The organism is Paracoccus shandongensis, from assembly GCF_017315735.1.
GTDB classification, from domain to species: domain Bacteria; phylum Pseudomonadota; class Alphaproteobacteria; order Rhodobacterales; family Rhodobacteraceae; genus Paracoccus; species Paracoccus shandongensis.
The window spans coordinates 1-56,879 of record NZ_JAFLRK010000022.1 but is presented as its reverse complement, the minus strand read 5'-3'; the positions used below and the strand labels follow the sequence as shown (position 1 = coordinate 56,879).

Here is a 56,879-nt window from a genome sequence, read left to right as displayed (position 1 = left end):
GTTGATGACCCAGTTCGCGGCCTGCTTGCCGTCGCGGCCCTTGGCGACGGCCTCGAAGTAATCGGCGTTCTCGACCTCGGCGGTCAGCACGCCCGCGTCGTATTCCGAAAGCCCCATGTCTCGCACGAAGCGGGCCTTCTTCTCGTCCGGCAGTTCCGGCATGGCGCGGGCGATGTCGTCCACCCAGGCCTGTTCGATGTCCAGGGGCAGCAGGTCCGGGTCGGGGAAATAGCGGTAGTCATGCGCTTCCTCCTTGGACCGCATGGACCGGGTTTCGCCCTTGTCGGGGTCATAGAGGCGGGTTTCCTGCACCACCGTGCCGCCGTCCTCGATAATGGCGATCTGGCGGCGGGCCTCGTATTCGATGGCGGCTTGGATGAAGCGCAGCGAGTTCATGTTCTTGATCTCGCAGCGGGTGCCCAGGTGGCTGAAATCCTGCGTTTCCTGGTAGCGTTCATAGGCGCCCGGCGCGCAGACCGAGACGTTCACGTCGGCGCGCAGGTTGCCGTTCTGCATGTTGCCGTCGCAGGTGCCCAGATAGCGCATGATCTGGCGCAGCTTGGCGACATAGGCCGCCGCTTCCTCCGGCCCCCGGATGTCGGGGCGGCTGACGATCTCCATCAGGGCCACGCCCGTGCGGTTCAGGTCCACGAAGGACATGGTCGGGTCCATGTCGTGGATGGATTTCCCCGCGTCCTGTTCCAGGTGGATGCGTTCGATGCGCACGCGGCGGGCGACGCCCGGGGCCATGTCCACGATCACCTCGCCCTCGCCCACGATGGGGTGGTAAAGCTGGCTGATCTGGTAGCCCTGCGGCAGGTCGGGGTAGAAATAGTTCTTGCGGTCAAAGGCCGAACGCAGGTTGATCGCGGCCTTCAGGCCAAGGCCGGTGCGCACGGCCTGGGCCACGCAGAATTCGTTGATGACCGGCAGCATCCCCGGCATCGCCGCATCCACAAAGGCCACATGGCTGTTGGGTTCGGCCCCGAAGGCGGTCGAGGCGCCGGAAAACAGCTTGGCGTTCGATGCGACCTGGGCATGGACCTCTAGCCCGATGACCAGTTCCCAGTCTCCCTTCGCCCCGGCGATGGTCTTGGGCTGCGGGGCTGTGAAGGAAAGGTGGTCAAGCATCGGGAACCTCGGATGGGTCGAACGAGTATAAGGGGTGCAGGTCTTTTAGGTCAGCGCGCGGGCGATGTCACGGGGGCGGCGGGTGCAAATCGCCCTTGAGCTCCGCGACCGCGAATCAGGCGTCTGGCAGAAAAGGGCGTGCAAAGCGTTAACGAGGGGGTTTTCTAGGGCCCTTTCGGCGGATTTCCGACCATCGGAATTCCGGCGCTTGGCGTGATGCCGCCGATGGGTTGGCCTGCGTCTTGCCAGATTTTCCAACGGGGCTATGGGTTTGTTCGACGAAACAACCCTACGAGGATCGGATGCGATCTGCGCTTGTGCCCCTTGCCGCCCTGGCCTTTCTTGCTGCTTGCCAGTCCACCATGACCCCGCAATCCGAAAGCAAGGCCGCGACCGAGGCACAGCAGATGCAACTGGCAAGCCAGCCGCCGATGCGGTGGGGCCAGGCCGCCGGATCGGACCAGTGGACCCGTGCCACGCTGTCGGCGCTGGACCGGGAAGGGGTCACGATCCTGTCCCGCGTGCCCGGTGACATCGACACCTTCTGCCCGAACTATGCGCAGTTGAACCCGACCGGGCGCAAGGCTTTCTGGGCGGGGCTTCTGTCGGCGGTCGCCAAGCACGAAAGCACCTACAACCCGCAGGCCAGCGGCGGCGGCGGGAAATGGCTGGGCCTGATGCAGATCGCGCCCGCGACATGGCGCAACTATGGCTGCGACGGCAACATCAAGAACGGCGGCGACAACATGTCCTGCGCGGTCAAGATCATGTCGCGGCAGGTCGCGCGCGACAACGCGGTCGCCCATGACGGCAACGGCTGGCGCGGCATCGCGCGGGATTGGGCGCCCCTGCGCAATGCGTCCAAGCGCGCGGACATCGCCGCCTGGACCAGCAGCCAGAGCTATTGCAAGCCCAAGGCGTAAGGGGCTTTGCCCCTCGGTCCTTCGGACCTCACCCCGGGTATTTAGGCAACGAAGAAGGGCGGGTTTTCCCGCCCTTTCGTGTTTTCAGCGCAGCGCGGCGAGGATGCGCGCCCAGGACCGCGCGCCCTTGGCGAAGCTTTGCACGTCGTATTTCTCGTTCGGGGAATGGATGCGGTCGTCGTCGCGGGCGAAGCCGACCAGCATCGAGTCCATGCCCAGGATCGTCTTGAAGTCGCCCGCGATCGGGATCGAGCCGCCGCTGCCGATGAACGCCGCATCCTGCCCCCATTCCTCGCCCAGGGCGGCGCGGGCGGCCGCAAAGGCCGGATCGCGGGTGTCCATGACGCTGGCCGGGCTGCCGCCGTGTTCGTGGAACTCCACCCTGCAATCGGGCGGCAGGTAGCGGCGGACATGGTCGCGGAAGGCCGCGCGGATGCGGGCGGGATCCTGGGTGCCGGTCAGGCGGAAGCTGACCTTGGCCCGCGCCTCGGCGGGAAGCACGGTCTTGAAGCCGTCGCCGGTATAGCCGCCGGTGATGCCGTTGATTTCCGCCGTGGGGCGGTTCCAGGCCATCTCGACCGGCATCCGGTCCCGCTCGCCGATGGGGTGGGACAGGCCCACGCGGCCCAGCATCGCGGCCGCATCAAACCCCAGCGATTCCCAATCGCGGCGCAGGTCGGGCGACAGATCCTGCACGCCGTCGTAGAAGCCGGGCAGCGTGACGCGGCCGTCGGCGTCCTTCAGCGCGGCCAGCGCCTGCGCCAGAACCATGATCGGATTGGCCGCCAGCCCGCCGAACAGGCCGGAATGCAGGTCGCGGTCGGCGCCCCGGATCACCACCTCCTCGCCCACCAGCCCGCGCAGTTGCGTGACGATGGCGGGGCGGGTGCCGCCGAACAGTTCGGTGTCGCAGATCATCGCCAGGGATGCGCGGAGTTCAGTCGCATTGTCGCGCAGGAAGGGGCGCAGGGAAGGGGAACCCGACTCCTCCTCGCCCTCGAACAGCAGGATCAGGTCGCTTGGCAATGCGCCATGGACATCGCGCCAGGCGCGGAAGGCCTCGACGAAGGTCATCAGCTGGCCCTTGTCGTCAGAGGCGCCGCGCGCGCGGATGACGGGGCCGGCGGGCGTGTCCTCGATCCGGGGGTCGAAGGGTGGGCGGTCCCAGAGCGACAGGGGATCGACCGGCTGCACGTCGTAATGGCCATAGAACAGCAGGGGCCGCGCGCCGCCGGGCTGCGACCGCGCGACCACCATCGGGTGCCCCGGCGTGTCGCGGATGGCCGCGTCGAACCCGATCCCCGCCAGTTCGTCCCGCAGCCATTCCGCCGCCTGCCGCACATCGCCCGCATGGGCCGGATCGGTCGAGATCGAGGGAATGCGTAAAAACGCCGCAAGCCGCTTCAGGGCCGCGTCCAGCCCTTGATCCAGCCGGGCCAAAACCTCATCTAGTCTGCTGTCTTCCGCCATCGTCATCCTGCTTTCCCGAGTCGTTTTCTAGGCTTCGCGAATGGTCCTTTGGTCGATCTGCGACAATTTCGACCTGTCATTTGCGGCATTTGACATGTATCAACGCAGGACCGCGCGCGATCTGACAATGATTGCCCCCAGCCAGCTATGCAAGGGAACGCCCGCAATGAACTATGATGCCGCCTTGGACCAGGCTATCGGTCGGCTGCATGAGGAAGGCCGCTATCGGACCTTCATCGACATCGAGCGGGTGAAGGGCCAGTTCCCCCAGGCCGTCTGGACGCGCCCCGATGGCGAAACGCAGGACATCACCGTCTGGTGCGGCAACGACTACCTGGGCATGGGCCAGCATCCCGTGGTGCTGGCGGCGATGCACGAGGCGCTGGACGCCGTGGGCGCGGGGTCCGGCGGGACGCGCAACATTTCAGGCACGACGGTTTACCACAAGCGGCTGGAAGCGGAGCTGGCCGACCTGCACGGCAAGGAAGCGGCGCTTGTGTTTTCCAGCGCCTACACCGCGAACGACGCGACGCTGTCCACGCTGCGCAAGCTGTTCCCGGGCCTGATCATCTATTCGGACGAGCTGAACCACGCCTCCATGATCGAGGGGATCAAGCGGTTCGACGGCGCCAAGCGCATCTTCCGCCACAACGACGTGTCCCATCTGCGGCAGTTGCTGGCCGCCGACGATCCCAGCCTGCCCAAGCTGATCGCGTTCGAGTCGATCTATTCGATGGACGGCGATTTCGGCCCGATCAAGGCGATCTGCGACCTGGCGGACGAATTCAACGCCCTGACCTACCTGGACGAGGTTCACGCGGTCGGCATGTATGGTCCCCGCGGTGGCGGCGTGGCCGAACGCGACGGGCTGATGGACCGCATCGACATCTTCAACGGCACGCTGGGCAAGGCATTCGGCGTCTTCGGCGGCTATATCGCGGGCACGGCCAAAATGATGGACGCGATCCGGTCCTATGCGCCGGGCTTCATCTTCACCACCTCGCTGCCGCCTGCGGTGGCGGCGGGCGCTGCGGCCTCGATCCGCTTCCTGAAGACCCAGGAAGGCCAGCACCTGCGCGATGCCCAGCAGTTGCACGCGCGGATCCTGAAGATGCGGCTGAAATCGCTGGGGATGCCGATCATCGACCACGGCAGCCATATCGTGCCCGTCCATGTGGGCCATCCGGTCCATTGCAAGATGCTGTCGGACATGCTGCTGCGCGACTATGGCATCTATGTCCAGCCGATCAACTTCCCGACCGTGCCGCGCGGCACGGAACGGCTGCGCTTCACCCCCTCGCCCGTCCATGCGCCGCGCCAGATCGACCACCTGGTCAAGGCGATGGACAAGCTGTGGTCACATTGTGCGCTCAACCGCCAGGAAATGAGCGCGTAATCAAATCGCTTGGTGAACTGCTCTCGCCTGCGTGATAAGCTCGCGGTAATGAAAAGCAAGGAACCGTTCGATTCGGGCGGTGTTCCGGCATCGGGCTATGAGGCAGACCAGAAAATGAGCAGGCTGCGGGCTGAGAACCCGGCAGAAGAGGATTCGCGGGTGGAGGGAATGGACCATTTCCTCGGTGACGACACGCGCCTTGGCGACATCATGCGGGGCGAAAGGGCAACCCTGGGCAAGTCGCTGCTGGACGTGCAGCGAGAGCTTCGCATCCGCGCATCCTATGTCGCCGCAATCGAGAATTGCGATATCACGGCATTCGACACGCCCAGCTTCGTGTCGGGCTATGTGCGGTCCTATGCGCGCTATCTGGGCATGGATGCCGACTGGACCTTCCGCCGGTTCTGCCTGGAATCCGGTTTCCAGCCGACCCATGGCATGGCGCCAGCCGCGGCCGGTCCCAAGCCCGCCCGGCGTCCGTCCGACCCGGTCGAGGCGCTGGCCAATCCCAAGGCGCTGTTCATCCCGCAGCCCGAAAGCTTCTGGTCCGATATCGAGCCGCGCGCCATCGGCGCGGTGCTGGTGCTGATCGCGCTGGTCTGCGGCCTGGCCTATGGCGGCTGGTCCGTCCTGCAAGAGGTGCAGCGCGTCACCCTGACGCCGGGCGAGAATGCGCCGGGCGTGGTGGCGGCGCTGGACCCCGTCGAAGGCGCCGACATGGCCGAGCCGCCGCTGGATCTGTCGGACACGACCGAACTGGCCGAGAACCTGCCGCAGCCCGAGGGGCTGGACCGCCTGTACCGCCCGCAGATCCTGGAAGCGCCGGTCCTGACCGCGCGCGACGGGCCGATCGCCGCCATCGACCCGGGCCTGACCCAGGTTCCCGCCGTGGGCGAGGCGGCCGTGGCCCAGGCGGCGCCCGGCGCGGCGACCGCCATCCAGCAGGCCCTGGCCGAGGCCGCGCAGGCCCCCTTCGGCCCGCCGATGCCCGAACAGACCACCGCCGCGATCACGGTCGCGCCCGATGCGCCCGCGCTGGAGCTTCTGGCGGCGCGCCCGGCCTGGGTGCGCGTCACTTCGGCCGACGGAACGGTGCTGCTGGAAAAGATCATGGACGCGGGCGAACGCTTCACGCTGCCCAGCCTGGAAGAACCGCCGGTGCTGCGCACGGGCAATTCCGGCGCGGTCTATTTCGCGGTGAACGGCCAGACCTATGGGCCCGCAGCGCCCGGACCGCAGGTGGTCAAGAACATCAAGCTGTCGCCCGAGGACGTGACGGGCAAGTATGCCCTGGCGGATCTGAACGCGGATCCCGAACTGGCGCAGATGATCGCGGTAGCCCAGGCCACGCCTGCGCCGGACGCGCAGGCCACGGCGACTGAATAGCGGGTCTTGCGTCCCGCGAAGGCCGGGGGCCAGCCCCCGGACCCCCGGGATATTTGAGCCAAGATGAAAGGGCTATTCGCCCCAGGTGCGTTCCAGCAGGGTGATCCAGTTTTCGCTCGCGATCTTGCGGATCAGGGGCTCGCCATAGCCGTGATCCTGCATGGCGCCGATCAGCGCAGGCAGGGCGGCGGCGTCGGGCAGGTCGCGCGGCATCAGCGCGCCGTCGAAATCCGAGCCGAGCGCCACGCCGTCCTCTCCCATGATCGCCAGCAGGTGGTCCAGGTGGCGCAGCATGGTGTCGAAGCCCTCCAGCGGCAGGCGGCGGCCATCCGGGCGCAGGAAGCTGGAGGCGAAGTTCAGGCCCACGAGGCCGCCGCTGTCGGCGATCACCTGCAATTGCCGGTCGGTCAGGTTGCGGCTGCTTTCGCTGATGGCATGGACGCAGCTGTGGCTGGCGACCAGCGGCGCATCCGACAGGGCGGCCACGTCGTTAAAGCCCGCCTCGTTCAGGTGCGACAGATCCAGCATGATCCGCAGGCTATTGCATTCGCGGACCAGGGTCTTGCCTGCATCCGTCAGGCCCGCGCCCGTGTCGGGGGTCGAGGGGAAGGCAAAGGGAACCCCTTCGGCATAGGCGGTGGGCCGGGACCAGACCGGCCCCAGCGACCGCAGCCCCGCCGCGTGCCACAGGTGCAGCGCGTCCATGTCGGGGATCGCCTCGGCCCCTTCCATGTGCATGATCGCGGCGATGCGGCCTGCGGCCACTGTTTCGCGGAGGCCCCGGGCCGAGGTCACGATGTCCAGCGTGCCCGTCCGCTCCAGCGCCTTCAGGGCCGTGGCCTGGGCGAAGGCATGGGGCAGGGCGGCGTGGAAGGGGATCTCCTCGGGCAGGGGCATGGCATAGGGCGGGTTTTCCATCAGCGCTACGGCGGCGGCGTCGTTGGGGTTCATCGGCGCCGGGATCCAGATCGCGAAAAAGCCGCCGACCAGCCCGCCCGCCCGGGCACGCGGCAGGTCCAGGTGGCCCGTGCCGTCGCCGTTCAGCCAGACGGCGGGGCCGGACGCCACGGCGCGTTGCAGGAAATCGTTGTGGCCGTCGAATACCGGGATCATCGGTCGCTCCTTGGTTTCCTGCCGACCATGCACATCCGGGCGCGGGCGGCAATGGGCGCGCTTGGCGCAAGCTGCGATTCGGCGCTAGGCTGGCCCCGGCAAGCTACAGGAGACGCCAGCCATGCCCGACATCCGCCCCGACTTCGACGGCCAGACCGTCATCACCACCTTCGAGGTGACGCCCGGCAGCGCCCATGACGTGCTGGATCTGCTGACCGATGCCTGGGACCAGGTGATCCGCCGCCAGCCGGGCTTCGTCGCGGGCGCGATCCACCTGAACGACGCCCAGACCCGGATCGCCACCTATTCGCAATGGCGCGACCGCAAGGATTACCAGGCCATGCTGCGCGAGCCCGAAATGCGCCGCCGCAACCGCGACATCAACGGCATGTGCAAAAGCTTCGAGCCGGTGATGTACGAGGTGCAGGCCGTCTTCGACCGCTGATGCTGCAGGTGCAGAAAACCCGTGCAATCGCAGCGCCCGCCCGCTAACCTTTCGTCAACCAAGGGGCAGGAGGCACGATGGCAGGCAGGATCATCACGGTCGCCCAGCAGAAGGGCGGTTCCGGCAAGACCACGCTGGCCGTCAACCTGGCCGTCAGCCTGCACGAACGCGGCCATTCCGTAGCCCTGGTCGATACCGACCCGCAGGGCAGCATGGGGCGCTGGTTCATCGAACGGATGCAGGCCCGGGGCGAGGACGAGGCCATGGATTTTTCCACCTCGTCGGCCTGGGGGGCCAGCTACGAGTCCGAAAAGCTGAAGAAGCGGTTCGATTTCGTGATCATCGACACGCCGCCCAAGATCGACAGCGACCTGCGCCCGGCGCTGCGGGTGGCAGACCTGGTGCTGGTGCCGGTGGCGACCAGCCATGTGGACCTGTGGGCGACCGAGGGCGTGCTGGATCTGGCGCGCCGCGAAAAGGCCCGGGTGCTGGTGGTGATGAACCGCGTGCGTCCGAACACGCGCCTGTCGGCCGAGGTCGCGCAGAAGGCGGCCGATCTGGGCGCCGAGGTAGCAGGCACGCAGCTGGCGAACCGGGTGCTTTACGCGGAAACGCTGGGGCAGGGCGTGGGCGCGCTGGAACGCGCCCGCAATGGCCCCGCGCGGGACGAGATCGTCAAGCTGACGGACGAGGTTCTGGCGGCGATCGCCTAGAGGGGCAGGATCGCCGGGCCGTCCGGCGTCTCGACCCGGCGGACGGTGATGCCGAAGGCGCGGCGCAGCAGGTCGTCCCGCAGGACTGCGTCAACGGGGCCGTCGGCCAGCACATGCCCGCCCGCCAGCAGCACCAGCCGCGTGCAGAACCGCGCCGCCAGCCCCAGGTCGTGGATCGAGGCCAGCACCGTCCTGCCTTCGGATGCCAGTTCCCGGAACAGCCGCAGGCAGGCCAGTTGCTGCGCCGGATCCAGCCCGGCGATGGGTTCGTCCGCGATCAGCAGGGGCGTGTCCTGCGCCAGCGCGCGGGCGATCAGGGCGCGGTTCTGTTCGCCCCCGGACAGGCGCAGGGCGGTGCGCTTGCGAAAGGGTTCCAGCCCCATGCGGGCGATGGCGGCGTCGGTGGCGATGCGGTCCAGGCCGCTGCGGCCGCCGCCCGGCCAGGGGATGCGGCCCAGGGCCACCAGATCGGCGACGCTGACAGGCCAGGCAATCTCGCGCGCCTGCGGCAGATAGGCGGCGTGACGCGCGCGGTCGGTTGCGGGCATCTGCGCCAGCGAGGACTGGCCCGTGAAGGGGATCAGGCCAAGCGCGGCCTCCATCAGGGACGACTTGCCCGCACCGTTGGGGCCGATCAGGCCCACGAACTCGCCCGGGAACAGGGTCAGGCTGACGCCGTGCAGCACCGGGCGGCGGCGGCGGGTGACGGAAAGGTCGGACAGGCGCAGGACCATCAGACGCGTCCTCCGCTGCGAGTTTTCCAGATCAGGTGCAGGAACAGGGGGGCGCCGACGATGGCGGTCAGCACGCCCAGCTTCAGGTCGCGGTCGGGCACGATCAGCCGCACCGCAATGTCGGATGCCAGCAGAAGCGCCGCCCCGCCAAGCGCCGAGGCGGGCAGCAGGGCCGAGGGCCGCGCGCCGACCCAGGGCCGCAGCACATGCGGGACGACCAGGCCCACGAAGCCGATGGCGCCTGCCACGGCGGTCGCAGGACCGACGATCAGCGCCGTGCCCGCGACCAGACGCCAGCGCAGCGACGGCCCGCTGATGCCAAGCGCCTGCGCCGCGGCCTCGCCCAGGGTCAGGGCGTCCAGCGCGCGGCGGGTGGACAGGACCAGCGCCGCGCCAAGCGCCATGGGCGGCACGGCCAGCCCGACATGCAGCATGGACCTGTCGGCCAGCGATCCCATCAGCCAGAAGACGATCTCGCTGGCGGCATAAGGGTTGGGCGACAGGTTCAGCACCAGCGCGGTGCCCGCGCCCGCCAGCGCCGAAATCGCCACCCCCGCCAGGATCAGCGTGACCGAACCCCCGCGCGGCCCGGCCAGCGCCACCAGCAGCGCCACCCCCGCCGCCGCGCCCACAAGGGCGGCCAGCGGCAGGGCCAGCGCGGCCACCATCGACAGCCCGGTCTGGATCGCGATGACCGCGCCCAGGGCGGCCATGCCGGAAATCCCGATCAGCCCCGGTTCGGCCAGCGGATTGCGCAGGTATCCCTGCAGCGCCGCGCCGGTCAGGCCAAGGCCCGCGCCCACCGCCAGCCCCAGGATCGCGCGGGGCAGGCGGATTTCGCGCATCACGATGGGCAGGGGCCCGTCCCCGCCCAGGGCCAGCGCGCGCAGCGAATCGGTCGCGGGCAGCCCCGCCGGGCCGGTCAGCAGCGAGACGACGAACAGCGCCGCCACCAGGGCCGCGAGGGCGAGGAACAGCCCCCTCATTCCAGCGACCGGATGGCGCGGGTGACAAAGGGCGTGCCGCAGATCCAGTCGCGGCCGGTCACCTGCGGTTCGGGCTGGACGGCGGCCAGGGCGGGGTGGTCCAGGATCGCCTCTCCGTTCGACTGGCCGGGCCACCGGGCGCCGGTGATCAGGCGGTCGGGGTCGGCCATGACCAGCAGTTCCATCGGCAGGGCCGTCGTGGCGGTGATGCCGTAATCGGCGGCGATATTGGCGTAACCCGCCGCCCCGAGGATGGACCCGGCCAGCGTGTCCGGCCCCGAGGTGAAGCCGTTCGCTTCATAGATCGCCGCGCGGCCCTGGTCCGTCCTGCGGCGCGCGGCGGCCAGATCGGCGTCGAAGCGGGCCTGCAGGTCGCGCGCGGCCTCTGGTTGGCCCAGCAACGCGCCCATGCGGGTGATCTCGGTTCGGATGGCGTCGAAATCCTCGGCCGGGGGCAGCACCTCGACCCGGACGCCCAGGCGGCGCAGCATCTCCACCGTCGCGGGCGGGGTATAGGTGCCCGCGATCACCAGGTCGGGGCGCATCAGGTAGATCTCCTCGGCCCGGCCGGTGTTGGGTTTGTAGGCTGCGGCCCGGTCCGCCATCGGCGACAGGCGCGGATCCCGGGCAAGGCTGCTGACCGAGACCAGCTGCCCCGGAGCGGCCAGCATCATCGCAAGCTGGTCGCTGCACAGGTTCATCGACACCACGCGCTGCGGCGCCGCCCCCCTTGTTCCAGAGGCGGCGGGACAGGCGGCGGCGATCAGGGCCGCCGCCAGGATCGCCCTAGAACGACGCACGCAGCCCCGCATAGACCGCGCGCCCCGAGGTGCCATAGCCGCTGACCCACTGGTAATCCTCGTCGAACACGTTCTCCAGGCGCAGATAGGCGGTGGCATTGTCGCGGACGGGATGGCTGACCAGCAGATCGACGGTGGTGAAGTCGTCCAGGCCGTCCGCCCGCCCGGCGACGTGCTGCAGGTCGATCCCCGCCGTGGTGCCGGTGGCGAAGGTCGTCTCAGCCCCCAGGTTCAGGACGCGTTCGGGGACGCGGGCCCAACCCTCGACATCGGTCTGGTTGTCGATGAAGGTATAGCTGGCGGTCAGCGCATGGCCCGCGCCGAAGGCAAAGCGGCCGTCGATTTCCACGCCCCGGCGGCGGGCGGTGCCGTCGATCTGGTTATAGCCGTCGTCCATCCAGTCCGCCGTGCCGCGATCATCCCAGCCGATCAGGTTGTCCACCTTCAGCCAGAATGCCGTCGCGCGCAGGTGACTGTCGCCCCATTGCTTTTCGACGCCCAGTTCGTAGGTGCGGCTTTCCTCGCGTTCCAGCGTCGGGTCGCCGTAGATGCTGAACAGCTGATACAACGACGGCGCGCGGAAGCCGTTGCCAAGCGCCGCACGCAACAGCAGGTCGCCATCGGCGCGATAAACGGCGGCCACCCGCCCCGAGGTGAAGCCGCCAAAGCGCGAATGGTCGTCGCGGCGCAGCGAGGTGGTGATGTCCATCCGGTCGCCCAGGGCGGCGGTCGTTTCCACGAAGACGCCGGTAAGGCGGGCGTCGCCGTTGCCCTCGGCTTCCTCCTTCTCGGTATCGGCGCCGAAGACGGCGCGGACGCCCTGGCCGATATCGGTCGCGCCCTGCCAGGACAGCCTGGTGCGGGTGCCCTCAAACGATGTGGGGATGGCATCGTAATAGCTGTCGCGCGCGATGCGATAGCGGGTCAGGGCGATGTCGTGATCCACCGCGCCGGTCGTGAACTGCGCAAAGCCGCGCAGGCCATAGGATTCGGTTTCCGAATAATCGTCGCCCGGCGTGCCCGCCACGTCGCTGAAATCGTCGAAATCGCCGGTGCTGTCTTCCCAGAAGCCGTTGAAGCCGATGGTCGCGCCGTTTTCCAGCCGGTGCGCGCTGTAGAAGGACAGGCGCGTCGCCTCGTATCCGTCTTCCTCGAAGTTGCCGTCATCCTCGTCCAGGGCGGAAAAGCCGTCCGTGCGGACATGGCTGACCTGGAAGGCCAGATCGGTGTCGGCCCGGCGCAGCGTCGCGCCATAGCTGGCGGTCAGGGTGTCGAAGCTGCCGGCCTCGATCCCGAAATGGTGGTGCAGGCCGTCCTCGGTCGGGCGCAGGGATTCCAGCGTCAGGACGCCCGCAATGGCGCGTGACCCGTAAAGCGCGGACTGGGCGCCGCGCAGCAATTCGACACGACTGACGCCCGCCGTGATCTGGCCGCCGATATCATAGGAAGGGGTCGGGGCGGTCGAATCGGAAACCTCGATCCCGTCGATCACCACCGGAACGTAACGGGCGGGCGCGCCACGGACTTCCACCGATCCCGTGGTCCCCAAAGGCCCGCGCTGGATCAGCGTCACGCCCGGCAGGCGGGTCAGGCTGCGCGACAGGGGCTGGCTGGCGCGGTCTTCCAGATCCTCGCCCGCCAGCACGGACACGGAACTGCCCGAGCGGCTGAGTTCCACAGGCTCGCGGTTGGCGGTCAGGGTGATGTCGTCCAGGATGATGGGCTGCTGCACGGCATCCTGCGCGGCGGCGGGCAGGGCGGTGGTCAGGGCCAGGGCGGCGGTCAATGTCAGGAAAACTGGTCTTGCGGTCACGAATGACATCCTTCCAGGAACCCGGGCAGGGCCCGGGCGCGATGCGGTTCGTCCGAAAGGGTTTGCACCCGCCGGACAGCGACACCACCACGACGGAAGTTTCCGCATCCGGCGCGCCCCACGCGCGCCGTCAGGGTGATCGCGTTCGGCAGGTCTCCTGACTTGCGGGTCATCGCTTGGCCGGGCCTTCCCATCCCGCACGCGGGACAGTGGCGTTGATCCGGCCTCGCTCTCCGCTGACAGTTGCGGGGGCAGTCGCGGATTTTCACCGCGTTCCCTTTTAACCGGGTGTGAACCCGGAACCGAGGCCCGGCCGCCTTAACCGATGCCGCCGCGTCAAGGCAAGAACAATCAGCCCAGCGAGGCCACCCATTCCGGCACGGTGCGGCTGGCGGGGCCGGTGATGCGGCGGTGGAAGTCGCGGGCATTGGCGCTGGCATCGAGGTTCAGCTCCACGCAGTCCACGCCACGCCGCCGGGCATGTTGGGCGAATCCCGCCGCCGGATAGACATTGCCCGAGGTGCCGATGGCCGCGAACAGGTCGGCGTTCTCCAGCGCGTCCCAGATCCGCTCCATGTGATAGGGCATTTCCCCGAACCAGACGATGTCGGGGCGGGTCGCGGGGCGGGCGCAGGCGGGGCAGGGATCGCCGGGGGCCATGACGGCGGGCGCGGGCCAGCGGTGCCCGCAGGCGGCGCAGAGCGCGGTGTTCAGCGCGCCGTGCATGTGGATCACATCCGGGCTGCCCGCGCGTTCGTGCAGGTCATCGACATTCTGCGTGACCAGCGTCAGGTCGTGCCGCCGCGCCAGATCGGCCAATGCCAGATGGGCGGCATTGGGCTGCGCCGCCGAGGCGTTCGCGCGGCGCATGTTGTAGAAATGGTGGACCAGCGCCGGGTCGGCGGCGAAGCCTTCGGGCGTCGCCACGTCCTCGATCCGGTGGCTTTCCCACAACCCATCGACGGCGCGAAAGGTGGCAAGGCCGCTTTCGGCGGAAATGCCCGCGCCGGTCAGGACGGTGATGCGCAAGGGGCCCTACCGGCAATAGGCCTCGGCCTGAGAGGCGAACCGCTTGTAGCGCGCCCAGAAGGCATTGTCGGCGTTGCTTTTGGACATGCGGACCTCTTGCGCCTCGTGCGGGTCGCGGAAGAAGGCGGCGGCGCGGCGCTGGTCGGACCGCGACAGGGTCTGGTTCGCGACCTGCTGGATGCAGCCGCACAAGGGCGCATTGCCGCGCGCGCGTTCGGACCGGACGCAGGCGTTGTCGATGGGGCCCGCCACGGCCAGGGGTGCGGTCATCATGATGGCGGCCGCCGCAATGACGAAACGGTTGAGCATGGGCTGTCTCCTCGGTTGCCTTGTCGGATGGCGGGGGCCGGTTGAACCCGGTCTGCGATGCCCGTCCAGCCGCGATCCTAGCAGGAACGGCCCGCCCGCTCAATCATGCGGTGTGGTCCCGGGCGTCGGCTGGGGGCCGGGGCGTTGCGGCGCTTACGCCGCGCCGACCTCGTAGCCCGCGTCGCGAATCGCCTGGACGGCGCGGTCACGGTCCAGCCCGTCGACCGTGACGCTTTTCTGCGACAGATCGACGGTGGCGTTGCCGCCCGCCTGGGCGATGGCGGCCTCGATGGCGGCCTTGCAATGGCCGCAGGTTATGTCGGGAACGGTGAAGGTCATGGCTGGCCCCTGGGGTTTGACAAGTCGGGCGCAGCATGATCCTGCAAGACGGCAAGGGCAAGACGGGGGATGCAATGATCGAGGCCATCGGGCTGGATGCCGACGACACCCTGTGGGAAAACGAGACCTTCTTCCGCGTGACCGAGGCCGAGTTCGTGGCCCTGCTGGGCGACCATGCCGAGGGCGCCGACATCGCCAGCCGCCTTCTGGACGTGGAACGCGCGAACCTGGCCCGATACGGCTTCGGCATCAAGGGCTTCATGCTGTCGATGGTCCAGACCGCGATCGAGCTGACCGACGGGCGCATCGACGGCCGCGCCATCGGCCGCATCCTGGAACTGGGCCAGGACATGCTGGCCCATCCGGTCGATCTGCTGCCCGGCGTCCCGCAGGCGCTGGACGCGCTGGAAGGGCGGCGGCTGATCCTGATCACCAAGGGCGACCTGATAGACCAGGAACGCAAGATCGCCGCATCCGGCCTGGCAGACCGCTTCGAGGCCATCGAGATCCTGGCCGACAAGTCGCCCGAATCCTATGCCCGCGTGCTGTTTCGTGCAGGCGTCGCGGCGGACCGCTTCGTGATGGTGGGCAATTCCATGAAAAGCGACGTGCTGCCCGTGGTGGACCTGGGCGGCCACGGCGTCTTCATCCCCCACGCCCTGACCTGGGCCATCGAACATGCCGAGGCGCCCGACCATCCCCGCGCGCACCGGCTACAGACCATCGCCGGCCTGCCCGCCCTGGTCGCGCGGCTGGAGGCGGGCGATGCATAACCTGCGCGCCGCCCTGCTGATGGTGCTGGCCATGGCTGCCTTCGCCGCCGAGGATGCGCTGCTGAAGGGCCTGTCGGGCAGCATTCCCACCGGGCAGTTGCTGGCCGTGATCGGCTTTGCCGGGATGGTGGTCTTCGGCCTGTGGATCGCCCTGGGGCGCGAGGGCCTGAACCTGCGTGCCCTGCTGCGGCCCCAAGTGGCGTTGCGCAACCTGTGCGAGGGCATCTGCGCCATCACCTTTGTCACCGCGCTGGCGACCGGCGACCTGTCCATCGCATCCGCCATCCTTCAGGCGCAGCCCCTGCTGATGACCCTGGGCGCGGCGCTGTTTTTGGGCGAACAGGTCGGCTGGCGCCGCTGGCTGTCCATCGCCGTGGGCTTTGCGGGCGTGCTGCTGATCGTCAAGCCCGGCACCGCGGCGTTCGAGGTCAGCTCGATCTTCGCCGTCATCGCCGTGCTGGCGCTGGCCGTGCGCGACCTGATCACCCGCCGCCTGCCGCCCGTCGTGGGGTCGGGCCTGCTGTCCGCCGGGGCCTTTGGGTCCATGGGCCTTGCCGGGCTGCTGCTGATGGCGGTGGGCGGGCAGGGGGCGGTCACCCCCACGCCGGGTCAGGGGGCGCTAATGGCCGCGACGCTGTGCTTTGGCCTTCTGGGCTATATCACCATGGTCATCGCCACCCGCATCGCGGAAATCGCGGTGATCGCGCCGTTCCGCTATTCCCGGCTGCTGTTTGCGATGCTGCTGGCGGTGACGATCTTCCGCGAACGGCCCGACGCCCTGACCCTGGCCGGGGCCGCGTTGATCGCAGGCGCCGGCATCTATTCCATGTGGCGCGAGGCGCGTCTGCGGCGCGCGCGCCTGGCCGCCGCCTGACCCCTGCAAAATCCCCTTCCCGCAAGGCCAAAGCCCTTGTATAGCCCGGCCATGACCGAGCTTTCCCTGATCCGCAATTTCTCCATCGTGGCCCATATCGACCACGGCAAATCCACCCTGGCCGACCGGCTGATCCAGTCCACGGGCACTGTCGCCGACCGCGACATGAAGGCCCAGATGCTGGACAGCATGGATATCGAGCGGGAACGCGGCATCACCATCAAGGCCAACACCGTCCGCATCGTCTATCCGGCGCGCGACGGCCAGACCTATGTGCTGAACCTGATCGACACGCCGGGCCATGTGGACTTCGCCTACGAGGTCAGCCGGTCCATGCGCGCGGTCGAAGGCTCGCTTCTGGTCGTGGACGCCTCCCAGGGGGTCGAGGCGCAGACGCTGGCCAATGTCTATCAGGCTATCGACGCAGGGCACGAGATCGTGCCGGTCCTGAACAAGATCGACCTGCCCGCCGCCGAACCCGAGCGCGTGAAAGAAAACATCGAGGAGGTGATCGGCATCGACGCCTCGGACGCGATCCCGATTTCCGCCAAGACCGGCTTGGGCATCCCCGACGTGCTGGAAGCCATCGTCACGCGCCTGCCCGCCCCCAAGGGCGACCGCGACGCGCCGCTGAAAGCCATGCTGGTGGATTCGTGGTATGACGCCTACCTGGGCGTCGTCGTGATGATCCGCGTGATGGACGGCGTGATCCGCAAGGGCGACCGCGTGAAGATGATGCAGACCGGCGCGGTCTACGGCATCGACAAGCTGGCTGTCCTGACCCCGCAGATGGTGGACATCGCGGAACTGGGACCGGGCGAGATCGGCGTCTTCACCGCATCCATCAAGCAGGTCCGCGACACCCGCGTGGGCGACACCATCACCCACGAAAAGAAGGGCGCGACCGAGGCGCTGCCGGGCTTCAAGCCCGCCCAGCCGGTGGTCTTCTGCGGGCTGTTCCCCGTGGACGCCAACGATTTCGAGGCCCTGCGCGACGCCATTGAGAAGCTGGCGCTGAACGACGCCTCTTTCAGCTACGAGATGGAAACCTCGGCCGCGTTGGGCTTCGGCTTCCGCTGCGGCTTCCTGGGCCTGCTGCACCTGGAGGTGATCCGCGACCGGCTGGAACGCGAATATGACCTGGACCTGATCACCACCGCGCCCAGCGTGGTCTTCAAGCTGCACATGCGGGATGGAGAGGTGCGCGACCTGCACAACCCCGCCGACATGCCCGACCTGACCCATGTGGACCATATCGAGGAGCCGCGCATCAAGGCCACGATCATGGTCCCCGACGAATACCTGGGCGACGTGCTGAAGCTGTGCCAGGACCGCCGCGGCATCCAGCTGGACCTGACCTATGCGGGCAGCCGCGCGATGGTCGTCTATGACCTGCCCCTGGCCGAGGTCGTCTTCGACTTCTACGACCGGCTGAAGTCGGTGACCAAGGGCTATGCCAGCTTCGATTACCAGATCAGCGAATACCGCGAGGATTTCCTGGTCAAGATGTCGATCCTGGTCAACGACGAACCCGTGGACGCCCTGTCCATCATGGTCCACCGCGACCGCGCCGAGGCGCGGGGCCGGGTGATGGTGGAAAAGCTGAAGGAACTGATCCCCCGGCACATGTTCAAGATCCCGATCCAGGCCGCCATCGGCGCGCGGGTGATTGCCCGAGAAACGCTGTCGGCCATGCGCAAGGACGTGACGGCCAAGTGCTATGGCGGCGACGCCACGCGCAAGAAGAAGCTGCTGGAGAAGCAGAAGGCCGGGAAGAAGAAGATGCGCCAGTTCGGGAAGGTGGAGATTCCGCAGACGGCGTTTATTCAGGCGTTGAAGATGGAGTGAGGGGCTTATGTGCTGCCTCTTAATTTAACTAAAAATGCGTTTTGAGGAGGTGAATTTTGTCTGGTGTTGTTTCTCACAGTGATTTGCCAGACGGATCCGTTGTTCTAACTTTAATTATTGATAATTCTGAGCCAGTTGAGGTTGGGGCTTTTGTCCGGGCGTTCACTTCTCTTGCGAAGGAATATCAGGAAACTTTTGAGAAGAAGGGATTGGACGGTCGTGCCGAGATATTTATCACTCAAGTAAGAAGCGGATCAATTGTTGCTGACTTGGTCCCACTCGTTGCAACTGCTTTTCCTGTGGTAGTGTCACATGCAGCGCAGGTAGATCAAGCAATTGACTTTGTTGCCAAGTGGGGGAGTCGCATAACAACATTGGCGAGCGGCCTAGTTCCTGAAGGGATGTCTAAGTCTGATCTTAGAACTTTTGCAGGAGCAGTTGAAGCTATCGCTCGCGATCCAAATGCCTCATCTATAATTGAAGTGGCAACTTTTGAAGATGGAAAGCGAGAGATCAAAGCAGCTTTCAGGTTCTCAACTGCTCAAGCTCGTGTTGTTGAGAAGACAATCGAAGGCGAATTTAAAAGACTTGAGCAGGACAGTGATAAGACACATCACAGGAAGCTCATGTATTTCACAAGATCAGATATTACTAATGCGCCGATTGATAGAAGAAGCGGTGAGAAGGCGGTGATTCCGGAAATATCTCAAAACAGTCTTCCCATCATATATGCTTCCGATCTTGCGGAAGAGCGTATTAAGTATGAAATACGAGAGTCGCAAGAAAATATTTTTAAGAAGGGCTTTAGCGTCGATGTTTCGGTGCAATATAGAGGAGATCGACCATTAGCGTATAGAATTATAGAAGTGCACCAAATATTTGACTTGCCAGATGACGATGATGAACCATAAGCAAGCGTAGGGTGCGTGCTTGCACGCACCACTTCGGCCTCACCCCTTGAGCAACGGTGCGTGTAAACACGCACCCTAGGCCAGCTTTCCGGCGGCCTTGTCGCGGTGGAATGGCGAATACGGCCCATCTTCGGGGTGTTCCACCCATCCATGCTTTACCGGATTGAACCCGCAAGCGTAGGGTGCGTGCTTGCACGCACCACTCCGGCCTCACCGCTTGCGCAAAGGTGCGTGTAAACACGCACCCTACGCCACCTTCCCGGCGGCTTTATCCCGGTGGAATGACGAATACGGCCAATCCTCGGGCTGATCCACAAACCCATGCTTCACCGGGTTCCACCAACAATACCGCATATGCGCCGCGTAATCATCGTCATTGCGGATGTGGTGCTCGTAAAACCGCCGCTGCCAGATGCCGCGCTCGGACCGCGCCACATGACTGTCGCGCAACTGCCCCACCGGCAAACCTTGGGAGAACCGCGCCTTGATCAACCGCCACCTTGTTGAATAATCGCAATCCCCATCCGGCAAGCGCCAGATGCAATGCAGGTGATCCGGCAAGACTACCCACGCGTCTATCGCAAAAGGCCGTTCCGCCCGTGTTACCTTCACCGCATGGCGCAAGCCATCGACGTGGCTCACCAGCAGCCGGCTGCCCCGCTGCGCCAGGGCGACGGTGAAGAAGACCGGAACGCCGGGCAGGCGAGGGCGGAGATAGCGCGACATGCCCCATCATCGCGCGGTCCGGTTGCAGAACCGTTAATCGAAATACGGCACGATCACCCGGCAAAAGCTGCCCACCGCCATGCTGACCGGGATCGAGCCGTCCCGCGGGCCGCTGCCGAATTGCGACAGGCCCGCACCGGGGGCCGCCTTTGCCTCGTCCAGCGTGAAGACGATCCCGTCCCCCGCCCCTCGTGGCTTGGGCGAGGCGCGCCAAAGGCGCGTGTTCCCCGGCACCCCCATCTCTCGCTGCGCGAAATCGCCCGCGGCGCACCAGTAATCGGTGTCGCCGCGCCGGACCTCGTGGATGACGGTGATCTCGGACGGGCCGGACCGCACCGCCGTCATGCCGTTCTGCGCGGTCCACGCCGCCGCAGGCAGGGGCAGCAGCAGGGCCGCAAGAAACGTCAGTCGCATCGCATCCTCCTGAACTGGAACCGCCCTTGCCGCCCGTTCGTTTCACTGGACCCTTTCATCGGAGCATGATCATGCATCTTCGACTGTTCCTGATCCATATCTGGGTCGCCTCGATCGGCGGGGCGGTGGTGATCGCGGGGCTGGCCATGGGCTATGTCACGGCCGCCACCTTCATCTGGGGCGCGGTCATCGGCCTGGCCCTAGGCGTGCCCGCCGCGCTGCTGAACTGGGTTTACCTGCGGCCCAACCGTTCGCGGCAGATCGGCTGGACCTGGCCCATCGCCAACCGGATCCGGGCTGCGGCGAAACAGCATCCGTCGGCCCGGTAAGCATCAAAGGCGGCCCCCGGGGGCCGCCTTTGTCATCACATCGCCTGCGCGCTTTCCTGCTGGATCACCTGACCCGCGGTCGAGACGTCGCGGCCAAGGCCCTGGGCGGTCTGGCAGCCAGCCAGCGTCATCATCGCAAGAATGGCGCCAAGGCCGATAAGGGTCTTCTGCATCCGTCACACTCCTTTGCCATGATCTGCCAGCGGAACGCGGTCCCCTGCCGCAGGTTCCAAGGGCTCAGAACGCCACGCCGGACCACAGCGCGACATTGGCATAGGGGGTGAATTCTCCGGTGCGCACGACCGCGCGCGCGTCGCGGGTCAGCGCCTTGAAGGCGTCATGGGGCAGGGTGCGGCCCTGGCCCAGGTCGCGCCCCTGCAAGGCCTGGTGCAGATCCGCGCCCGCCTCGCTGGCCCAGGCAGAGCGTTCCACCACCAGCTCGGTCAGCACCGCATCCAGCACATCCAGGAACCGGGGCACGCCACGCATGACCGCCAGGTCGATGCAGCGCACGCCGGGCGGGACCGGCAGGCCCGCGTCGCCGATCACCAGCAGGTCGCCATGGCCCATCGCGGCGATCAGGCCGGACAGTTCGGAATGGATCAGGGTGGCGCGCTTCATGGCCTATCCTTCGGGCAGGGTTTCGGACAGATGGCGGATCATGTTGCCGCCCATGACCTTGGCGATCTGGCCCTCGGTCAGGCCCTCGTCCAGCAGCGCCTGCGTCAGCGCCGCCAGGTGCGCCGCGTCGAAGGGCACACCGACCGAGCCGTCATAATCCGACCCCAGCGAGACGTGATCCTCGCCCACCAGACGAATGGCGGCGAGGATGCCTTCCGCGATATGGGCGGGCGTGCCGCCGCAGACCACGTCGGACCAGAAGCCGATGCCGATCACGCCGCCCCTGGCCGCGATCCGGCGGACCAGGTCGTCGTCCAGGTTCCGCGCGCTGCCGCAATGGCCGTGGATGCCGGTATGGGACAGGATCGGCCGCGCATCCGGGATCGCCAGCACGTCCTGCACCATCAGGGGCGAGGCATGGGCCAGGTCGATCACCATGCCGCGCTGGATCATGCCGTCCACCACCTGCCGCCCGAAATCGGTCAGGCCCGCGCCGGTGCCGCCCTCGCCATGCAGGCTGCCGCCTAGTTCGTTGTCGAAGAAATGCGTCAGGCCCAGCAGCCGGAAGCCCGCGTCGTAAAGCACGTCCAGGTTGGCGATGTCGCCTTCCAGCGGATGCGCGCCCTCGGACCCCAGGATCGCGCCCAGCACGCGCTGCCCGCCCGCCCGCGCGTCCAGAACCGCTTGCAGGTCGGCGCGCGTGCGGATCAGGCGCAGCCGGTCGGGGGCATCCGTGGCGGCGCGGTTCAGGGCCTCGGCCTGCACCAGGGCCCGTTCGCGCAAGGAAAACCACGACCGCACCGGGCGCAACTGGCCCATGAACAGCGGCGTGATGTTGTCGGGCGCCCCTGCGCTGTTCTGGTCATAGTTCTGGCCGCGCGGGCTTTTCGTCACCGTGGTGAAGACCTGCACCGCCACGTTGCCTTCCAGCAGACGCGGCACGTCGGTATGGCCCCGGTCCGCCCGGTCCAGAATGTCGCGGTCCCACAACAGCGCATCGGAATGCCAGTCGCCGATCACCAGCCGGTCATGCAGGGCCTGCGCCTGAGGCGACACCGGCCAGCCTTCAGGCGGCATCCGCAGCGGGTTCAGCGCGCGTTCGACATAGCCCGGCGCGAAGATGAAGAACAGGGCCGCCGCGATCACCAGCAGCACGGCAACACCCGCAAGGATCCTTTTCAGCATCGGCGCGCCTGTCCTTCTTCTTCACGAAAATATCCGCGGGGGAATCCGCGCAGCGGATGGGGGCGGCAGCCCCCTATGCCTCCAGGGCCTCAAGCTCGTCGATGAAGCCTTCGATCATCGACAGGCCCTTGTCCCAGAACCTGGGGTCGGACGCGTCCAGGCCGAAGGGGGCCAGCAACTCCTTGTGATGCTTCGATCCGCCCGCCGCCAGCAGGTCGAAATACTTGTCCTGGAAGCCCGGCAGCCCGCCTTCATAGGCGGCATAAAGCGCGTTCACCAGCCCGTCGCCAAAGGCATAGGCATAGACGTAGAAGGGCGAATGCACGAAATGGGGCACATAGGTCCAGAAGGTCTCGTATCCCGGCATGAACTCGAAGACCGGGCCCAGGCTTTCGTGCTGGACCGACATCCACAAGGCGTTGATGTCGTCGGGGGTCAGTTCCCCTTCCGCCCGCGCCGCGTGCAGCTTGCATTCAAAGTCGTAGAAGGCGATCTGGCGGACGACCGTGTTGATCATGTCCTCGACCTTGCCGGCCAGCAGGGCCTTCTTCTCGGTCTGGTCAGTGGTTTTCGCCAGAAGCGCGCGGAAGGTCAGCATCTCGCCGAAGACCGAGGCCGTTTCGGCCAGCGTCAGCGGGGTCGAGGACAGCAACTCGCCCTGGCCCGCCGCCAGCCGCTGGTGAACGCCGTGGCCCAGTTCATGCGCCAGGGTCATCACGTCGCGCGGCTTGCCCAGATAGTTCAGCAGCACATAGGGATGCACGGTCGTGACGGTCGGATGGGCGAAGGCGCCGGGGGCCTTGCCGGCCGTCACGGCGGCGTCGATCCAGCCCTTGTCGAAGAAGGGCTGCGCCAGGTCCGCCAGACGCGGCGAAAAGCCCGCATAGGCATCCAGCACCGTGGCCCGCGCTTCGTCCCAGCCGATGGTGCGGGCGGGGGCGGTGGGCAGGGGCGCGTTGCGGTCCCAGACCTGCAGCTTGTCCAGCCCCAGCCATTTCGCCTTCAGCGCGTAATAACGGTGCGACAGGCGCGGATAGGCGGCGGTGACGGCGTTGCGCAGGGCCTCGACCACCTCGGGCTCGACATGGTTCGACAGGTGGCGGCCCGTTTGGGGTGTGGGCATCTTGCGCCACTTGTCCTCGATGGCCTTTTCCTTGGCCAGGGTGTTGTGGATGCGGGCGAACAGCTTGACGTTCTTGCCGAACACGGCAGCCAGGGCGCGGGCGGCGGCCTCGCGCCGCGCACGGTCGTGGTCGGTCAGCAGGTTCAGCGTGGCTTCCAGGCCCATCGTCTCGCCGTCCACCTGGAACTCCAGCGCGGCGGTGGTCTCGTCGAACAGGCGGTTCCAGGCGGCGGCGCCCACGACGGAATTGTCGTGCAGGAACTGTTCCAGCTCGTCCGACAGCTGGTGCGGGCGCATGGCGCGCATCCGGTCGAAGACGGGCTTATACCGCGCCGGGCCGTCGGCGGCCGTGAAGACTGACTGGTAGGTTTCATCGGGAATGCGGTTGAATTCCAGGCTGAAGAAGACCAGCGGCGTGGTGATGTCGGTGATCCGCCCCTGCAGGTCGCCCATCATCTTGGCGCGCGCGGCATCCACCGTGTTCTGGTAATAGCGCAGCCCCGCATAGGACATGATGCGGCCTGCGGTGATGTCGATCTTCTGATAGGCCTCGATGCAGGCCAGCATTTCCGCCGGGGTCAGGTCGGCCAGCCTGCCCTGGTATCGGGCGGCGAAATCGCGCGCCTCGGTTTCCAGCAGGGCGATGTCGGCGGTCAGTTCGGCCGAATCCGGCGCGGGATACAGATCCGTCAGATCCCATGCGGGAAGGGTGCCAAGGTCGCTGCCCGATGCGGCGTCAGCGGCGTCGAAGGTCGGTTGTCCTGCCATGGGGGATCCTTTCGTGCTTGGCCCAGATGTAACCAGCCGGGGCCGGTGCGCAAGGCCAGAGCCGCGCTTTCCGCCTTACAGCGAATCGAAGGCCGGGGCGTGGCGGATGGGGCTGCCCTTGGGCAGGTCGCCGATCATCTGCAAGCCAGGCCCGGCATAGGGCGAGACCAACGGCGCGGGCTTGAACCCCAGGGGGCCGTAATAGCCGGGATTGCCCAGCACCACCACCGCGGCGGTATCGGCCCAGGCGACGGCCTCGTGGATCAGCGCCCCGCCCAGGCCAAGCCGCTGCGCCTTGGGGGCGATCGCCACGGGCGCCAGGGCATAGGCCGGGCCTTCGGCCTCCAGCGGCGACAGGGCGACATGGCCCAGAACGGTGCCCGCCGCATCCACGACCAGCGACAGCGCCAGGTCGCCCTGCTCGCGCAGCTTGCGGACCAGCCGCGCCTCGTCGTCGCCGCCAAAGGCGTCGCGCAGGACGGTGTCGATGGCGTCCAGGTCGCGGCGGGTTTCGCGGCGGATGATGGGGGTCACGTCGTGGCGGTGGAAGTCGCGCCCGATCCCGGCGCTTTCGCGGCCCCACGCGCTGGCCTTGGTCCGCGCGCCATGGGCCGCGAAGGCGTCGGCATCCACGAACAGTTCGGACAGGTGCCAGACCAGCGGATCCTCGTCCTGCCACAGGTCGAACCGCAGGCAGCCCGGTTCCTCGCGGCTAAGCGCGATGTGGTCGGGCAGCAGCGACAGCGCGGTCATCATCTGGCCCGCGTCCTGGCAGACCAGCCGCCCGATCAGCGCGACCATCGGCTGTTTCAGCGCGACAGGCGTGCCGGTGGCGGCATGGGGATGGCGGGGCGGGTGGTGATGGCCGCAGGCGCAGGTCATGGTGGTCCTTCCAGGGGCGTCAGCGGATCATTCCCACTCGATCGTGCCCGGCGGCTTCGAGGTGATGTCATAGGTGCAGCGGTTGATGCCCTTGACCTCGTTGATGATCCGCGTCGCCGTCTCGCCCAGGAAGTCGTGGGTGAAGGGATAGTAATCCGCCGTCATCCCATCGACCGAGGTCACGGCCCGCAGCGCGCAGGCGAAGTCATAGGTCCGCCCGTCGCCCATCACGCCCACGGTGCGCACGGGCAGGATGGCGACAAAGGCCTGCCAGATGTCGTCGTAAAGGCCGTGTTTGCGGATCTGGTCGATGAAGACCGCATCGGCGCGGCGCAGGATCTCCAGCTTTTCGCGCGTGATCTCTCCGGGGCAGCGGATGGCGAGGCCGGGGCCGGGGAAGGGGTGGCGGCCGATGAACTTGTCGGGCAGGCCAAGCTCTCGGCCAAGGGCGCGGACCTCGTCCTTGAACAGCTCGCGCAGGGGTTCGACCAGCTTCAGGCCCATCTTCTCGGGCAACCCGCCGACATTGTGGTGGGACTTGATCGTGACGGACGGCCCGCCGCTGAAGCTGACGCTTTCGATCACGTCGGGGTAAAGCGTGCCCTGCGCCAGGAACTCGGCCCCCTCGATGGCCGAGGCGTAACGCTGGAAAACGTCGATGAACAGCCGACCGATGGTCTTGCGCTTGACCTCGGGGTCGCTGACCCCTTCCAGCGCGCCCAGGAACAGCTCGGATTCGTCGGCGTGGATCAGCGGGATGTTGTAGTTGTCGCGGAACATGGTCACGACTTCCTCGGCCTCGTTCAGCCGCAGAAGGCCGTGGTCCACGAAGACGCAGGTCAACTGGTCGCCGATCGCCTCGTGGATCAGGACGGCGGCGACGGAGGAGTCCACGCCGCCCGACAACCCGCAGATGACCTTCTTGTCGCCGACCTGTTCGCGGATCTTGCGGATCGCCTCGTCGCGGTATCCGGCCATGGTCCAGTCGCCGGTGAAGCCCGCCAGACGGACGAAGTTTTCCAGCATGGTGCGGCCGCGCGGGGTGTGATGCACCTCGGGGTGGAACTGCACGGCATAAAAGCGGCGCGATTCATCCGCGATCATGGCGAAGGGCGCGTTGGGGGATGTGCCGATCACCTCGAAGCCGGGCGCCAGCGCGGTCACGCGGTCGCCGTGGCTCATCCACACCTCCTCGCGGCCCGCATCGAACAGGCCCGCGAAGATGCCGTCGCCCTTGTGGCCCGGCGCGGGGGCGATGAAGGCGCGGCCGTATTCGGCGTGGTGCCCGGCCTCGACCGCGCCGCCCAGCTGTTCCATCATCACCTGCTGGCCATAGCAGATGCCGAAGACCGGCACGCCCAGGTCGAACACCGCCTGGGGCGCGCGGGGGCTGCCCGGGCGCGTCACGCTGTCCGGCCCGCCCGACAGGATCACCGCCTGGGGGTTCAGCCCGCGCAGGATGTCGTCGGTCAAGAGGTTATAGGGGTGGATTTCGCAAAAGACGTTCAGTTCCCGCAGGCGGCGCGCGATCAGCTGCGTCACCTGGCTGCCGAAGTCGATGATCAGAAGGCGCTGGTGCTGTGTCATGGATGCGCTTTAAGCGCGCCCATGCCGCCGCGCAAGGGATTTGGGGCCCGGAACTGCCGCCTTAAGGCCCGCGTTCCGTCCTGCAATCCAAGAGGTTCCCATGCCCGCAACCCGCCCCCTTGCCGCAGCCCTTGTTCTTTCGATGCTGTCCGCCTGCGGGCAGGGCGTGGACCTGCGGATGCCCTGGGGCCAGCCCGAACCCCCGGCCGAGGAAGCCTTGGCCGCCAGCTGCCAGGGCGACACGGCCATAGCCGCGCAGCTTGACGCCGCCATCAACGCCGCGCGGCAGGCCGAGGGCAAGACCCTGCTGGACAGCGCGCCGCTGCTGACCCGGATCGCGCAAAGCCATGCCTGCGACATGGCCGCGCTTGGCCGGGTGGATGTCGAGGGGTCGAACGGCTCCAGCGTCGTGGACCGGGCGCGGGCGGTGGGCTATCCGACCTGCGGCGTGGTGCAGCTTGTGGGCCGCGGCGGCGGCCCGGCGGATGCGGTGGCGAACTGGCTGGCGCGCGAGGCGCAGCGGACCGAGCTTCTGGGCCAGACCAGCCGTCAGTTGGGCAGCGGCCATGCCGTCGGTGCGGACGGTGCGGTCTATTACAGCGTGGTCCTGGGCGACAGCTGCGGTTGATCCCCTGCGCAAGGAAAAAGGGGGGCTGACTGCCCCCCATCGCCGTTCCGGCGATTTCCCCCCGTGGATATTTGGACCAAAGTGAAAGGCCGGGTGGCCTATTTCTCGGGCACCAGGCCGCGCGGGGCGAAGCGCAGGACCAGCAGCAGCACCAGGCCCATGGCGATGAAGCGCATGTGCGGCGCGCTGCCCAGAAGATGGGCCTTGATGTCGCCATCGGGCAGGGGGCCGACCAGGACGCCGATCAGGTTCGGACCCCAGACCTCGGCCTTGATCCAGAGGAACCAGATCAGCACCGCGCCCAGGACCGAGCCCCAGTTGTTGCCCGACCCGCCGACGATCACCATGACCCAGATCAGGAAGGTATAGCGCAGCGGGTTGAACGAGGTCGGCGCCATCAGCCCGTCCAGCGTGATCATCATCGCCCCCGCGATGCCGATCACGGCCGAGCCGAGGACAAAGACCTGCAGGTGCCGCGCGGTCACGTCCTTGCCCATCGCCTCGGCCGCTGTTTCATTGTCGCGGATGGCGCGCATCATCCGGCCCCAGGGCGATTTCAGCGCCAGTTCGGCCAGAAGGATGATCCCCAGCAGGACCGCCAGGAACAGCGACATGTAGCAGAGCTTGACCCAGATGCCGGATGCCTCGGCGGTGCCGAAGCCCCAGCGGGCGGCGAAATCGACGAAGGCCGGGTTCTGCTGCAGGTCGGTTTCATAAGGAACCGGCCGAGGAATGGCCGCGATGTTCTTGACGCCGCGGGCCAGCCAGTCCTCGTTGCGCAGAACGGCCACGATGATCTCGCCGATGCCCAGGGTGGCGATGGCGAGGTAATCCGACCGCAGGCCAAGCGCGACCTTGCCCACGCCCCAGGCGGCGGCGGCGGCGAAGGCGCCCCCCACCAGCCAGGACAGCAGGATCGGCAGGCCCAAGCCGCCGATATTGCCGGTCCGGGCGGAATCGTTCGCCTCGATCGCCAGGACGGCGGGGTCGAACAGCCAGCGATAGGCGACAAAACCCGCCAGCAGCACCAAGGCCATCGCCCCGATGCGGCCGGTGCGGGTATAGACGATCTTGGCCAGCGCCAGCGTGCCGAGGCCCGCCAGCAGCGCCCCGATCAGGCGCGGGCCGCCTGCGGCCCAGGCACCCTCGACCGGGGGCAGCGAGACCAGCACGGGGGCCAGCCCGCCGATGGCCAGAAAGCCCACGACGCCGGTGTTGAACAGCCCCGCATAGCCCCATTGCATGTTCACCCCAAGCGCGGTGATGGCCGAGATCAGCCCCATGTTCAGGATCGCCAGGGACGTGTTCCACGACCCCGAGAACATGCCGTTCCTGACCGTGCCTTCCAGCACGAACAGGATGGCGAGGACGGCGAACAGGACGGGCGCGCGCCAGGGGTTGGCAGCGGCGGCTTGACGGTTGGATGACATGGCGGACCCCCCTTACACCGACTTGCCGCGGAACAGCCCCGTGGGGCGGAACAGCAGGACCACGATCAGGATGACGAAGCTGACGGCGAACTTGTATTCGGTTCCCAGCAGTTGCAGCAGCCCCCCCGGCTGCCAGTCGGGGAACAGATAGCCCGCGACCTTGACCCAGGGGTAGGTCACGGCGACCTCGGAAAAGGCGACCAGGAAGCCGCCCGCGATGGCGCCGATGGGATTGCCGAGGCCCCCCACGATGGCGGCGGCGAAGATCGGCAGCAGGATCTGGAAATAGTTGAAGGGGCGGAAGGACTTGTCCAGGCCATACAGCACCCCCGCGACCGTCATCAGGGCGGCGGCGATGATCCAGGTCAGGCGGACGACGCGTTCGGGGTCGATGCCCGACAGCAGCGCCAGATCCTCGTTGTCGGAATAGGCGCGCATGGCCTTGCCGGACTTGGTGCGGTTCAGGAACCAGAACAGCGCGGCGCAGACGATCACCGTCACGACCAGCGTCAGCGCCTGCGTGGACCGCAGGGCCAGCCCCTCGGCCAGGCCCGACCATTCGCGGAAGTCGCGCACGGCGATGATGAAGCGCGCGCCGTCGTCGAAGCGTTGCTCATCCACGCCGATCAGCAGGCGCGTCAGCCCGTTCATCACGAACATCACGCCGACCGAGGCCATGACAAAGATGATCGGCGCGGCCTTCTGCGCCCGGTAGAAGCGATAGACCGCCCGGTCCGTGGCCAGCACCAGAAGCGCGGTGGCCGCGATGCCCACGGGCAGCGCCAGAAGCGCGGTGGGCAGCGGCCCCAGCGAGACGCCCAGCGATTGCAGGCCCCAGGTCACCAGGATGGTGATGGCGGTGCCGAAGGCCATGGTGTCGCCATGGGCGAAGTTGGAAAACCGCAGGATGGCATAGATCAGCGTCACCCCAAGCGCGCCAAGCGCAAGCTGCGCGCCATAGGCGGCGGCGGGGATGAACACGAAGTTCAGAAAGGCCACAAGGGCGTTGAGGATATCCAAGGCTCAGCCCCCCAGGAAGGTGCGGCGCACCTCGTCGTTCTGCATCAACTCGCGGCCGGTGCCGGTATGGGCGTTGGCGCCCTGCACCAGCACATAGGCCTTGTCGGCGATCATCATCGCCTGCTTGGCGTTCTGTTCCACCATCAGCACCGGCAACCCGCCCCGCGCGATAGCGATGATGCGGTCGAACAATTCGTCCATGACGATGGGGCTGACGCCTGCGGTGGGTTCGTCCAGCATCAGGACCGAGGGTTGCGTCATCAGCGCGCGGCCTACGGCGACCTGCTGGCGCTGCCCGCCCGACAGTTCCCCGGCGGCCTGCCGGCGCTTGGCGGCGACGGCGGGGAACAGGTCATAGACCTGCTCCATCGTGCGGCGGATGTCGTCCTTGCGGATGAAGGCGCCCATCTCCAGGTTCTCCTCGACCGTCATGGAGGGGAAGATGTTGTTGACCTGCGGCACGAAGCCCATGCCCGCCTTGACGCGGTCCTGGGGGTTCAGCGCGGTGATGTCGCGCCCGTCCAGCCGCACGCTGCCCGCCCGCAGGTTCAGCATCCCGAAGATCGCCTTCATGGCGGTAGACTTGCCCGCGCCGTTGGGGCCGACGATCACGGCGATCTGGCCCTGTTCCACGGAAATGGTGCAGTCGTGCAGGATGTCGGCGCCCTTGCCATAGCCGCCGGTCATGTTTTCGCCGATCAGGAAGGGATCGCCCGCAAGGCCCGGGCCCACGGGGCCGGATCGGCGCGTGCCGTCGATGCTGCCGCGTCCCTTGGGGTTCACGACCGACAGGTCGCGGTTGCCCCGGTTGCCGAAGACTGCGTCCTGATCGCTCATGCTCCCACCATGTCCTTGTTCTTGAGGCCCGTGCCCAGATAGGCCTCGATCACGGCCTCGTTCTGCATGATGTCGCGGGCGCTGCCCTGGGCCAGAACCTTGCCCTCGGCCATGACGATCACGGGGTCGCACAGCTTGCCGATGAAATCCATGTCGTGTTCGATCACGCAGAAGGTATAGCCGCGTTCGCGGTTCAGCCGGATGATCGCGTCGGCGATGGTCATCAGCAGCGTGCGGTTCACGCCCGCGCCGACCTCGTCCAAAAAGACCACCTTGGCGTCCACCATCATCGTGCGGCCCAGTTCCAGAAGCTTCTTCTGGCCGCCCGACAGGTTGCCGGCCTTTTCATGGGTCAGGTGGCGGATGGTCAGGAAATCCAGAACCTCGTCGGCGCGGCGGCGCAACTCGGCCTCCTCGCGCTCGATCCGGCCGCGTTGCAGCCAGGTCTTCCAGATCGTCTCGCCCGATTGCGCGCCGGGCACCATCATCAGGTTTTCCCGCACGGTCATGGAGGAAAACTCGTGCGCCAGCTGGAACGTCCGCAGCAGGCCCTTGTGGAACAGCGCGTGCGGCGGCAGGCTGGTGATGTCCTCGCCATCCATGAAGACGCGGCCCGATGTCGGCGGCAGCACGCCCGCGATCACGTTGAACAGCGTGGACTTGCCCGCGCCGTTGGGTCCGATCAGGCCGGTGATGGACCCGGTCTCGATGGTCAGGCTGGCGCCGTCGACGGCGCGGAAGCCCCCGAAATGCCGGTGAAGGTCTTCGACCCTTATCATTTTCTTCTACCCCGTCTTCACGCCATTGGTGAAGTGTGACCGCATTCTGCGGCTTTTGTCATGAAAAATGGCCCGGCAACCGATGGGCTGCCGGGCCATAGCACGGGTTTCCGCTTAGCGATAGCCGACCACGGTCATTTCGCCGTTCTCGAAGGCCACCTCGCGATAAACGCCGGCGGTTTCGCCGTTGCCCACCATCTCGATCGACGAGGCGCCGACATAGTCGATGTCGCCGCCGCCGTTCAGGATTTCCAGCCCCTTGGCCAGTTCGCCCGGCAGGATCTTTTCGCCCGGTTCGTTGGCGACATCCATGACCTTGTCCTTCCAGACCTTGGGGTCGCTGGACTTGGCGGCGGCCATGGACAGCAGCATCAGCGCCGCCGCGTCATAGGATTCGGCGGAATAGGCGCTGGAGCCGTCAAAGCCCGCGGCCTTGGCCATTTCCAGGAACTTCTCGCGGCCCTGGCCCTCGGCGGCGGGGTTCTGGCCGAAGCTGCCGTCGATTTCCGACCCGAAGTTGTCGATCAGGGCTTGGCCCACCATGCCGTCGGGGAAGACGAAGGTGTCGAAGGCGCCCGTGTCCAGCGCCGCGCGCACCACGCCCGAACCGCCCTGGTCCACATAGCCCGCGACCACCAGGGCGTCGCCGCCCGCCGCCGCAAGGGCCGCAACCTCGGCCGAGTAGTCGGCCTTGCCGTCGTCATGGCCGGAATTCACGGTCACGGTGCCGCCCTTGGCGGTGAAGGCCGCCGCAAAGGCGTCCGCCAGCCCCTTGCCGTAATCGTTGTTGGTATAGGTGACGGCGGCGTTCTTGATGCCCTTTTCCATCATGATCTCGGCCATGACCTCGCCCTGGCGGGCGTCGGACGGCGAGGTGCGGAAGAACAGGCCGTTATCCTCGATGGTGGACAGCGCCGGAGAGGTCGCGGAAGGCGAGATCATCACAACGCCGTTCGGCACGGCCACGTTCTGCAGCGATGCGATCGCCTCGCCCGAGCACATGCCGCCGACGATGCCCTTGACCCCTTCGGCGGTGATCAGGCGTTCAACGGTGGCGGTGGCTGCGGCGGCGTCGATGCAGGTGGAATCGCCCTGCACCGGCACCACGGTCGATCCGTCCAGCAGCAGCTTGGAATCGCTGACCTCCTTTATGGCCAGCTCGGCGCCCGACCGCATTCCGGGGGCAAGGGATTCCAGCGGGCCGGTGAAGCCCAGCGACATGCCCAGCTTGATGTCCTCGGCCGATGCGGCACCGGCCATCAACGCGCCCATGGCGGTGGCCAGAAGAAGTTTTTTCATGTGATTGTCTCCCAGTTGGAACAATGTCCTGCGCCGCAGGTTAGAAGCGCCTTTTGCAAAAGAAAAGCAGGATATTGCCAAGAATCCTTGCCTTTTCGGGCGGGTGACGCTGGGTCAGCGCCAGCCGGGGCGGTCCTGCCTGCGCCGGAAGACCAGGCCGGGCAGGCCGGTCGACAGCCAACCCAAGGCCAGCCCGATCCCCGCCGCCCAGAGGCCCGCCGCCGTCACGGGAACGGCGGGCCGGAAATCGCCCCAGGTGGCCGCCAGCGTTTCAGGATCGCGCAGGCGGTGCGGCAGGGCCATCCGCTCCAGCGGCCCGGCAAGGCGCAGCATCTGCAAATCGGCGCGCGCCTGGTCCAGGCGGGCGAAGACCGCGCGCATGTTGGATTGATGCGCGTCGCGGAAGGCGCTGCCCGAGAGATCGGCCAGGGCCTGTTCCCGCGTCAGGCCCGTCCCCCGGGCGCTGTCGTCGAATTCGGCGGCGACGCGGGACAGGGCATCGACCTGGCCGCCAAGCCGCTGGACATATTGGTCGGAAAAGGCCGGGAACTGCGACAGGGCGGCGGCGAAACAGACCGCCACCGCCAGCCGCAGGAACCGGGTCACTTGTCCTGCACCGTCAGGCCCAGCACGGGCGCATAGACCTGCTCCAGGCGCGCGATGGCGTCCTTGGGCGACATCTCCTCGGTCGCACCAGAGCGGCGGTTGGTCAGTTCCACCTTGTTGGCGGCCAGCCCGCGCGGGCCGACCGTGATGCGCCAGGGCAGGCCGATCAGGTCCATGGTGGCGAATTTCGCGCCCGCCCGTTCGTCGCGGTCGTCATACAGCGGATCGAGGCCGCGTGCCTGCAATTCGGCATAGATCGCGTCGCAGGCGCTGTCGGTGGAATTGTCGCCCTGCTTCAGGTTGACGATGCCCACGTGGAAGGGCGTCACGCCTTCGGGCCAGATGATGCCCTTGTCGTCGTGGTTGGCCTCGATGATGGCGCCCAGCAGGCGGCTGACGCCGATGCCGTGGCTGCCCATTTCCACGGGCACGCGGCTGCCGTCGGGGCCGACGACCGTGGCGCCCATGGCCTCGGAATACTTGGTGCCGAAATAGAAGATCTGGCCCACCTCGATCCCGCGCGCGGTGCGGCGGCGTTCTTCCGGCACTTGCGCGAAGATCGCCTCGTCATGGGTTTCGTCCGTGCGGGCATAGCGGCTGGTGAACTCCTCCAGCACGGCCTGGCACTGTTCCACGCTGTCATAGTCGATGACCCGGTCGCCGAAGGTCAGGTCGGTGATCTGGCTGTCATAGAAGACTTCCGACTCCCCGGTTTCCGCCAGCACCAGGAATTCGTGGGTATAGTCGCCGCCGATCGGCCCGCCATCCGCGCGCATTGGGATCGCCTGCAACCCCATGCGCTCATAGGTCCGCAGATAGCTGACCAGGTGCCGGTTATAGGCGTGCAGCGCGGCGTCCTTCGTCAGATCGAAGTTGTAGCCGTCCTTCATCAGGAACTCGCGCCCCCGCATCACGCCGAAACGCGGGCGGATCTCGTCGCGGAACTTCCATTGGATGTGATACAGCGTCAGGGGCAGATCCTTGTAGCTGTTCACATGGCTGCGGAAGATGTCGGTGATCATCTCCTCGTTCGTCGGACCATACAGAAGATCGCGCTTGTGGCGGTCCTGCAGGCGCAGCATCTCCTCGCCATAATCATCGTAACGCCCCGACTCTCGCCACAGGTCGGCCGGTTGCAGCGTCGGCATCAGAAGGGGGATATGGCCCGCGCGCTGCTGTTCTTCATGCACGATCTGCTGGATGCGGTTCAGCACCTTGAAGCCCAGGGGCAGCCAGGAATAGATGCCCGCGGCCTGCTGCTTGATCATTCCGGCGCGCAGCATCAGCCGGTGGCTGACGATCTGCGCCTCTTTCGGGTCTTCCTTCAGCACCGGCAGGAAATAGCGCGTGAGACGCATGGGCGGGATCCTTTGAGCGTATAACGCGCGAACCGTTAGCGGATCGGCCCTGTTTTGCCAAGAACCGCCCGCTTGCAACTGCCGCGCGTCGCGGTCACATTCCACCCCAACAATCCCCGTCAGGAACCGGCCATGCGCATACCGATACACAAGCAGCTGATGTGGTGGGGGGTGGCCGCGGTGGCGCTGCTGCTGGCGATGTGGCTTCTGGGCAACGCCATCCTGCCCTTCATCCTGGGCGCGGGCGTGGCCTATCTGCTGGACCCGGTGGCCGACCGGCTGGAACGCGCGGGCCTGTCGCGCGTGATGTCGGTGGTGGTCATCACGGTCGCCGCCGTCCTGGCCTTCGCGCTGGTGGTGCTGCTGGTGGTCCCCGTCATGCTGCGCCAGGCCACGTCGCTGATCGAGACCGCGCCCGAGATGCTGGAACAGGCGCGCGCCTTCCTGTCGGTCCGCTTCCCCGAGCTTTTGCCCGCCAATGGCGACGTGGGCACCGCGCTGACCGACCTGGGCGCAGCCATGGGCGAGCAGATGGGCACGCTGGCGTCCCGCCTGCTGTCGTCGGTGGGCGGCATCATCAGCGCCATCGCCATCCTGGTGATCGTGCCGGTGGTGGCCTTCTATCTTCTGCTGGACTGGGACCACCTTGTGGACCGCGTGGACACGCTGCTGCCGCGCGAACACGCCCCCACCCTGCGCCGCCTGTCGCGGGAAATCGACGAGGCGCTGTCGGGCTTCGTGCGCGGGCAGGGGCTGGTGATGCTGATCCTGGGCACCTGGTATGCCATCGGGCTGATGATCGTGGGGCTGCCCTTCGGCTTCTTCATCGGCATCATGGCGGCGCTTCTGTCCTTCATCCCCTATGTGGGCGTGCTGATCGGCGGGGCCACGGCCATCGGGGTGGCGCTGTTCAGCTTCTGGGGGGATCCCTTGTGGATCGGGCTGGTGGTGGCGATCTTCGCCCTGGGCCAGGTGGTCGAGGGGAACTATCTGCAACCCAAGATCGTGGGCCATCATGTGGGCCTGCACCCGGTCTGGCTGCTGCTGGCCCTGTCCGTCTTCGGCGCGCTGTTCGGGTTCGTCGGCATGGTCATGGCGGTGCCGCTGGCCGCCGCGCTTGGCGTGATCGGGCGGTTCCTGACGCAGCGGTATCAGGAAAGCGCGCTGTTCACCGGGCAGGCGCTGCCCCCCGATCCGGGCCAGCCCGTGCTTGTGGAACTGGTCCCCGAAGGCACCGTCGCCAATTCCATCCGCGAGGCGCGCATCCGCGCCGACCAGAACCGCGCCCAGGGCCAGATCGAGATCATGCGCGAGGAAATCGCCCGCAAGCATCCCGACGTGGGCTAGATGGCCGCGATTTCCCGCCAGTTGACGCTGGACCTGACGACGCCGCCCGCCCATTCCCGCGCCGACTTCCTGCCGGCGGCGGCGAACCGGGCGGCGCTGGCCGCGCTGGATGCGCCGCAGGACTGGCCGCAGGGGCGGATGCTGCTGATCGGGCCGGAAGGGGCGGGCAAGTCGCACCTGGCGGCCTTCTGGGCTGCGGAAAACGGTGCGCGCCGCATGAAGGCCGCAGCCCTGCGCCCCGACGCCGCCGACCACCTGGCCACCGAGGGCGGCGCCCTGGTGATCGAGGATGCCGACCGCGCGGGCCGGGCGGCGGGGGCCGAACAGGCGCTGTTCCACCTGTGGAACCTCTGCGCGCCGCGCGACTGCCTGCTGCTTTTGACCGCGCGCACGCCGCCGCGTGACTGGGGCCTGGTGCTGCCCGACCTGCGGTCGCGCATGGACGCCATGCCCCAGGTCCGGCTGATGCCGCCCGACGAATCCCTGCTGGCCGCCGTGCTGGTCAAGCTGTTCGCGGACCGCCAGCAGGCCGTCCCCGCCGACCTGATCGACTGGCTGGTCCTGCACATGCCGCGCGACCTGGGCCTGGCCCGCCGGCTTGTCGCCGCGATGGACCGCGCGGCGATGGCCGACAAGCGCCCCATCACCCGCCGCATCGCGGCCGAGTTGCTGAACGGCCTTTCCGAACCCGAGACATGAATCGCAGCCCCCAAGGTCAGACACCATGACGCAAGCAGATTTCCTTCGGACCCCCTTTCCCGAACCGCAGGACTTGCCCGGCGGGGTGCCCCAGGACGGCGCGCGGTTCTTCAACCGGGAAATCAGCTGGCTGTCCTTCAACTGGCGCGTCCTGGACGAGGCGCGCAACCCCCGCGTCCCCCTGCTGGAACGGCTGCGCTTCGTGTCGATCAGCGCGACCAACCTGGACGAATTCTATACCGTCCGCGTCGCGGGCCTGCGCGAACTGGTGCGCGAGGGGAACACCACGCCCTCGGACGACGGGCTGACGCCTGCGGAACAGCTGTCGATGATCAACGCCGACGCCCGCCGCCTGATGGGCGCGCAGCAGGGCGTCTGGAACCGCATCCGCCGCGAGATGGAGGAAGCGGGCATCGTCATCCTGTCCCGGTCCCGCCTGACCCGCGCCGAGGAGGAGTTCCTGCACGATTACTTTGAACGCAAGGTCTTCCCGGTCCTCTCGCCCCTGGCCATCGACCCGGCGCACCCGTTCCCCTTCATCCCCAACACCGGCTTCTCGCTGGCGCTGGAACTGGCGCGCGAAACCGACGGGCGGCAGATGCAGGCGCTGCTGCCGATCCCCGCGCAGCTCAACCGCTTCATCTCCCTGCCCGGGGGCGAGCGGTTCTTCAAGCTGGAAGACCTGCTGCTGATGCACCTGTCCAGCCTGTTCCCCGGCTATCGCGACACCGGCCATTGCGCCTTCCGCGTCCTGCGCGACAGCGACCTGGAGGTCGAGGAGGAAGCCGAGGATCTGGTCCGCGAATTCGAGACCGCGCTGAAACGCCGCCGCCGGGGCAGCGTCATCCGGCTCAAGATCACGCGCGGCGCCCCCGACCGCCTGCGCCGCCTGATCATGGAGGAACTGGAGGTCGGCCCCGACGAGGTGATCGAGGTGGAAGGGCTGCTGGGCGTGGCCGATCTGTCCGAACTGGTGCTGGACAGCCGCCGCGACCTGCTGTGGCCCGCCTTCACGCCCCGCGTTCCCGAACGGGTGCAGGACCACGACGGCGACATGTTCGCCGCCATCGGGCAAAAGGACATGCTGCTGCACCACCCCTATGAAACCTTCGACATGGTGGTGCGCTTCCTGGCCCAGGCCGCGCGCGACCCAAACGTGCTGGCGATCAAGCAGACGCTGTACCGCACCAGCCGCGACAGCCCCATCGTGGACGCGCTGTGCGAGGCCGCCGAATCCGGCAAGTCGGTCACGGCGCTGGTTGAACTGAAGGCCCGTTTCGACGAGGCCGCCAATATCCGCCAGTCGCGCCGCCTGGAACGGGCGGGGGCGCATGTCGTCTATGGCTTCGTGAACTACAAGACGCATGCCAAGATCAGCACGGTGGTGCGGCGGGAAGGCGACAACCTTGTCACCTATACCCATTACGGGACCGGCAACTATCACCCGATCACCGCGCGGATCTATACCGACCTGTCGCTGTTCACCTGCGATCCGGCGCTTGGCCGGGACGCGACAAAGGTGTTCAACTACCTGTCGGGCTATGTCCAGCCTGCGGGACTGGAAAATCTTTCCATCTCGCCCATCGACCTCAAGGACCGGCTGCTGTCGCTGATCGGGCGAGAGGCGGAACTGGCCCGCCAGGGGCGGCCTGCGGCGATCTGGGCCAAGATGAACTCGCTGATCGAAAAGGACGTGATCGACGCGCTTTATGCGGCCAGCGCGGCGGGGGTCAGGATCAGCCTGGTCGTGCGCGGAATCTGCGGGATCCGGCCCGGCATCCGGGGGCTGTCGGACAACATCCGCGTGAAATCCATCGTCGGGCGTTACCTGGAACATTCGCGCATCGTCTGCTTCGGCAACGGCTACGGCCTGCCGTCGAAACGGGCGCGGGTCTTCATCAGCTCGGCCGACTGGATGGACCGCAACCTGAACCGCCGCGTCGAAACGCTGGTCGAATGCATGAACGACACCGTCAAGGCGCAGATCGTCAGCCAGATCATGGCCGCCAACATGGCGGACGAGGCGCAAAGCTGGCTGTTGCAACCCGATGGCCGCTTTGTGCGCTATCTGCCCGAAGGGCGCGACGACCTGTTCAACTGTCACCGCTTCTTCATGGACCACCCCTCGCTGTCCGGGCGGGGCACGGCGGGGGCAGGCGACGTTCCGGCACTGACCCATTCGAACGATTGACGCCCCCGGAAGGGCAAGGCATGAACAGCGCGATGCGGCAGCAGGAGAGGCGGCCATGAACGGCGTACGCACCACGACCGGCAAGACGGTCGAGCCTTTCGGCAAGATGTTCGGGAAATTGTCAAAGCGGGCCTTGTCGCGCGTGGGCGTGGTCGATGTCGGCTCGAACTCGATCCGGATGGTGGTCTTCGACGGGGCGGCGCGGTCACCCGCCTATTTCTACAACGAAAAGGTCATGGCGGGGCTTGGCGCCCGGATGGCCCAGACCGGCCGCCTGAACCCCGAAGGGGTGGAACGCGGCTTTGCCGCCCTGCAACGCTTCGCGGCCCTGGCCAAGGGCATGGACATCGGCCCCCTGACCTGCGTGGCCACCGCCGCCGTGCGCGAGGCCGCCGACGGCCCCGCCTTCAAGGAACGCGTCGAACGCGAAACCGGCATCCGTATGCACGTCATCGACGGCGAGGAGGAGGCGCGCCTGTCCGCCCAGGGCGTGCTGCTGGGCTGGCCCGACGCCAAGGGGCTGGTCTGCGACATCGGCGGCAACTCGATGGAACTGGCCGAGGTCGCGGACGGCCAGATCGGCAAGCGCGTCACCTCGCCCCTGGGGCCGTTCCGGTTGCAGCAGGTGGGCGGCGGCAAGGACGGATTGCGCAAGCACATCAAGAAGGTCATGGCCGGGCTGGCGCAGGTCATGGGCACCCATCACGAACGCATCTATCTGGTCGGCGGATCGTGGCGCGCCATCGCCCGGCTGGACATGGAGCGCGTGTCCTATCCCATGACGGTGCTGCACGAATACCGCATGACCCCCAGGGCGGTGGCCGATACCGTCGCCTGGATCGGGGCCAACGACCTGGGCGCGCTCAAGGCTCAGGCTGGGCTGTCGTCCTCGCGGATCGAGCTTGTGCCCCTGGCCGCCCAGGTTCTGGCGCAACTGTCCGAAACCTTTGCGCCTGCGGAACTGGCCGTTTCCAGCTATGGCATCCGCGAGGGGCTTTTGTATGAGCAGATGCCCGAAAACCTGCGCAAGCGCGACCCGCTGATCGAGGCCGCGCGCTTTACCGAACGCCAAATGGCGCGGATGCCGGGCGCGGGCAAGAAGCTGTATCAGTTCCTGCAACCCTTGTTCCAGGATGTCCCGCCCGGGCGCGACCGCCTGATCCGCGCGGCCTGCCTTTTGCACGACACAAGCTGGCGCGCCCATCCCGATTACCGCGCCGATGCCTGCTTCGACAACGTCACCCGCGCCAACATGGCGGCGCTGAGCCACCCGGAACGCGTGTTCCTGGGACTTGCGCTGCTGCACCGCTACAAGAACAGCCGCGCGGCCTCGCCCATGGCGCCCTTGTTCAAGCTGCTGTCGGCTGCCGAGATCGCCGAGGCCGAGATCCTGGGCAAGGCGATGCGTTTCGGCGCGATGCTGGCGCTGGACGATCCGGCCGATGCGGCCAAGCTGACCTTCGACAAAAAGCAGCTTGTGCTGAAACTGACGCCCACCGGCCGCAGGCTGATGGGCGAGGTGGCCGAGGCCCGCTTCGGATCCCTTTGCAACGCCCTGGGGGTCGAAGGCAGGATCGCCTGACCCGAGGCGCGCCCGGCGCAAGGGCCGGGCGGCAAGGCGGGCTTACAGCGTCTCGGCCGTGCGCTGCATCCATTCGCGGTGGCGCAGTTCGTCGGCATGGGCCTTGCCGAAGAAGGCGCGCGACTTCTCGATGGCGTCGGGATGGGCCGAGGCGCGTTCATAGGCCGTGACGGTGTCGTTCTCGTTCGTGGCCATGGCTTTCAGGATCGCGCCGTCGCCGAACAGATCCGCCAGCGCGATCTTGCCGGTGGTCAGCATCTGCTTCATGTCGCCTTCCTGGGGCGCGTCCACGCCCGTCTCGGTGGCCATCTGCCGAAGCACCTCGAGATGCTGCAGGTGGTCCTGGCGGAAGGATTCGGCCTGGCCGGACAGGGCGGGATCCGACAGCCGCGCGATGGTGGATTCGTAAGCCGCGATCGCGTCATGTTCCAGCAGGATCAGGTTGCGGACCAAGTCGTGAATGGTACTTTCGGTGCCTACGGTGGTGGCCATGCTTGCCTCGCGATGGGGTTGCCTGTGCGGGGTGAACCGACAGGCCTGTCCTTTGTTCCGCCCGGGCGGGAAAGGTGCGGCCCTGGTCCGGCCAGCCGGAGAGGGCAGATGACGGCCTTTCCCCTGTTCGGTCATGTGGCTCCCTTCCTCATCCTTCCCCGTCGCTGCGCAACCCAAGCCTCGGGGCAGAACGTGCTGCTGGCGTGCGGGGTGCAGGCGCGGGCCGGACCGGCTGGGCCGAGGACGGCCAGGATCAGGACTGCAACGATAAGGATCATGGGGGTTCCCTGCGGCCTTGTTGCCTATCCCCTTAGAGGAAAATCCTGAAGGCAAGGTTAGCGCCCATGGGAAAAGGGCGCCCTTGCGGGGCGCCCTTTCCCGTGTCTGCCTTGTGGCAGGGGTGCTTACATCATGCCGCCCATGCCGCCCATGTCGGGCATGCCGCCGGCGGGGGCCTTGGGCTCGGGCTTTTCGGCGATCATCGCCTCGGTGGTGATCAGAAGGCCCGCGACCGAGGCCGCGTCCTCCAGCGCGGTGCGCACCACCTTGGCGGGGTCGATCACGCCGAACTTGAACATGTCGCCATATTCCTCGGTCTGGGCGTTGAAGCCGAAGGCCTTGTCCGAGGACTCGCGCACCTTGCCCGCGACCACGGCGCCGTCAACGCCCGCGTTCTCGGCGATCTGGCGCATGGGCGCTTCCAGCGCGCGGCGCACGATGGCGATGCCCGCTTCCTGGTCGCTGTTGGCCGCCGTCAGCCCGTCCAGGACCTTGCCCGCCTGCACCAGCGCCACGCCGCCGCCCACGACCACGCCTTCCTGAACGGCCGCGCGCGTCGCGTTCAGCGCGTCGTCCACGCGGTCCTTGCGCTCCTTCACCTCGACCTCGGTCATGCCGCCCACGCGGATCACCGCCACGCCGCCCGCGAGCTTGGCCACACGCTCCTGCAGCTTTTCGCGGTCATAGTCCGAGGTGGTTTCCTCGATCTGCTGGCGGATCTGGGAAACGCGGGCCTCGATCTCGGACTTTTCACCGGCGCCGTCGACGATGGTGGTGTTGTCCTTGTTGATCGAAACCTTCTTGGCGCGGCCCAGCATGTCGATGCCGACGTTTTCCAGCTTCATGCCCAGGTCTTCCGAGATCACCTGGCCGCCGGTCAGGATGGCGATATCCTGCAGCATGGCCTTGCGGCGGTCGCCGAAGCCCGGCGCCTTCACGGCCGCGATCTTCAGACCACCACGCAGCTTGTTCACGACCAGCGTGGCCAGCGCCTCGCCTTCCACGTCCTCGGCCACGATCACCAAGGGCTTGCCCGACTGGATCACGGCTTCCAGAAGCGGCACCATCGGCTGCAGCGACGAGAGCTTCTTCTCGTGCAGCAGGATAAAGGCGTCTTCCAGGTCCGCGATCATCTTGTCGGGGTTGGTGACGAAATAGGGCGACAGGTAGCCGCGGTCGAACTGCATCCCCTCGACGACCTCGACCTCGGTCTCCATGCCCTTGTTTTCCTCGACGGTGATCACACCCTCGTTGCCGACCTTCTGCATGGCGTCGGCGATGAAGCGGCCGATATTGGCCTCGCCATTGGCCGAGATGGTGCCCACCTGGGCCACTTCGTCGCTGTCGGTGACCGGGCGCGAGGCGGCCTTGATCGCTTCCACGACCTTCAGGGTCGCCAGGTCGATGCCGCGCTTCAGATCCATCGGGTTCATGCCGGCGGCGACCGCCTTCATGCCTTCCTTGACGATGGCCTGGGCCAGAACGGTGGCGGTGGTGGTGCCGTCGCCGGCCTCGTCATTGGTGCGCGACGCCACCTCGCGCACCATCTGCGCGCCCATGTTCTCGAACTTGTCGGCCAGCTCGATCTCTTTCGCGACCGAGACGCCGTCCTTGGTGATGCGCGGCGCGCCGAACGACTTGTCGATCACCACGTTGCGGCCCTTCGGGCCCAGCGTCACCTTGACCGCATCGGCCAGAATGTTCACGCCCCGCAGCATCCGGTCCCGCGCGTCCGTGTTGAACTTCACTTCTTTCGCAGCCATGTGAAGCACTCCTTTCCCTTTAGGCAGCTTTCCGGGCGGTCGCCGGCGTCTCGATCACGCCGAGGACATCGCTTTCCTTCATGATCAGCAGATCCTCGCCATCAAGCCGGATCTCGGTGCCGGACCATTTGCCGAACAGGATCCGGTCGCCCGCCTTGACATCCAGGGGCGTCACCTCGCCCTTGTCATTGCGCAGGCCCGAGCCCACCGCCAGGACTTCGCCTTCCTGCGGCTTTTCCTTGGCGCTGTCGGGGATGATCAGGCCGCCTGCCGTCTTTTCCTCGGCATCGATGCGGCGGACCAGGATACGGTCATGGAGTGGACGGAACGTCATCTCGTTCTCCTTTGGGACAAACAGATTGAGAGGTTCCTCCGCGCCGGTCCGGAAACCGGAGCGGGGCCCGCGCGACCCGTTTGGCATCGCGCGGCACATGAATTGGCACAACCACCGCCGATTTCAAGAGGGGTTCGGGACAGAAATGTCAGCACCTGGGGAACGGTGCTGCCAAAAGGCCACAGCGAAAAGCCGGGGGGCAATATCGCGTGATTTCAGCGCCATCCCCCCTTGGGGGGGTTGATTTGCCCGGGGACTGGGGCAAGATTTTCCCATGGCGATGGACGTTCGGCACGGATGCTGGGGGTTTCATGATGGACATCTATCTTTCAGCGGCACGGGATCTGGTGGTTGAAGGAATGCGCGAAAGCCAGGTCGCGCTGTCGCCGGATCTGGAATTTCACCTGGCCTCGACCCTGGCGCGCTACATGCACCGCCCCCTGGCGCCCGACCGGCTGACGGTCCGGCTGATGGATGCGGCGCAGCGGCGCGCCCGGGGGGGCGAATCGCGGCGGATCGGCGACGAATGCCTGATCTCGTGCGCGTTCTTTTCGGCGCGGCTGGTGCGGCAGGGGGGCACCATCGTCCATTACGCCAGCGTGGGCCAGTCCGCCTATGCCATAGCCGGGATGCCGGAAATGGCCAGCGGCTTTCCCGACATGCTGGATGTCTTGCAGGCAAGCCGCCCGGCCATCGAGGAACAGCCCCTGGCCCGGTCCGAGGGCGAGAACGGCGAGGGAGAGGGCAGGATCCTGATCCTTTCGCCGCGCTTCCGGCATTAGGTGTTGCGCCCCGGCATCCGGTGGATCGGATGGACGATCAGTCTTCTGGCCGTTTGATCCCACGGTTCGATGCTGCGCCCCAATCACGAGTCGGCGCCCCGGACCTGCGATCAATCACAAGAAGGCCAGGGTGGTCTTGTCCTGGCGTCCTTGTGCTGCCCGGCGAAGGAGCATCCTTTCAAACCTGCCGGCCGTCACCGCAGCAGCATATCGTCTTCGTGCCTGCCGTCGGGGATCACCCTGTGATGGGCCTCTCCTCCCTGCCACCGCGCGCCAGCCGATCCAGCAGCTTCGCCACGAAGTCGCGCTGCAACATCAGTTCCTGCACGGTCGCCACGTCCTCGCCGCCCTCGGTGCGGATGCTGCGGCCAAAGGCCCCCGCGACGATGTCGCCCCAACTGCCCAGCCAGCCCGGCAGGTCGGCCTCATCCCTTTTCGGCCCGAGGGTCCAGTGGCGCGCGCCCCGGACCGGCAGCGGGCAGGCGATCGCCAGATGCGCCAAGGGCTTGACAGGCGAGGCGCGGGCCACCGCCTGCGCCAGGACGCCGCCCAAGCCGACCGAGACGACATCGACCCGCCGGTCCGGCGCGGCGAACAGCAGCAAGGCCGCCAGCGCGTCGCGCAACAGCGGCCTGGCGGCGGCCCGGGCGCCCTGGGCCAGATGCTCGACCTGCAGGCGGATGACGGGGCCGAGCTGGCGTTGCAGCACCGCGTCGCGCGAGGTGCCTTCGCGCAGGAAACGCGTCACCGCGCGACCGACATCATGGGACAGGCGCAGGCGGCAGGACAGCATCTCGTCCAGGCCATGGACGATGTGAAACGCATAGATGCCGCGCGCCTTGAGCCGCGCCGTCAGCCGCAGCGCCAGATGGGCGATCAGGTCGCCGTCCATCAGCGGTTCGTGAAAGACCAGCATCAGCCGGGAATAACGCTCTCGCGCCCGGTCGCTGTCCAGATAGGCCGCCGTCTCGGCCACGCCCTGCGCGCCAAGGCCCAGGGTGCCGTCCTCGACCAGGCCCGACCGTTCGGCGTGAAGCACATGGCCCAGAAGGCCAAGCCTGCGGGGGGCGGCCAGCGCGCCATTCGCCCCGCCGGACAGGGCAAAGGCCTTGTCGTCGGGCGGGGCAAGCCGGATCACCCAGGCATCGCGGCAATTCTCGGCCCAGTCGTCATAGCGCCACAGCGCATGTCCGGGCAGGCCGCGATAGCCGCCCCACCCGCCGCCGCGCGCGTTCTGGATGATGAACCCGTCGCGGTCATAGCCGGTGACGGCAAAGGCGTGGCGGCCGCGCGGGGGCGGCGTCTCGGCCAGGTCATAGGGGATGCGCTTGCTGTCATCCAGCGCCCACCAGCCGTCATGGACATCGGCGGTGACGATGACCGCCCCCGCCTCGTGGATGGCCATCCGCATGTCGTCGACGGAAGGGGCGACCCGCAGATAGGCGCCCGGCGTGATGGCGCGCGCCGCGCGGGCGATGCGGCGGGTCAGGAAGAAGGCGGGCTGGCGGGGGACATAGGGGCACAGCGGTTCAGGGCAGACGCCGTTGTGGTAAAAGCCCTTGATCGCGGCCCGCAGGCTGGTGCCGTCGGCGCTGTCGTCCAGCCATTCGTCATGCCGCCGCGCCATCCGGTCCAGCATCCGCACGCTTGCGGTGAAGCCCTGGCCGGGCGCGCGGTAATCCGCGCGCGCGGCAAGCTGGTGTTCGATGGCGGCGGCAAGGGCGAAGGCGGCGCAGGTTCCCTCGTCCCCCTGGTCGCCCACGGGGCCGGGTTCGGGCACGATGCAGTCCGGCACGCGGGACAGGCCCGGCCGGTAAGGGTGGTCGCGGCTGTCGGGGCGGTCGGGGGCGATGCCGCCCTCGGGGCCCGGGATGTCGGCGCGGCGCACCTGGATCGTGGCGGTCAACAGCGCCTCGGCCTCGAGCGGGGCGGGCACCGTGCCGCCGGTCCAGTGCTGGGTTTCTGCACCGTCCGGGGGCTTGTCGCCTTGGCCCGCCAGGATCCGCGCCAGCCAGTCCGTCCCCATCATGCCCGAGGCCAGGACGGCGTCGTTCCAGTCCCCCTGGATGGCCCGGGGGGCGGTGGCGGCGGGCAGATGCTCCAGCCCCTCGCGCGAGCCCTTGACGTGCATCCCGACCACATGCCCGGTGGCGGGGTCGAAAACCGGCGCGCCCGAGAAGCCCGGAAGGGTGGTCGCGTCATGCAGGAACTCGGCCCTTTTGCGGGCCGCGCGGTCCGTGGCGCTGGCGGACGTGCCGATGGCCAGGAACTGCTTGCGCAGATAGGGATCGGCCTGGTCGGCGAACACGCCCACGCCCGGCGCCAGCGGATAGCCGATCACGGCGATGGCGGGGGGAAGCGTCGCGGGGGTGTCCAGCCGCAAGGCGGGGCAGGGCGGGCCCGCCACGTCGAACACGGCCAGATCCAGGGGCGCGGCGCAGATCCAGCGGTCCACTGCCTGCGTCCTGCCACCCGGGAAGACGACGCGGGCGGGGCGCACGGGCCGGTCCTGCACCGCCCCGGCAAAGTCCAGGATGTCGGGCTGGCTCAGCACCACCTCCAGCACATGGCCGGCGGTCAGGAAGCGGCGGGTCGTGCCGTCGCCCTCCGCGTCCACGGGCAGGACCGGCCATGCGGTCGCCACGGGCTCGAACCGGCCCCCGACCTCGACCTCCAGCAGGGCGACAAGGGGGGCCTGGTTGTCGGACAGGGCCTGCAACCGGGCCGGGGTGATGCCCGCCACGTCATGCGGGGGCGCGGGCACGGCCATGGCGCCCCCGGCGGGCAGCAGATAGACCGGGCGGCTTTCGTTGATGATCGAGCGCGCGCGGGGGCTGTCGGCCCCCACCGCCATCATCCGGCGCGCTGCGGCCAGATCATAATCCACGGGACCATTCTTTCCAGATATTAAAAAAACGGGATTCCCCTATATCCATATATTGCGAATATATGTGATTCGTGGCAATGTTATTTCCAAATAAACTGCCGGTTTTTCATTAATTCGCCTGCGGGGCATTTAACGAAACCCTGTGCCCCCGGGCCGTTCGCATCGGGGTTTGTCATGTCCCTGCCGTTTCGTTTCAAGTTCCCCGTCCTTCTGTCCGTCCTGGCCCTGCTGGCCGCGCCGGTTCCCTGGGTCGGCCCGGCCCATGCCCGGGACACCGGCTTCGACGCCACCTGCGTCGCGGCGCGGCAGGGCAGGGGGCAGCGGGTGGTTTGCGCCGACATGGTCGCCCTGGACCAGATGCTGGTTTACAACCGCTTCGGATCGTTCAACCCCTATGGCATGATCTTCGCCCTGCGCCGCGACGTGGTGGCCATGGGCGGCGACGGGGCCGCCAGGCCGGCCGATTGCGCAACTGATACCGGCACGCAGCCCACGCCGCCGGGCCCGTTGCAGGCCGGTCAGGTCCGCCTGCGCGATTGCCGCCGTCCACGCCCGCTGGTGCTGCGCGCGAATGTGGGCGATCTGCTGTTCCTGCGCGTCCAGAACCTGCTTGCCCCCGAGGTGCCGGGCAACCCGCCCGCGCGCACCCTGTCCCGCGATTTCTGCCCCGGGGGCGAGGATCCGGTGGGGGCGCATATCTCTCGCGGGCCGGCCTCGATGGTCGATCATGGGGAGGCGCTTTGCCGGGACCGGGCCCCGTCGGCTGACGGGGGCGCGATCCTGGAGGGCGGCGACTGGCCCCGCACCCGCACGCTGAACCTGCTGGCCGAGGGGTTGATGCCCCTGGCCCTGCCCGGCCAGGACGCGCCCGATCCCGCCTGCCTGGGCCTGGACGCCGTGCCCCCGCAAGGCGAATTCCGCTGCCTTTACGAGGTCGTGCAGGAAGGGACGCATTTCTTCGCCAGCCGCGCCGCCCCCGCCGGGGGCGAGGGGGATGGCGGGTCCATCACCCACGGCCTGTTCGGGGCGGTGATGGCCGAACGGCCCGGCACGCGCTGGTATCGCAGCCAGGTCTCGCAGGCGGCGCTGGATGCCGCCTGGCCTGCCCGCGCGGATGGCCCCCGCCATGCGCGGACGGGCGCGCCCGATTACGAAAAGGCGCTGGACGGCGTGCCGGTCCTGAACATGGCCCGTCCCCTGGGCACCGCGGATTTCCGCGCCGCCGACGCGGTGGAACTTGTCCATGCCGACCTGAACGCGATCATCTGGTGCGACCACGGGGCCCGGCCCCCCGGCGGATACGACGATCCCCCCCTGGGCTGCGCCGATGACACCATGACCCCCGACCGGACCGAGGAGCCGCGCTTTGACGCCTTTCGCGAATTCTCGGTCTTTTTCCACGACGAACTGAAGACCTTCTACACCCGCAACTTCGAGGAACTGGCCCGCTTCGGCCAGTTGGCCGGGGTGCGCGACGGGTTCGCCATCAACTATGGCGCGTCCGGCATGGGCACGATGCTGCTGGCCAACCGCAAGGGCATCGGCCCGGCGGCGGCCTGCGCGGAATGCCTGTACGAGGAATTCTTCCTGACCTCCTGGGCCAATGGCGATCCGGCGCTGCTGGAATGGTATGCGGACGATCCGTCGAACGTGCATCATTCCTATCTGAACGACCCGGTGGTGTTCCGCAACTTCCATGCGGGGCCCAAGGAAACCCATGTGTTCCACCTGCACGCCCACCAGTGGTTCGCGGGCAACGACCACGGGCGCGGCAGCTATCTGGACAGCCAGACCGTCGCGCCGGGCCAGGGCTTCACCTACAACATCTATCACGGCGGGCGGGGCCGCGAGAAGGGCGCCTGGTATGTCGGCGGGTCGGGCAACCGCAACCGCACGGTGGGGGATTCGATCTTCCATTGCCACCTGTATCCGCATTTCGCCCAAGGCATGTGGGCCTTGTGGCGCGTCCACGACGTGTTCGAGGACGGCACCCGCAAGCTGCCCGACGGCCAGGCGCAACCGGGCCTGTCCGCCGACATCCGCGCGCCCGGGGAAGCGCGCTTCATCCGCCCCGGCAGCGTCGATCCGAAAACAGGCGCCTGGAGCGGCGGCGCAGGCACGCCGGTCCCCGCGCTGGTTCCCCTGCCGGGCGAGGCGCTGCCGCCGCTGCCCACCTATGCCGCAGGGGGCGACGGCGCGGCCCTGTCGCCGGGTCACGCCTTCCCGACCGGCGGGCCGGAACGGCTGATCCGCGCGCAGGCCTCCGCGCCCGCGCCTGCCAACGATGCGCCTGCCGCCGACGCGCCCGCCGATGCGGTGCCCGATGCCATGCCGGGCTATCCCTTCTATGTCGCGGGCCAGGCCGGTCACCGCCCGCCGCAGGCCCCCGGTGACATCGCCCGCGCGGTGGACGGCGACGGCGCGCCGGCCGGATCCTATCTGTCGGGCGGGCTTGGCCGCCATGTGATCACCGGAGCCGCGCGCGAACTGCCGCTGAACCTGCCCCCGGCGATCCTGCAACGGGACGCGGACCTGGCCGCCGCGCTGGACCAGGGCGACAACCGCGCGCGCCTGGAAACGCTGCGCAGCCAGATCGTCGCCAAGGCCCTGGCGCTTGGCGACATGATGGCGCATCTGGGCCATGCCGACATCCGCCTGCTCGACCCCGAGGGCGAGCCGCTGGAACGGGCCGCGCAGGCCTTCCACTACAACGGCGCCGGGCTGACGGTGCGCGCGCCCGACGGCCAGCCGGTGACGCCCGCCAACGGATCCTATCCCACGCCCAGGGCGCCCCTGCCGGGCAGCACCGCGATGGAACCGGGCGCGTTCCAGGTCAACGGCGCACCGCCCGCGCCCGGCGCGCCCTATGCCGATCCCTGCGGCGGCGCCAGGGGCCGCGAGGGCGAGGCCACCGGAACCGATCCGCTGACGGGCCGGGCCGGATACATCATCGACCCCAACCTGAACGGCTTTCGCCGCTACAAGGTCTCGGCCGTGCAGCTGGATCTGGTCGTGAACGGGGCGGGCTGGCACGATCCGCAGGCCCGCATCGACGTGCTGACCGGCACTTCGGACGATTTCAAGCTGGCGGACGATCGGGGGGACCGCATCTCGCCCACCACGCGCGACGACGTGCAGCCGTTCTTCTTCCGCGCCCTGTCGGGCGAATGCATCGAGTTCCGCCACACGAACGAACTGCCCAAGGAACTGGACCTGGACGATTTCCAGGTCAGGACGCCCACGGACACCATCGGCCAGCATATCCACCTGGTGAAGTTCGACGTGACCTCCTCGGACGGGTCCGGGAACGGCTGGAACTACGAGGACGGCACCTTCGCCCCTGACGAGCTGATGGCGCGGCGCTGCGCCGCCCTGCGCGGGGGCGGCATGACGCCGTCGCGCGCGGGGGCCGATCCGGGCGCATGGGGCGCGCGTCCCGCGACCGCCGCCGAATGTGCCGCCCTGAACAACGGCCGGGTCTGGCGGCTGCCCTTGTCCGCGCATCGCGACCTGTTCCAGACCACGGTGCAGCGCTGGTTCGCCGACCCCATCATGACGCTGGACGGCGCGGACGACCCGCGCGACCCCGACGACAGGCCCGAACCGCAGGACCGCACCATGCGGACCGTGTTCAGCCACGACCATTTCGGCCCCTCCTCGATCCAGCAGCACGGCTTTTATACCGCTCTGCTGGTCGAACCGGCGGGCGCGCGGATCTGCGACCCGCATGAGCAGGGCAGCTGCACGGCCCAGGTCGGGCCTGACCCCTGGGCGCTGCGGGACGGCACGCCCGAATGGATCGGCGCGCAGAAGATCGTCAAGGCGGGCGGGCGGGATGATCCCACCCATCCCGACTACCGCGAATTCGCGCTTTCCATCGCCGATTTCGCCGTCCTTTACGATCCCCGCGACCGCGACACCCCCCAGGCCGTCGAGCCCGCGCCGGGTTCGGATCATTCCGGCATGGCGCGGCTTTACTGCGAAGCCCGGCAGGCGGCGGGCGCGGCCAGCGCCGCCGCCACCAGCGATCAATGCGGCGAGGCCGAGGCCGAGGCCGGGGAACCCGACACCGCCCCGGCCTGGTGGGCGGCGGGCGCGCCGGGCGACCTGCCGTTCCACCGTGCGCGCCTGCACGGCAGCCTGATGGGCGACGCCGATGCCCTGCGGCTGCGCGACCACCTGGTCTATTACCGGGGCCGCGCCGCCTCGCCCGATGGCAGGCCCATCGGGAACGGCACCCTTGCCAAGCCCGTCGCGCCGCCGGTCAGGCCCGAATCCATCTCGGTCGATCACCACGATCCCTATCTGGTCAGCTACCGCAACGCGCCCCTGCCGCTGCGGCTTGGAACCGACCGGGCGGACGGATCGCCCAGCAGCGATTGTGCGGCCCTTGGCATGACCCGCTGGGGCACGGCGGCCGCCAGCCCCAGCGAGGTCGTGGGCAGGCTGATGGCGGGAACCATGCCCCGCTGCAGCCACCGCTATCAACTGGCGGGGGAACGGGGGGACGCGGGCCATGTCCTCAGTTCCTGGATGCCGGGCGACGCCAGCGCGCCGCGCCGCGACCCCGAAACCCCGCAGTTCGAGGCCTATCAGAACGAACGCATCCTGTTCCGCCTGATCCAGGGCGCGCAAGAGGTGCAGCATGTCTTCAACCTGGCGGGCATCGCCGGGCCGCGCAACATCGACCAGCGGTTCCCGCAGGGAATGCGCGACCTGGCGGTCACCGTCGATCCCGCACGCGCCGCCTGCTTCCGGGCGATGCGCGACACCCGCCCCGAGGAATATGACGAATGGCTGAACCTGACGCCCAAGGCCCGCGAGGACTATGACGAGACCAACACGGAGGACGCGGAGGCGCTCGCCCGCTTCGACGCCTTCGACCGCGCCCTGGCCAATTGCGACAACGCCGAGGGCTATACCTTCGCGCAAGAGGTCGGCATTTCCGAGCATTTCGAAATCCGCGGCCGCCTGCGCAGCGACGTGATCTCGATGGAACGGCGGCGCGAGGATGCCGCCCTGCGCGCCGCCGCGCCGCAGCCGGGCGTGACCGAGGCGTCGGATTACCTTTACAACTTTGGCACGCTGGATTCGCTGTGGAACGGTGCCTGGGGCCTTGTGCGCATCTACATGGGCCAGCCCGAACGGGCCGCGCTGCTGGCCCGCTGGGGGGACCGGGCCGCGCCTGAAACCCTGGTCGCCGTGGACAACGCCTCGGCCACGCCAACCGAGATGGCAAGCCGCCGCGCCGAAGCGCCATCCCCGAACGACGCGCTTGGCTGCCCCCTGCCCACCAACGGCCTGCCCGGGCACGAGACGGCGGGCCTTGTCGTGGCGCTGCGCACGGCCGACGCCTGGCCGGGCGGCACGGATTACGGCGGCCACCGCCGCGATCCCGACGGGCTGATGCTGGCGCTGCTGAACCCCGACCGCCTGCCGGGCGCGCGCCGCGACATGCGCGACAACGGCGACTGGCAGGACTTGCGCCGCAGCGACGTGCTGTCCGCCGTGCGCGCCGCCTATGCCCGCCCCGAGCCCTTCGTGATGCGGGTGAACGCGGGCGATTGCGTCGTGCTGCGGTATGTGAACCTGCTGCAGGACGGCCCGGGGGGCGGGCTGCCCGACGGCCTGGGCGATGCCCTGATGCCGAAGATCGCGCCCTTGAACGTGGATCCCGTGCCCCAGGTCACGCGCAGGACCGACGCCAACGGCACCCGCGTCACGGGCACGTTGACGCCCACGACCCGGCCCGCCAGCGGGCTGCGCCCCTCGGCCCGGCTGGGGTTGTCGGTCGGGCTGCCGGGGGGCGACCTGATCCGCAACCTGCCGCTGGGCTATGGCATCAACAGCCCGGCGATGCCGCCCGCAAGCCGCCAGTTCGCCGAAGTCTCGGGCGAGCTGCGCTTTTACGCCGGGCGGATGCGGATCAACCTGCCCGAAGGGGGCAGCAACCCCCATGACAGCGTTGCCGCCGATGCGGTCATCGCGGCCCGGGACAAGCTGGACCAGTGGGCAGGCCCCGGGCCGTCCTGGTCCGCCCGGCGGGCGGCGGGAAGCGATCCGGTCCATTTCACCGTCCTGGGCGTGGGCTACACGATCCCCGGCGCCATGCTGGACCAGGGCCAGCAGGACCGGATGCAGCTTTTCGCCCAGGCCGAATTGCAACGGCACATCCACTGGATCCCCTATGCCTTCGGCCCCGTGCCGCTGCGGGTGACGGGGGATGTCGTGTCGCAAACGGTTCACGGCCTGTTCGGGGTCATCGACGTGGTCCCGCGCGGCTGGACCATCCCCGCGCCCTTGCAGACGCCGATGCAGACCCCCGCCTCGGACGGGGAACGGCTGATGCAGATGGTCGATCTGGGCCTGGCCGACAGCCCGGTCGCGGCGGCGCGGCCCTGGCGCGGCGCGGCGGTGCCGGGCGGTTTCGGCGCAAGCGCCCTGTTCCGGGACGTGCGGCTGGATCCCGACGGCACGGACCAGCCGGTCGACATCCGCGAATTCATCCTCTTTTACCAGGACGGGCTGAACCACCACGATACGCAATCCAGCATCCGCTGGAGATGGGACGACGGCAGGACCGAGGCGGCAAGGATCGTTCCCGACTGCCCCATCTGCGACGACAGCTATGACAGGGGCGACCAGGGCGTCAGCTACCGCTCGCGTCCCTTCGCAAGCCTGCTGCGTTTCGCCGACATCGCGGGCAGGGGCCGCATCGAGGCCAGCGACGACCTGAACGCCGTCACCTTTCCGCCCCGCTTCTTCGCAGGCCAAAGCACCCATGGCAGCGGCCGTCCGACCGGACCGGACCGCCAGCCCCTGGTGCTGATGGCCTGCCCGGGCGAACAGGTGCTGATCCGCGTCGTCCACCCCGGCGGGCGGGCGCGCCAGCGGGCCTTCATCATGAACGGGCTTGGCTATGACGACCTGTTCCCGGGCTTCGGCTTCCCGAACTCGGCCCTGGTGGCGCCGGGCAAGGCGGTCTCGGCCTGGCTGCATCCGCCGACGGTGATCGGCCCCGACGGACAGCGCCGGCCGGTCGAGGGCAAGGTTCTGTGGCATGACGGCCCGGCCTTCCTGATGGCGGGCGGCACCTGGGGGCTGGTCGAGTTCAGCGACAGCGCCTGCGAGGGGGACGGCCGGTGAGGCGCCGGGCGGCATCGGGCGCGGCATGGCTGGCGGTCTGCGCGGCGCTTGCCGGTCCGGCCGCCGCGCAGGATTTGAAGCCGCCGCTGGCGGCGCAGGTCCGATACACGGGGGCGGACGGGGGCGACCTGGCGCAGGTCCGGCCCGGCCAGCCCTTCAACGTCGTGCTGGACTTCACCGCGCAGGTGGGCTCGGTTCCCGCCGATCTTCAGCCGATGGGCTGGCTGCGGGAACGGGGGCCGGGCGATCTGCCCTGCGGGGAAACCGCCGCCGCCTATCGGGCCACGGGGCGCGCGGCGATCGGCAGCGTCGATCTGAACGGGGTGGTGCTGGGCATGGCGGCGCGCGACGGCGCCTTCACCGTTCTGGATCCGCAGCGCGCGCTTGGCACCGCGAACCTGCTGGCGGCGCGCCGCTTCGACCTGCCCCCGGCCGGCCTGGCCGCCGACCCGTCCCTGGGGCGGTTCCTGCTGAGCCTGCCCGACCGGGGGCAGCTTCTGGCGGTGACGCCCTATGGCGACACGCAGGTTCTGGCCGACGGCCTGGACCGCCCGGGCGCGCTGGTGCCGGCGGCCTCGGGCGGGGCCTGGCTTTTGGAGGAGGGGACCGGCGATGTCCTGCGCCCGGGGCACGCCCTGCGGCTGGCGCTGGACGCGGTGGCGATCACCGGCGACAGCGGGACCGAGCCGTCGCAGCGCCTTGCGGTGCTGTCCCCCGACCGGGTGACGGTGCTGGCCGACGACGGGGGGCGGATCCTGTCGGCCCCTGCCCCGGGTGCCGTCGCGGTCGGGCTGAACCGCGACGCCGCGCTGTGGCTGGGCCCCGGCGCGCTGCATGTGCTGTGGCTGGATGCGCCGGGCGCCGCGCAGGCGATCCCGCTGGCCGGGACATTCGACGCCCTGGCGGCCAGCCCCGGGGGGCGGATGGTCTTTCTTTACGCCCGCGACCGCACCGGCTTTGCCGTGGTGGATCTGGCGCTTGGCCGCATGGTCCAGGGCGCCGAAACCGGCAGCCCCGTGGCCGAGGTGGCCTTTCTGCCCGACACCGCCATGCTGCGGCTGGCCGACCAGTCCACCATCGGCGTGATGGACCTGCGCCGGATCCAGCCGGGGACCGAGGCGGTGGTGGGCCGCGTCGCCATCGGCCCGCCGCAACCCGGGGCGGGGGACGCCGTGCTGCTGGCCCCGCTGCTGCCCGAACCCGCGATGCTGGCGGTCCATGCGGACAGCTATACCGGCTTCGTGCTGGACAGCCGCCACGCCATCAGCGGCAAGCCCCCGATGGAGGCGATGCGCCTGCGCGGCGGCATCCCCCGGATCGTGCGCGCCCTGGATCGCGGGTTGCGCCCGACTGGCCCCGGCCAGTTCACCGCCGCCGCCCGCCTGCCGCGCCCCGGCGATTGGGAACTGGTGGTCAGCGCGGGCGTGGGCCAGATGGCGTTTTGCGCGGGGCTGCCCATGCCGCCGTCCCCGCAACCCGCCGCGCCGGAACCGGGCCGCATCCAGCCGCAGGCCGATGCGGGGGGCGGCATCCGGCTGCGCTTCACCGACGGCAAGGGCGCGCCCGCCGCAAACCTGTCGGGCGTCATCGACCTGGCCGCGCTGACCGGGAACTGGCGGCAAAGGGGGCCCTTCGCCACCGATGCCCTTGGCCTGACCACGCAAAGCTGGAACCTGCGTCCGCGCCTGCCGCTGGTCGTCATCGTCCGCACCGCGAACCCCACGGGCTTCGCCCCCCTGGTCCTGGAGACGGTCCCATGATCCGCGCGCTGTCCCTTGGGCTGGCCCTGCTGCCCGCCCTGGCCCTGGCCCATGCCGGGCACGATCACGCCACCCCCATGGAAAGCGCCTTTGTCCAGGAAACGCTGCTTCTGCCCGACATTCCCGTGACCGACACCCAGGGCCGAAGCGCGGGCTTCGTGTCGCGCTATGGCGATGCGGGGCCGGTGCTGATCTCGTTCATCTATACGGAATGCGAGGACAACTGTTCCATGGTCAAGGCCGTGATGAAGCTGGTCGACGACGACCTGCAGGCGGCCGGCGCGCCGCCCCTGCGGCTGATCGCGCTGTCCGTCGATCCCTGGCGCGACACGCCGCAAAGCCTGGCCGCTGCCGCCGCCGAGATCGAGGCCAGCGACAACTGGGACTGGCTTGTCGCCAGCCGCGCCGACACGCCCGTGCTGTTGTCGGCCTTCGGCCTGAAGCCCGGCCCGGTCGAGGCGCACGAGGCCGTCTATCTGCTGGGCGATTTCCGCACCGGCAGGTTCTGGCGCATCCCCGGCGTTCCCGAACCGCAGGCCCTGATCGACCATGCCCGCCAGATCGCCCCATAGGCGCATCGCGGGGTGGCTTGCCATCCTGGCCCTGGCGGCGTCCCCCGCCCTGGCCCAGGACGGCGCGGCCCTGTTCGGGGGCGGCGAGGGGTTGCAGGCCCGGCTTGGCCGCGTGGACGGCCCGGTCCTGCCGCCGGGCCAGTTCAGTTGCGCCGGATGCCACGGCGCGGACGGCCGCGGCGGGACCGAGGGCGGCAGCCAGACCCCGCCGCCCATCGACTGGCAAAGCCTGACCGCCGCCACGCCGCAGCGGCCCCCCTATGACGAGGGCGCCTTTGCCCGCCTGCTGAGCCAGGGCGTGACCCCCTCGGGTCGGGTGATCTCGGCCCGGATGCCGCGCTTCCAGGGGCCGCCGCAGGCGATGGCCGCCTTGTTCGCCCATCTGCGCGCGCTGGACGCGGCCGAACGGCAGGGCCTGGCGGCGGACAGCGTCGCCGTGGCCCTGCCGCGCTCGCCCGGC

49 protein-coding genes and 1 riboswitch (1 of these 50 running past the window's edge) are annotated in these 56,879 nt (G+C 68.1%); of the genes, 20 read left to right on the top strand and 29 right to left on the bottom strand.

Translation table 11 applies throughout. The features are described 5' to 3' along the window. Window positions 1–1,131 carry the 5' portion of an Asp-tRNA(Asn)/Glu-tRNA(Gln) amidotransferase subunit GatB gene (gatB, locus tag JX613_RS13545; protein ID WP_207101994.1) on the bottom strand. 384 nt of this gene lie to the left of the window's left edge, so only the first 1,131 of its 1,515 coding nucleotides appear in the window; it begins with the start codon at window positions 1,129–1,131; its stop codon lies beyond the left edge, outside the window. Window positions 1,132–1,493: 362 nt separating this feature from the next. Between gatB and JX613_RS13540 the strand changes: the two genes are divergently transcribed. After that, window positions 1,494–2,054, top strand: a complete 561-nt coding sequence (locus tag JX613_RS13540; protein ID WP_237168566.1) for a transglycosylase SLT domain-containing protein — start codon at window positions 1,494–1,496, stop codon at window positions 2,052–2,054. Window positions 2,055–2,138: 84 nt separating this feature from the next. Here JX613_RS13540 and JX613_RS13535 read toward each other — a convergent pair whose 3' ends face one another. Further along, a complete protein-coding gene (locus JX613_RS13535) occupies window positions 2,139–3,524 on the bottom strand; it encodes a M20/M25/M40 family metallo-hydrolase (protein ID WP_207101998.1) in 1,386 nt (461 codons plus the stop codon). 166 nt (window positions 3,525–3,690) lie between these two features. Here JX613_RS13535 and hemA point away from each other — a divergent pair, with 166 nt between their 5' ends. Both hemA and JX613_RS13525 read left to right on the top strand, forming a co-directional pair. Continuing rightward, window positions 3,691–4,920: a 5-aminolevulinate synthase gene (gene hemA / locus JX613_RS13530; protein WP_207101992.1), complete on the top strand. Its 1,230-nt coding sequence runs from the start codon at window positions 3,691–3,693 to the stop codon at window positions 4,918–4,920. Window positions 4,921–5,088: 168 nt separating this feature from the next. Continuing rightward, window positions 5,089–6,306, top strand: coding sequence for a helix-turn-helix domain-containing protein (locus JX613_RS13525; protein WP_237168565.1), 1,218 nt, complete (start codon window positions 5,089–5,091; stop codon window positions 6,304–6,306). Window positions 6,307–6,378: 72 nt separating this feature from the next. Here the strand turns inward: JX613_RS13525 and JX613_RS13520 are convergent, their stop codons facing one another. Beyond that, complete coding sequence (locus tag JX613_RS13520; RefSeq protein WP_207101990.1) at window positions 6,379–7,419, bottom strand: dipeptidase; 1,041 nt, start codon at window positions 7,417–7,419, stop codon at window positions 6,379–6,381. A gap of 121 nt (window positions 7,420–7,540) precedes the next feature. Here JX613_RS13520 and JX613_RS13515 point away from each other — a divergent pair, with 121 nt between their 5' ends. Both JX613_RS13515 and parA read left to right on the top strand, forming a co-directional pair. Then, complete coding sequence (locus tag JX613_RS13515) at window positions 7,541–7,864, top strand: antibiotic biosynthesis monooxygenase family protein (RefSeq protein ID WP_207101989.1); 324 nt, start codon at window positions 7,541–7,543, stop codon at window positions 7,862–7,864. Window positions 7,865–7,941: 77 nt separating this feature from the next. Then, entirely contained in the window at window positions 7,942–8,577 is a 636-nt protein-coding gene (gene parA, locus JX613_RS13510; RefSeq protein ID WP_207101988.1) for a ParA family partition ATPase, read from the top strand. Here the strand turns inward: parA and JX613_RS13505 are convergent. The 7 genes from JX613_RS13505 to JX613_RS13475 all read right to left on the bottom strand — a co-directional run bounded on the left by JX613_RS13505 (window position 8,574) and on the right by JX613_RS13475 (window position 14,587). Then, window positions 8,574–9,314 carry an ABC transporter ATP-binding protein gene (locus JX613_RS13505; RefSeq protein WP_207101997.1) on the bottom strand — a complete coding sequence of 247 codons (741 nt, stop codon included), beginning with the start codon at window positions 9,312–9,314 and terminating at the stop codon, window positions 8,574–8,576. The two genes, parA and JX613_RS13505, sit on opposite strands and share 4 nt — an antisense overlap. Next, window positions 9,311–10,297, bottom strand: a complete 987-nt coding sequence (locus tag JX613_RS13500) for a FecCD family ABC transporter permease (protein ID WP_207101987.1) — start codon at window positions 10,295–10,297, stop codon at window positions 9,311–9,313. The genes JX613_RS13505 and JX613_RS13500 overlap by 4 nt, the downstream gene beginning before the upstream one ends. Further along, the gene (locus JX613_RS13495; protein WP_336512305.1) at window positions 10,294–11,097 is read right to left on the bottom strand and encodes an ABC transporter substrate-binding protein; all 804 of its coding nucleotides are present in this window, start codon (window positions 11,095–11,097) and stop codon (window positions 10,294–10,296) included. The genes JX613_RS13500 and JX613_RS13495 overlap by 4 nt, the downstream gene beginning before the upstream one ends. Then, window positions 11,084–12,910, bottom strand: a complete 1,827-nt coding sequence (locus JX613_RS13490; RefSeq protein WP_207101985.1) for a TonB-dependent receptor domain-containing protein — start codon at window positions 12,908–12,910, stop codon at window positions 11,084–11,086. The genes JX613_RS13495 and JX613_RS13490 overlap by 14 nt, the downstream gene beginning before the upstream one ends. 130 nt (window positions 12,911–13,040) lie before the next feature. Continuing rightward, window positions 13,041–13,232: riboswitch (cobalamin riboswitch) on the bottom strand. Window positions 13,233–13,261: 29 nt separating this feature from the next. After that, complete coding sequence (locus JX613_RS13485) at window positions 13,262–13,939, bottom strand: NAD-dependent deacylase (protein WP_207101984.1); 678 nt, start codon at window positions 13,937–13,939, stop codon at window positions 13,262–13,264. A gap of 6 nt (window positions 13,940–13,945) precedes the next feature. Further along, complete coding sequence (locus JX613_RS13480; protein ID WP_207101983.1) at window positions 13,946–14,248, bottom strand: hypothetical protein; 303 nt, start codon at window positions 14,246–14,248, stop codon at window positions 13,946–13,948. A 153-nt stretch (window positions 14,249–14,401) separates the two neighbouring features. Further along, the gene (locus JX613_RS13475) at window positions 14,402–14,587 is read right to left on the bottom strand and encodes a heavy-metal-associated domain-containing protein (RefSeq protein ID WP_207101982.1); all 186 of its coding nucleotides are present in this window, start codon (window positions 14,585–14,587) and stop codon (window positions 14,402–14,404) included. A gap of 35 nt (window positions 14,588–14,622) precedes the next feature. Here JX613_RS13475 and JX613_RS13470 point away from each other — a divergent pair, with 35 nt between their 5' ends. From JX613_RS13470 to JX613_RS13455, 4 genes are read left to right on the top strand one after another with little or no spacing between them, the layout of a single operon-like run. Next, window positions 14,623–15,360: an HAD family hydrolase gene (locus tag JX613_RS13470; RefSeq protein ID WP_237168563.1), complete on the top strand. Its 738-nt coding sequence runs from the start codon at window positions 14,623–14,625 to the stop codon at window positions 15,358–15,360. Continuing rightward, window positions 15,353–16,234 carry a DMT family transporter gene (locus JX613_RS13465; RefSeq protein ID WP_207101981.1) on the top strand — a complete coding sequence of 294 codons (882 nt, stop codon included), beginning with the start codon at window positions 15,353–15,355 and terminating at the stop codon, window positions 16,232–16,234. Before JX613_RS13470 ends, JX613_RS13465 begins: the two co-directional genes overlap by 8 nt. Window positions 16,235–16,285: 51 nt before the next feature. Further along, entirely contained in the window at window positions 16,286–18,082 is a 1,797-nt protein-coding gene (gene lepA / locus JX613_RS13460; protein WP_207101980.1) for a translation elongation factor 4, read from the top strand. A gap of 56 nt (window positions 18,083–18,138) precedes the next feature. Continuing rightward, complete coding sequence (locus tag JX613_RS13455) at window positions 18,139–18,993, top strand: hypothetical protein (RefSeq protein WP_207101979.1); 855 nt, start codon at window positions 18,139–18,141, stop codon at window positions 18,991–18,993. A gap of 246 nt (window positions 18,994–19,239) precedes the next feature. On the opposite strand, the gene JX613_RS13450 is transcribed toward JX613_RS13455, so the two are convergent. Together JX613_RS13450 and JX613_RS13445 are read right to left on the bottom strand one after the other, a co-directional pair. Next, window positions 19,240–19,719 carry an REP-associated tyrosine transposase gene (locus JX613_RS13450; RefSeq protein WP_207101978.1) on the bottom strand — a complete coding sequence of 160 codons (480 nt, stop codon included), beginning with the start codon at window positions 19,717–19,719 and terminating at the stop codon, window positions 19,240–19,242. A 33-nt stretch (window positions 19,720–19,752) separates the two neighbouring features. Continuing rightward, window positions 19,753–20,133 carry a hypothetical protein gene (locus JX613_RS13445; protein ID WP_207101977.1) on the bottom strand — a complete coding sequence of 127 codons (381 nt, stop codon included), beginning with the start codon at window positions 20,131–20,133 and terminating at the stop codon, window positions 19,753–19,755. A 71-nt stretch (window positions 20,134–20,204) separates the two neighbouring features. Here JX613_RS13445 and JX613_RS13440 point away from each other — a divergent pair, with 71 nt between their 5' ends. Then, entirely contained in the window at window positions 20,205–20,462 is a 258-nt protein-coding gene (locus JX613_RS13440) for a hypothetical protein (RefSeq protein ID WP_207101976.1), read from the top strand. Window positions 20,463–20,497: 35 nt separating this feature from the next. Here JX613_RS13440 and JX613_RS13435 read toward each other — a convergent pair whose 3' ends face one another. The 6 genes from JX613_RS13435 to guaA all read right to left on the bottom strand — a co-directional run bounded on the left by JX613_RS13435 (window position 20,498) and on the right by guaA (window position 26,628). After that, a complete protein-coding gene (locus JX613_RS13435) occupies window positions 20,498–20,635 on the bottom strand; it encodes an entericidin EcnAB (protein WP_154763261.1) in 138 nt (45 codons plus the stop codon). Window positions 20,636–20,699: 64 nt separating this feature from the next. Next, on the bottom strand, window positions 20,700–21,083 hold the full coding sequence (gene rbsD / locus JX613_RS13430; RefSeq protein WP_207101975.1) for a D-ribose pyranase: 384 nt from the start codon (window positions 21,081–21,083) through the stop codon (window positions 20,700–20,702). A 3-nt stretch (window positions 21,084–21,086) separates the two neighbouring features. Beyond that, complete coding sequence (locus tag JX613_RS13425) at window positions 21,087–22,268, bottom strand: dipeptidase (protein ID WP_207101974.1); 1,182 nt, start codon at window positions 22,266–22,268, stop codon at window positions 21,087–21,089. 73 nt (window positions 22,269–22,341) lie between these two features. Further along, window positions 22,342–24,159, bottom strand: coding sequence for a M3 family oligoendopeptidase (locus JX613_RS13420; RefSeq protein ID WP_207101973.1), 1,818 nt, complete (start codon window positions 24,157–24,159; stop codon window positions 22,342–22,344). 75 nt (window positions 24,160–24,234) lie between these two features. Next, a complete protein-coding gene (locus JX613_RS13415; RefSeq protein ID WP_207101972.1) occupies window positions 24,235–25,041 on the bottom strand; it encodes a GNAT family N-acetyltransferase in 807 nt (268 codons plus the stop codon). A 27-nt stretch (window positions 25,042–25,068) separates the two neighbouring features. Then, on the bottom strand, window positions 25,069–26,628 hold the full coding sequence (gene guaA / locus JX613_RS13410; protein ID WP_207101971.1) for a glutamine-hydrolyzing GMP synthase: 1,560 nt from the start codon (window positions 26,626–26,628) through the stop codon (window positions 25,069–25,071). 100 nt (window positions 26,629–26,728) lie between these two features. Between guaA and JX613_RS13405 the strand changes: the two genes are divergently transcribed. Continuing rightward, window positions 26,729–27,256, top strand: coding sequence for a CAP domain-containing protein (locus JX613_RS13405; protein ID WP_207101970.1), 528 nt, complete (start codon window positions 26,729–26,731; stop codon window positions 27,254–27,256). Window positions 27,257–27,354: 98 nt separating this feature from the next. On the opposite strand, the gene JX613_RS13400 is transcribed toward JX613_RS13405, so the two are convergent. From JX613_RS13400 to proS, 7 genes are all read right to left on the bottom strand, one after another. Further along, a complete protein-coding gene (locus JX613_RS13400; protein ID WP_207101969.1) occupies window positions 27,355–28,686 on the bottom strand; it encodes a branched-chain amino acid ABC transporter permease in 1,332 nt (443 codons plus the stop codon). Window positions 28,687–28,698: 12 nt separating this feature from the next. After that, complete coding sequence (locus JX613_RS13395; RefSeq protein WP_207101968.1) at window positions 28,699–29,706, bottom strand: branched-chain amino acid ABC transporter permease; 1,008 nt, start codon at window positions 29,704–29,706, stop codon at window positions 28,699–28,701. 3 nt (window positions 29,707–29,709) lie between these two features. Continuing rightward, complete coding sequence (locus tag JX613_RS13390; protein ID WP_207101967.1) at window positions 29,710–30,543, bottom strand: ABC transporter ATP-binding protein; 834 nt, start codon at window positions 30,541–30,543, stop codon at window positions 29,710–29,712. Next, window positions 30,540–31,322, bottom strand: a complete 783-nt coding sequence (locus JX613_RS13385; protein ID WP_207101966.1) for an ABC transporter ATP-binding protein — start codon at window positions 31,320–31,322, stop codon at window positions 30,540–30,542. Before JX613_RS13385 ends, JX613_RS13390 begins: the two co-directional genes overlap by 4 nt. A gap of 114 nt (window positions 31,323–31,436) precedes the next feature. Beyond that, window positions 31,437–32,621 (bottom strand): ABC transporter substrate-binding protein, encoded by a 1,185-nt coding sequence (locus JX613_RS13380; RefSeq protein ID WP_207101965.1) that lies wholly within the window; start codon window positions 32,619–32,621, stop codon window positions 31,437–31,439. Window positions 32,622–32,735: 114 nt separating this feature from the next. Then, complete coding sequence (locus JX613_RS13375; RefSeq protein ID WP_207101964.1) at window positions 32,736–33,227, bottom strand: DUF2937 family protein; 492 nt, start codon at window positions 33,225–33,227, stop codon at window positions 32,736–32,738. Beyond that, entirely contained in the window at window positions 33,224–34,585 is a 1,362-nt protein-coding gene (gene proS, locus JX613_RS13370; protein ID WP_207101963.1) for a proline--tRNA ligase, read from the bottom strand. The genes JX613_RS13375 and proS overlap by 4 nt, the downstream gene beginning before the upstream one ends. A gap of 132 nt (window positions 34,586–34,717) precedes the next feature. Between proS and JX613_RS13365 the strand changes: the two genes are divergently transcribed. The 4 genes from JX613_RS13365 to JX613_RS13350 are packed head-to-tail and all read left to right on the top strand — an operon-like array spanning window position 34,718 to window position 40,404. Further along, window positions 34,718–35,932, top strand: a complete 1,215-nt coding sequence (locus JX613_RS13365) for an AI-2E family transporter (protein WP_207101962.1) — start codon at window positions 34,718–34,720, stop codon at window positions 35,930–35,932. After that, window positions 35,933–36,631, top strand: a complete 699-nt coding sequence (locus JX613_RS13360; protein WP_207101961.1) for a P-loop NTPase family protein — start codon at window positions 35,933–35,935, stop codon at window positions 36,629–36,631. Window positions 36,632–36,656: 25 nt separating this feature from the next. Further along, window positions 36,657–38,822 carry an RNA degradosome polyphosphate kinase gene (locus JX613_RS13355; protein ID WP_207101960.1) on the top strand — a complete coding sequence of 722 codons (2,166 nt, stop codon included), beginning with the start codon at window positions 36,657–36,659 and terminating at the stop codon, window positions 38,820–38,822. Between the two features lie 55 nt (window positions 38,823–38,877). Then, the gene (locus tag JX613_RS13350) at window positions 38,878–40,404 is read left to right on the top strand and encodes a Ppx/GppA family phosphatase (RefSeq protein ID WP_207101959.1); all 1,527 of its coding nucleotides are present in this window, start codon (window positions 38,878–38,880) and stop codon (window positions 40,402–40,404) included. Window positions 40,405–40,446: 42 nt separating this feature from the next. On the opposite strand, the gene JX613_RS13345 is transcribed toward JX613_RS13350, so the two are convergent. The 3 genes from JX613_RS13345 to JX613_RS13335 form a co-directional block, all read right to left on the bottom strand. Further along, window positions 40,447–40,896, bottom strand: coding sequence for a DUF892 family protein (locus JX613_RS13345; protein WP_207101958.1), 450 nt, complete (start codon window positions 40,894–40,896; stop codon window positions 40,447–40,449). A 404-nt stretch (window positions 40,897–41,300) separates the two neighbouring features. Then, window positions 41,301–42,938 (bottom strand): chaperonin GroEL, encoded by a 1,638-nt coding sequence (groL, locus tag JX613_RS13340; RefSeq protein WP_207101957.1) that lies wholly within the window; start codon window positions 42,936–42,938, stop codon window positions 41,301–41,303. Between the two features lie 19 nt (window positions 42,939–42,957). Further along, the gene (locus JX613_RS13335) at window positions 42,958–43,272 is read right to left on the bottom strand and encodes a co-chaperone GroES (RefSeq protein WP_207101956.1); all 315 of its coding nucleotides are present in this window, start codon (window positions 43,270–43,272) and stop codon (window positions 42,958–42,960) included. Window positions 43,273–43,583: 311 nt separating this feature from the next. Here JX613_RS13335 and JX613_RS13330 point away from each other — a divergent pair, with 311 nt between their 5' ends. After that, entirely contained in the window at window positions 43,584–44,054 is a 471-nt protein-coding gene (locus JX613_RS13330; RefSeq protein WP_207101955.1) for a hypothetical protein, read from the top strand. A gap of 235 nt (window positions 44,055–44,289) precedes the next feature. Here the strand turns inward: JX613_RS13330 and JX613_RS13325 are convergent, their stop codons facing one another. Beyond that, window positions 44,290–46,941: a trypsin-like peptidase domain-containing protein gene (locus JX613_RS13325; protein WP_207101954.1), complete on the bottom strand. Its 2,652-nt coding sequence runs from the start codon at window positions 46,939–46,941 to the stop codon at window positions 44,290–44,292. A gap of 174 nt (window positions 46,942–47,115) precedes the next feature. Between JX613_RS13325 and JX613_RS13320 the strand changes: the two genes are divergently transcribed. The 4 genes from JX613_RS13320 to JX613_RS13305 all read left to right on the top strand — a co-directional run. Further along, window positions 47,116–54,087 carry a hypothetical protein gene (locus tag JX613_RS13320; protein ID WP_207101953.1) on the top strand — a complete coding sequence of 2,324 codons (6,972 nt, stop codon included), beginning with the start codon at window positions 47,116–47,118 and terminating at the stop codon, window positions 54,085–54,087. After that, window positions 54,084–55,847, top strand: coding sequence for a hypothetical protein (locus tag JX613_RS13315; RefSeq protein WP_207101952.1), 1,764 nt, complete (start codon window positions 54,084–54,086; stop codon window positions 55,845–55,847). The genes JX613_RS13320 and JX613_RS13315 overlap by 4 nt, the downstream gene beginning before the upstream one ends. Then, complete coding sequence (locus JX613_RS13310; protein WP_207101951.1) at window positions 55,844–56,419, top strand: SCO family protein; 576 nt, start codon at window positions 55,844–55,846, stop codon at window positions 56,417–56,419. Before JX613_RS13315 ends, JX613_RS13310 begins: the two co-directional genes overlap by 4 nt. Then, window positions 56,397–56,879, top strand: a 483-nt coding sequence (locus JX613_RS13305; RefSeq protein WP_207101950.1) for a c-type cytochrome, incomplete at its 3' end; no start/stop codon positions are given. The genes JX613_RS13310 and JX613_RS13305, both read left to right, overlap by 23 nt.

What these genes read in the sequence shown, in the direction of transcription:
- groL (WP_207101957.1), bottom strand. Translation starts at nt 42,938, where the DNA reads ATGGCTGCGAAAGAAGTGAAGTTCAACACGGACGCGCGGGACCGGATG.
- JX613_RS13540 (WP_237168566.1), top strand. Translation starts at nt 1,494, where the DNA reads ATGACCCCGCAATCCGAAAGCAAGGCCGCGACCGAGGCACAGCAGATG.
- JX613_RS13520 (WP_207101990.1), bottom strand. Translation starts at nt 7,419, where the DNA reads ATGATCCCGGTATTCGACGGCCACAACGATTTCCTGCAACGCGCCGTG.
- JX613_RS13405 (WP_207101970.1), top strand. Translation starts at nt 26,729, where the DNA reads ATGCCCGCAACCCGCCCCCTTGCCGCAGCCCTTGTTCTTTCGATGCTG.
- JX613_RS13400 (WP_207101969.1), bottom strand. Translation starts at nt 28,686, where the DNA reads ATGTCATCCAACCGTCAAGCCGCCGCTGCCAACCCCTGGCGCGCGCCC.
- rbsD (WP_207101975.1), bottom strand. Translation starts at nt 21,083, where the DNA reads ATGAAGCGCGCCACCCTGATCCATTCCGAACTGTCCGGCCTGATCGCC.
- JX613_RS13320 (WP_207101953.1), top strand. Translation starts at nt 47,116, where the DNA reads ATGTCCCTGCCGTTTCGTTTCAAGTTCCCCGTCCTTCTGTCCGTCCTG.
- JX613_RS13350 (WP_207101959.1), top strand. Translation starts at nt 38,878, where the DNA reads ATGAACGGCGTACGCACCACGACCGGCAAGACGGTCGAGCCTTTCGGC.
- JX613_RS13475 (WP_207101982.1), bottom strand. Translation starts at nt 14,587, where the DNA reads ATGACCTTCACCGTTCCCGACATAACCTGCGGCCATTGCAAGGCCGCC.
- JX613_RS13330 (WP_207101955.1), top strand. Translation starts at nt 43,584, where the DNA reads ATGATGGACATCTATCTTTCAGCGGCACGGGATCTGGTGGTTGAAGGA.
- JX613_RS13310 (WP_207101951.1), top strand. Translation starts at nt 55,844, where the DNA reads ATGATCCGCGCGCTGTCCCTTGGGCTGGCCCTGCTGCCCGCCCTGGCC.
- JX613_RS13440 (WP_207101976.1), top strand. Translation starts at nt 20,205, where the DNA reads ATGCATCTTCGACTGTTCCTGATCCATATCTGGGTCGCCTCGATCGGC.
- JX613_RS13515 (WP_207101989.1), top strand. Translation starts at nt 7,541, where the DNA reads ATGCCCGACATCCGCCCCGACTTCGACGGCCAGACCGTCATCACCACC.
- JX613_RS13500 (WP_207101987.1), bottom strand. Translation starts at nt 10,297, where the DNA reads ATGAGGGGGCTGTTCCTCGCCCTCGCGGCCCTGGTGGCGGCGCTGTTC.
- JX613_RS13480 (WP_207101983.1), bottom strand. Translation starts at nt 14,248, where the DNA reads ATGCTCAACCGTTTCGTCATTGCGGCGGCCGCCATCATGATGACCGCA.
- JX613_RS13355 (WP_207101960.1), top strand. Translation starts at nt 36,657, where the DNA reads ATGACGCAAGCAGATTTCCTTCGGACCCCCTTTCCCGAACCGCAGGAC.
- JX613_RS13335 (WP_207101956.1), bottom strand. Translation starts at nt 43,272, where the DNA reads ATGACGTTCCGTCCACTCCATGACCGTATCCTGGTCCGCCGCATCGAT.
- JX613_RS13435 (WP_154763261.1), bottom strand. Translation starts at nt 20,635, where the DNA reads ATGCAGAAGACCCTTATCGGCCTTGGCGCCATTCTTGCGATGATGACG.
- JX613_RS13445 (WP_207101977.1), bottom strand. Translation starts at nt 20,133, where the DNA reads ATGCGACTGACGTTTCTTGCGGCCCTGCTGCTGCCCCTGCCTGCGGCG.
- JX613_RS13360 (WP_207101961.1), top strand. Translation starts at nt 35,933, where the DNA reads ATGGCCGCGATTTCCCGCCAGTTGACGCTGGACCTGACGACGCCGCCC.
- JX613_RS13385 (WP_207101966.1), bottom strand. Translation starts at nt 31,322, where the DNA reads ATGATAAGGGTCGAAGACCTTCACCGGCATTTCGGGGGCTTCCGCGCC.
- JX613_RS13470 (WP_237168563.1), top strand. Translation starts at nt 14,623, where the DNA reads ATGATCCTGCAAGACGGCAAGGGCAAGACGGGGGATGCAATGATCGAG.
- JX613_RS13345 (WP_207101958.1), bottom strand. Translation starts at nt 40,896, where the DNA reads ATGGCCACCACCGTAGGCACCGAAAGTACCATTCACGACTTGGTCCGC.
- JX613_RS13380 (WP_207101965.1), bottom strand. Translation starts at nt 32,621, where the DNA reads ATGAAAAAACTTCTTCTGGCCACCGCCATGGGCGCGTTGATGGCCGGT.
- parA (WP_207101988.1), top strand. Translation starts at nt 7,942, where the DNA reads ATGGCAGGCAGGATCATCACGGTCGCCCAGCAGAAGGGCGGTTCCGGC.
- JX613_RS13425 (WP_207101974.1), bottom strand. Translation starts at nt 22,268, where the DNA reads ATGCTGAAAAGGATCCTTGCGGGTGTTGCCGTGCTGCTGGTGATCGCG.
- JX613_RS13365 (WP_207101962.1), top strand. Translation starts at nt 34,718, where the DNA reads ATGCGCATACCGATACACAAGCAGCTGATGTGGTGGGGGGTGGCCGCG.
- JX613_RS13465 (WP_207101981.1), top strand. Translation starts at nt 15,353, where the DNA reads ATGCATAACCTGCGCGCCGCCCTGCTGATGGTGCTGGCCATGGCTGCC.
- JX613_RS13535 (WP_207101998.1), bottom strand. Translation starts at nt 3,524, where the DNA reads ATGGCGGAAGACAGCAGACTAGATGAGGTTTTGGCCCGGCTGGATCAA.
- JX613_RS13525 (WP_237168565.1), top strand. Translation starts at nt 5,089, where the DNA reads ATGGACCATTTCCTCGGTGACGACACGCGCCTTGGCGACATCATGCGG.
- JX613_RS13390 (WP_207101967.1), bottom strand. Translation starts at nt 30,543, where the DNA reads ATGAGCGATCAGGACGCAGTCTTCGGCAACCGGGGCAACCGCGACCTG.
- JX613_RS13415 (WP_207101972.1), bottom strand. Translation starts at nt 25,041, where the DNA reads ATGACCTGCGCCTGCGGCCATCACCACCCGCCCCGCCATCCCCATGCC.
- lepA (WP_207101980.1), top strand. Translation starts at nt 16,286, where the DNA reads ATGACCGAGCTTTCCCTGATCCGCAATTTCTCCATCGTGGCCCATATC.
- JX613_RS13450 (WP_207101978.1), bottom strand. Translation starts at nt 19,719, where the DNA reads ATGTCGCGCTATCTCCGCCCTCGCCTGCCCGGCGTTCCGGTCTTCTTC.
- guaA (WP_207101971.1), bottom strand. Translation starts at nt 26,628, where the DNA reads ATGACACAGCACCAGCGCCTTCTGATCATCGACTTCGGCAGCCAGGTG.
- proS (WP_207101963.1), bottom strand. Translation starts at nt 34,585, where the DNA reads ATGCGTCTCACGCGCTATTTCCTGCCGGTGCTGAAGGAAGACCCGAAA.
- hemA (WP_207101992.1), top strand. Translation starts at nt 3,691, where the DNA reads ATGAACTATGATGCCGCCTTGGACCAGGCTATCGGTCGGCTGCATGAG.
- JX613_RS13420 (WP_207101973.1), bottom strand. Translation starts at nt 24,159, where the DNA reads ATGGCAGGACAACCGACCTTCGACGCCGCTGACGCCGCATCGGGCAGC.